Raw genomic sequence first — 55,955 nt, 5'->3', positions numbered from 1 at the left:
TGGTGAAGCAGAGCGTCAGCTACTCGATTATGCTGTGCGCCCAACGCAGTGGTTTCAAAAACAGCTCACTCTTCATCACGGTATTTACCTCGCCCAAGAGACGCTGACACCCGCTGAGCGTCGTGTTTTAAGTGGTTTATTAACGAACAAAACCGAGGCTGAGATCGCAGAGGAGTTGGATTTGAGTCAAAGTACGGTTCACACTTATTGTGTCCGTATCTGCAGAAAATTTAGTGTGCGGGGCCGGAGTGGGCTCATTTCATTATGGCTCGGTGAGGCGCAGGAGTAGAATCGCTCACCACACCGCCAGGATAAACAACTCAGCCTCTCACCGATCAACTGGGTGACGCCCTATCTGCTGCTGTTAAAAAAGTTTATTACTAACGGGCGTTTATAAAAAACAATCCAATGAACAAAACTGATATTTGAGTTTGTCAGATTATCGTCGTCCCTGAAAAGGGAAACGGTGCTGATTTTCCATGGGGAGATGTTAAAGAAAAAATGGCGGAGCGGACGGGACTATTCGCTACATCCCTATAGCTCACCTTGCTTTGCAAGGCCAGCCTGCGGCTGTTCAAAAATGCTTAACTCCAGGGACGGAGTGTATGCAAGGCAATGTATGGAACATTGCTTGTCCTGGCATTTTTGTCGAACCATTGATTTGAATGTCGCGGATTCTCGTCGTGCCTGAAACGGGAAATGCTGTTGTATAGAACTTGGGGATTCAAAAGAAAAGTGGCGGAGCGGACGGGACTCGAACCCGCGACCCCCGGCGTGACAGGCCGGTATTCTAACCAACTGAACTACCGCTCCACTTTTTTCTTTTCACCGGCTGAAACAAGCCGGTTGCGAGAAGAAGCGTGCAAATATACAGCAAAAATTTCAAAGGTGTTAGTGTTTACTGAAAAAAATTTCAGATTTTTTAATCTCCCTTTTGCCAGAAACGCTGCTTGGCCCGCTGTAGCTTCTCGTAGCCTGCCAGTAAAGCTTGATGACGATCAAAGCCTTGCAGACTTAAGCCTGGTGTATGCAGTCCATGAAACACGGTTCTGCCTTCGACGATTTCAACGCCCTCATTCACGGTCTGCTCACCGTACATCTGTGCCAGGCTGCGGCGATAGTCACCATAATCGCGCTCGCTATGCCATTTGATATCCAGCAAAGCACGCAGACAACGATAGAAACGCTGCTGGGCTTCATCGCCCTGCCCTAAAGACAGACACCAGTCGACCCACTCCAGCGCCTGCTCATCTTCCAGCGCCAGACACAGCATCAGTTTGATTTCGCCCAGACGCACACTGGCCCAAAGCGTACCAGGATCCGGTGCCAGACCAATAAACTGGGCCACCGGCGCATGATCGTTAAAACCGCCCTCTTCCAGCGCGATCAGCAGTGCCTGCCAGCTGTCCCGATCGCCCTGTTTCAGTGACAGCAGTGCTTCGCGGAATAAAGCACCTTCATTATTATTTTCCCAGACCAGCTCATCGACCGGGTAAATATCGGACATGCCCGGCACCAGAATGCGGCAGGCATAGACATCCAGATGCCGGTAGTCGGCGATATAGATATCAAAGCCCAGATCATGAATGATGCCGGTCAGCCAGCTGAACTCATCACCGGTGCTGGCATCATGATCCCAGTCGACAAACTCATAATCCGGGACTTCCCGGAAAAAGTCGTAGGAAATGTAGCCACTGGAATCAATAAAGTGCATTTCCAGGTTAGCCGGCGAAGCGACTTCTTCCATATCAAAGGTCGGCGGGTGGAATACGTCCAGTTGATCCAGGCCGCGCCCCTGCAGCAACTCGGTAACGGTGCGTTCCAGCGCCACTTCAAAACTGGGGTGGGCACCGAAAGAGGCAAACACCGACCCGTCGCGCGGGTTTATCAGGGTCACATTCATAACCGGGAACTGGCCGCCCAGGGAGGCATCCGCCACTTTCAACTGATAGCCATGACCGGCCAGTTCTTCAAGCGCCGCTTTGATCTTGGGAAAACGATCGATTACGGATTGTGGAACCCCCGGCAGACAGAGACCTTCAGCAATAATCCGGTTTTTTACGTAGCGCTCGAAGACTTCTGACAGGCCCTGCACCCGCGCTTCATTTTGCGTGTTACCGGCAGACATGCCGTTGCTGACATAGATATTGCCGATGATATTGACCGGGAAGTAACGGACCGCATCATCTCTGACACGGGTATAGGGCACAGCACAGATACCGCGCTCGGTATTACCGGAATTGGTATCCACCAGTTGCTCTGGCGTGAGCTCCTGATTGGGATCGAAATGTGCCCACAGGTCTTCGTCCAGCAGCCCTTGTGGCATATCACCGTTTTCCGATCTGAACCAGCGCTCATCCGGATAATGCACAAACTCGGCCTGACTGTGCGCTTCCCCCAGGTAAAAGTCGGCGAAGAAATAATTACAGCTCAGGCGTTCGAAATATTCACCCAGCGCACTGGCCAGACAGGCCTTGGCACTGCTGCCTTTGCCATTGGTAAACATCAGCGGACAGGATTTATCTCGGATATGCACCGAATACACATGACTGACCGGATTCAGCCAGGACGCTTCTTCCACCTCAAAACCGAACTCTTTCAGTGTCTGCTGCATGGTGGCAATACTGGTTTCCAGATCCCGGTCTTTGCCTTTGATAAAGGTTTTTTCTGACATCGTCATTTCCAAAAAAGAACCCCCTGCCCGATAAACGGACAGAGGGCTTTTCAGTCGTATTAAATAAGATTACATTTCTTCAGCAGCGGCGATAGCTTTTCTGGCCAGACGGCCTTCCGCGCCTTTGGCATCCGCAGCCTTGATTGCTTCCAGGTTCACTGGATTACCGACTATGATGGCACCGCCCATACCGGCACCGATATGCGGGGTGCATTTGTAGACATAGATGCCTTCCTGGCTGAAAGTGCGTTCATAGTTCTTGCCCAATTCAGAGTGCCAGGCTTCCGCACCTTCCGGGATCAGTCCTTCAATCGATTGCGTATCGTGGGTGGGCATATTTTCCCAGGCTACGGTATCACCAGGCTGAATCTTGACCACCAGCGGGCTGTATTTCAGGCCTTGAGCGGTCACAATATGCATTTCACCACCTGCAGCGGCCTGTTTAGCTTCTTCTACCGCCTGTTCGGCTTCATTAGCCAAATCCGCAGCCGCAGTTTCTGCCTCCTGAGCCATTTCGGCAGCGGCGCTTTCTGCTTCTGCCATCATATCACCGGCTTCAGACTGCAATTCTTCCGTCGGCGTGGCTTCGGCTTCCACTTCATCTTGAATTACCGTTTCCGGCACGGCTTCCTGAGCATCTTCCATGTGTTCGGTGACGGTTTCATTCACACCACCCGCTTCATTCTGTGCCAGCGGCTGCGTGGTTTCATCTTTGACCGAGGCCGGTGCAACAGCACTTTGTTCAGCAATATCGGCTTCGCTTTGCGGTGTCGGTACCTGACCATATCGTTCTTCACTATCATCGACAAAGACCGTTGTCACCAGCACCACAACAAAAATCGCGACGATAGCGATTATTGCTGCAACCATAATGGCATTTTTCTTATACATAATCCCTCCTGAATTAAAGAATACAAATCCATCATAACATCACTACATGACAGGCTTGTGCAGATAAAATCGAACACCATCGACTTTATCTGTCATACTACGACAGAGACGACAAAAATCCATTGTCAGTTCCTGTCCGGCGCTCCGCCACAGTTATCAACCCTACAATCCCCTTTGTGTCAGCAGGCCTTTTGAAGGCACTGAATCACAACAGGCTCGCGCCAGCTTTAAGCTGTGCAGCGCCGGGATTGCGCTAATTTTTGAGTATTTTTATGACATTTTCATCTCTCGGTCTCAGTGATCCCATTCTGCGGGCCATTGCCGAACAGGGTTACGATCAGCCAACCCCCATTCAGGCCCAGGCGATCCCGGCCATCATGAGCGGCCAGGACGTCATGGCTGCGGCCCAGACCGGTACCGGCAAGACTGCTGGTTTCACGCTGCCCATTCTGCACCGGCTGGCACCCGGCAAACCGGCCGCCGGCAACCAGGCTCGCGCGCTCATCCTGACCCCCACCCGTGAACTGGCTGCCCAGGTAGCAGACAGTATCGACACTTATGGTAAACACCTGCGACTACGTTCAACCGTGGTGTTTGGTGGCGTCAAAATCAACCCTCAGATGATGAAACTGCGGCGCGGCACCGATTTGCTGGTAGCGACCCCCGGCCGTTTACTGGACTTGTACCAACAGAACGCGATTCGCTTTGATCAGCTAGAGGTACTGGTATTGGACGAGGCTGACCGAATGCTGGATATGGGGTTTATTCACGATATTCGCAAAATCATCGCTCTGTTACCTAAAAAGCGTCAGAACCTGCTGTTTTCAGCCACCTTCTCCAGCGACATCCGCAATCTCGCCAAAACGCTGGTCAGCAATCCGGTGGAAGTCTCGGTGTCACCGGCCAACAGTACCGCTGCAACCGTCAAACAGTGGATAGTACCGGTGGATAAAAAGCAAAAGCCGGCCGTATTAAGTCATCTCATTCGCGACAATAACTGGTTTCAGGTTCTGGTTTTTTCCCGAACCAAACACGGTGCCAATAAGCTGACCAAACATCTCGATAGTGCTGGCCTCAAAGCCGCTGCGATTCACGGCAATAAAAGTCAGGCAGCCCGAACCCGCGCGCTGGCTGAATTCAAGGCAGGTGAGATTCAGGTGCTGGTTGCCACCGATATTGCCGCCCGCGGCCTGGATATAGACCAACTACCGCATGTCATTAATGTCGACTTACCCAATGTCGCTGAAGACTATGTTCACCGTATCGGCCGCACCGGTCGGGCCGGCGCCAGTGGTGAAGCTATCTCCCTGGTCAGTGCTGACGAAGCCGATCAGTTGTTCGCGATAGAACGGCTGATTGGCAAAACCCTGTCACGGGAATATATCGATGACTTCGAGCCGGTGCATGAGGTGCCTGCATCAAGACCCGTCACAGCCGCCAAACAGCGTCCTCGTCGCCCTAAAAAGCCCAGACCGGAACACCGGGATGGTCAACGCAGTGAAACCGCACACACACAAAAACGGCGGCGGCCGTCACAGCCCAGGGCCGGTCAACGCGCTCGGCGCAATGCGCCTAAAGCCTCTTAAGTCATGCCTGACTGAGAAGATGGGTTTACCATGATGCGTCCGGCCGGATAGCGCTGGCCGGCCGCATCAATGATCGGTGCAATCACAGGAGCACCGCTGGCAGACTTTAATCTTTATTGACTTCCCGTTTATCGATATACATCAATACAATCTGGCGATCGGTATAAATATCATTGCTGCTGTCTTTTCTGACGGTCTCGTAAAATTCACGAAACTGGGGATCACGTTGTTTCATTCCTTCCAGATCCTGCAACAGTACTTGTGCCTGAAAAGCGGTCGGCGCGGTATCAAAGTGACGCGAAGCGCAGTAAATAGCCGGAGTCTGACCAGCCTGTTCAGCCTTTGTCTTGTTTTCCGCGTCGAACAGACAGTTATGGTAATTTTCCTGCGCTTCAGCAAAAGCTGCGCCTGCTGTGAGGCACAGTATCAGGATACCGAAAGACAAACCGTTGTTATGCATTTTTAGTCTCCGCTGATTTTCGAGCTCAGACTCCGCACAAAACGCTTCAGTTCCGTTAAACGCCAGGGCTTGTCAGCCAAACGATAGACCTGCTTACCCACTAGCTCAGCCATGGGTATGGCCCCCCAGTAACGGCTATCACGATTGTTATCGCGATTATCAGCGAGTACAAAAACCTGATTTTCTGGCACGGTGGTATGCACAACGCCTTCGGGGATCCACTTCTGATTTTGTAGGTCGTCAAGGTAATGTTCTGACTGCCACTCACCGTTAACAAATAAACCTCCGCCGTGCACAGTGACTTGCTCTCCGGGTAAGGCCACCACCCGCTGAAGCACTTCACGGTGAGTCTCAGGGTCAATCAACAACACGATATCACCATGCTGAAGTGTATCGGGCTGACCAATATCAGCGCCAATCACCACCCAGTCGTACTTCTTGAATGTACCCGACATGGCGTTATCCGTTACCTGGTGCAGGCTTAGTTGAAGTTTGACCACCAGTGCCAGCGACAACCACAGCAAACAGAGTCCACAGAAAATAAGCCAGAATCCTGTATAGCGATACCATCGCTGTGATTCATGCTGAACCATTGGACTCTGCCTGCGGGCACGATGCCAGCCGAAAATCAGCGTTAAAAGCCAGAGCGTGACTGATAGCAAGGGTAGAACGACGAGCGGTAACGGTGCACTTAGATGCCAGGGAAACAGTAATAATGCAAACCAGGGCAGGACGACCAGAATCATTAACAGCCAGGCGTCACGTGGCTGTCCCAGGTAATACAGACCCAGCCCGGGTGCCAGTATGTTCATCCCCGCCGCCATTGACGGAGAGCGGTGTTTTACAAACAGTGCCTGCATTCGCGATTCTCCCTCTGCCGCGAAAGAAACCGGTGACTTGAGCGTCACCAATACCCCAACCATGTGGCCAGGACGCCAGCCACTCCGGCCAGCACTAAGGGTAGTGCCGTTCTAATCGCAAGCTGACGACCACCAATCAGCCCGGTCATGACCCCTTTCACCATACTGTTGGCAGCGGCGGTAATCACCAGCCCCATCACAAACAATCTGGTCGATAAATCATTATCCGTCATGCCAATCAGCGACAGCATCATGGCATCAATATCCGCCATGCCCGACACCGCCGCCAGAATCAGTAGACCGGCATCACCATAGGCCTCACGCAACAGCACGCTGAGCAGCATGACTGCGGTCAGAATAGCACCGAAAGTCAATGCCGTTTTTAATTCCAGCGGATTCTGCAGCGTCGATGACGTACCCAGTGAACTGGATGATTTAGCAAAGCGATAAAGTATCAGCGGCAGATAGGTCACTAAAGCCATCAGCACCACCGGTGGCCACAAATCCCTTAATAGAGAAGGTGCCAACATGGCAACTACAATCAGTATTCTGACGTAAGCGGTACCGCAAGCAATCAGAATACCGCTGGAGGCTACCGGTGCCACTTCCTGGTTCTGTTTACCCAGGCGGGATAAATGCAGCGTCACTGCCGTGGAAGAAGCCAGGCCACCGAACAGGCCGGTGAACAGAATCCCGCGGTGGGCGCCACCAATTTTTATCGCGAAATAGCCGATAAAGGAGATGGCCGCGATTAGCACAACCATCATCCAGATACGATAGGGATTGAGCGCCTCCCAGGGGCCATAACCCTGATCAGGCAGCACTGGCAACATCACCACCGATATCAGTAATAACTTAATACCGGCACGCAGCTCCTCCAGCCGCAGTTTGCTGATCAAACCGTGCAGTTGCGGTTTGTAACTGAGCAGCAATACCATCACCACCGCAGAGGCCGAGGCCTGGGTAACCTTGCCAGAGGTGGCCAGTGCACCCAGTACAAAAACCAGTAAAGCGGCAACCAGGCTGGTAATGCCCCATTCCCCTTCCTGGCGCTGTTTAATCAGGAAAATACTACCAATCACCAGTGTCAGAGCCAGAAATCCCAGCCCCAGCACCAGCGGCTCAAATGTCTGCGCCAGCATGCCCAACACACCACCGAGCAAACCGATTAAACCGTAAGTCCGCACCCCGGCAATACGCTGACCTTCCTGACTATCACGCTCCTGCCAGCCGCGCTCGATACCGATCATCAGTCCGATCGCCAGCGCGACCAGCAACATGTAAAGGCTTTCGATTTCTGCGCTCATTGGCCTTGTCTCCTATCCCGCCATTGCCAGAATGCCGCCAGCAACGACCCACTGATATTGTGCCAGATACTGAAAAGCGCGCCGGGCAGTGCCGCCAGCGACGCAAAGTTTTTCATTGCCAGCGCAACGGCAAGTCCCGAATTCTGCATACCGACCTCAATCGCCAGCGTCCGGCAGATAGCCGCCTCATAGCCGAAACAGCGGCCGGCCAGATAACCCAGCGTCAGTCCCAACGCATTATGTATAACGACGGCGGCCAGCAATGTGAAAGACAAGACCGCCATGCTGTTCCTGTTCAAGGCAAACACAATGGCGATGATAAATACAATTGCCAGCGTTGCCAGCAATGGACAAATACGCTGAAGGGGAGCGACAAGCCTCGGCAGGCAGTGATTCAGTAGCATACCACCCACTACCGGCGCAATCACCAGCGCCAGAATAGTCTGCAACATCGAGCCGACAGGTACCGCAATATCGGCATCGATATAGAACCAGCTCAGCCAGGGAGTGAGCACCACCGCCAGTAGCGTCGATAAGGCTGTCAGTGAGATGGACAAGGCCACATTCCCGCCGGCAAGGTAGGTCATCACGTTGGATGCTGTGCCGCCGGGGCTGGCCCCTACCAGAATCAGACCGGTTGCCAACAAAGTCTCCAGCGCCATGCCATGACTGATAAGCCAGGCCAGCAGCGGCATCATCACAAACTGAAGACTGACGCCAAGCAGAATCACCGCTGGCATGGTGAGCACCCGACGAAAGTCACTCAGCCGCAGTGTCAGCCCCATAGCAAACATGATCACCGCCAGCAGAGGCAGAATCGCCGACTTAAGGCTGACAAACCAGGCAGTCTGCCACCAGGCCAGCAGACACAGTAAAATCGCCCAGACCGGTAGTAAGCGGGTTAAGCTATGCATATGTAAAAAATTGTAAACATCGGCACTCAAGACTTGCCATACGGGTCTTTGACATCATTAAATTAGCTTTTTTCACAACGCTGGTCACTTAACCGGGAACTAATCTCGGCTTTCCAGCCCCTATATTCGGTCAGACATTGACCATACGGACATTTTGCAACGGGATTTTTCATGCGACATCTAAGCTGGCTGCTTTTCAGCCTTTTTTGCCTGACTGTTAACGCTGATGATGCCACTCCGGTGTCGACCGCTTCCCCCACCCAATCTACCATAGCTGAAACTCTGACCCTCTCCGGTTCGCTGACTGCGGAAAGACAAGCCATGCTGTCACCCCGGGTCGATGGCCTGGTCAAGGAAGTCCTGGTTGATGCCGGTTATGAAGTCAATCAGGGCGACCTTCTGCTTAAACTGGATCCGGCCATTGCCAGCCAGCAGTATGCCCAGACCCAGGCCGCCACCGTAGAAGCCGAAGCAGCCCGCAACGAAGCCCAGCGGTTGGTCAATGAAGCCCAGAGCCTGCGCAAAAAGAACTACATTTCCGAGAGTGAACTCGCCAATCGCCAATCCAATCTGGCGCTGGCGGAAGCGTCTCTGGTCGCTGCCAAAGCCACTGAGCGTGCCGCGCTGGAACAACTACGTCGCCACGATCTACCCGCGCCATTCGATGGGGTTATCAGTGCCAAGATGACCGAGGCCGGGGAGTGGATTAACCGCGGTACGGCGGTGCTGGAACTGGTGGCAACGGATAAAGTGCGTCTTGATGTCAATGTCCCCCAGGAACAGTTTTCCTCAGTCAACCAGAACAGCCCGGTGGAGGTCATTCCCGATGTTTATCCCAACCGTCGGTTGCCGGGTAAGATCAGCGCAATTGTACCGGTCAGTGATCCTCAGGCCCGCGCTTTTCTGGTCCGCGTTGTCGTCGATGCATCTGATATCGACCTGCTGCCCGGTACCTCGGCTACCGCTGTGATCGGTCTCAGTGGTGACGGTGGACAGAAGTTGCTGATTCCGCGCGATGCCCTGTTGCTGCATCCGGATGGTGGTTACAGCGTGTTTGTGGTCAACGACGGTATCGCCGAGCGGCGCCAGGTCACTATTGGCCAGCAGAGTCAGAGTGGGGTCAGCATTGTGGACGGTCTGGAAGCCGATGCCCGCGTCGTCGTACGCGGTAATGAAGTCCTGCGTGATGGTCAGGCTGTCACCGTCGTCAACCAATAAGGCTGCTTGAACCATGCTGGAAGCCCCCATAAGAAACGGCAAACTGCTCACCGTCATTGTCCTGATTATCGTGGTGCTGGGTATTGCTGCCGCGACCCGTATACCGATACAGATGATCCCGGATCTGGATGTGCGCACTATCAGCGTGGTCACCGGCTGGCCTGGCGCTACCCCGCAGGATGTCGAGAAAGAGATCCTGATTGAACAGGAACGCTACCTGCGCAGCGTACCCAATATGACCCGAATGGAGTCTCTGGCCGATACCGGCCAGGCGCAGATAGAAATGGAATTCCCTTTCGGCGTAGATATCAATGAAACTTTGATCGAAGTCTCCAACGCCCTGAGTCAGGTACCCAGTTACCCGGAAAACGTGGATCAGCCTACGATCCGTAGCAGTTCCTTTTCCGAAAATGCTTTCATGTACTTTGCGGTCAAGCCTTTGTCTGGCAATCCGCTGAATCTTGATATGGATATGGTCACCGATTTTGTCGATGATGATATCCGGCCACGCATGGAACGCGTCACCGGCGTTTCGGAAGTGCAGCTGCGAGGGGGGGCAGAGCGTCAGATTCAAATAACCATCGACCCGGCCAAGCTGGCACAGCGTGGTTTAACCCTGACCGAAGTCCGCGATGCCATTCGTGAACGCAACAGGGATACTTCAGCCGGTGACCTGGACGACGGTAAACGTCGATACTTTATCCGTACCACCGGCCGCTTCCAGGATTTACAGAGCCTGGAAGAACTGACCCTGGCGCATCGCAATAACACCGACATCAAGCTCAAGGATGTCGCCGAGGTGCGGCTGGATCACTACGAAGTTCGCAATATTGCGATTGTTAATAATGAAGAAGCCCTGACCATGGCGGTCAAACGTGAATCGGGCTCCAACGTGATTAACATCAAGGAAGAAATGCTCAAGGTAGTCGAGGAGATCCGTCAGGATCAATTGCATCCCAACGGGATGACCATTGAGCTGATTGGTGATGATGTGCGCTATGTCCAGGCCTCGGTAGATAAAGTCAGTTCCAATCTGGCTTTGGGTGCCGTGCTGGCGACCCTGGTACTGTTCCTTTTCCTGCGGTCCGGCCGGGCTACGCTGATCGGCTTGATGGGAATGCCGGTCTGTACCATTGCCGCTTTCCTGGGCCTGTTGGCTTTTGATCGCACGCTGAACGTGATTTCTCTGGCCGGGATCGCCTTTGCCATTGGTATGACGGTAGATAACACCATTGTCGTGCTGGAGAGTATCGAACAGTGCCGCCGCCGAGGCCTGGATCGAATTCAGGCAGCGATTACCGGTGTGCGTGAGGTGTGGACGGCGGTTCTGGCCTCGAGTATGACGACCGTCCTGGTTTTTGCACCAGTATTGTTTGTCCAGGAAGAGGCCGGCCAGCTCTACTCCGATATCGCGATTGCCATATCCACAGCCATTCTGGCCTCGATGCTGTTTGCCGTGGGCGTAGTGCCGGCAGCCTGCGCCCGGGCCGGTTTCGGTAATGATCGTGATCATGGCGACGATCTGTCTCACCCCGGCCCTATCCTCAAATCCGTCAGCTGGCTGAATGCTGGTCCAATACGTCGACTGGCCTGTATAGTGCTGATTTTCGCCGGCACAATGGGCGCTGGTGTCTATCTGATGCCGCCCGCTGAATACCTGCCGGAAGGGGAAGAGCCCAAGGCCTTCAGCGTGATGACCGCCCCACCCGGTTACAACCTGTCAGAAATGCAAAAAGTCGGTGAAGAAATCCGTAGCCATCTGGTGACTGCCCTGGATGCCGATCCGGCCAGGTTCGACAATGGCGAGCATGAACTGCCTTCATTGAAATACTATTTTCAACGCATTGCACCCGGGGTGGTCTGGGTGCTGAGCGAGCCGACCCGGGCTGAAGATATTGAGCCGATGATGGACGCGCTCACCGAGATGTTTGAAAGTTACCCCGGCATGCGCGGTTTTTCCCACCGGGGTTCGATTATTGCCAGCAATCAGGGCGGTACCCGGGCCGTGAACCTGGATATTTCCGGTGCCGATCAGGAAAGCCTCTATTCCACGGCTGAAAATGCACTGCGCAATGCCGAAACGCTGTTTGGAGACCCGCAGATTGAATCCGAACCCGCCGCCTTGTCACTGGACCAGCCGCTGGTGGAGGTACGACCGCACTGGGACAGGCTGGCAGAGGTCGATATGACCGCCGATGATTTTGGTTACACCGTGGCGGCCCTGAGTGACGGCGCCTATGTCGGTGAGTTTTTCATGGATGATGACAAGATTGATATGTTCATCTTCAGTGCCGCCGGCCAGAATCAGAAACTGTCGGATCTGTCGACAATGCCGGTTATGACACCTGAAGGTACCGTGTTGCCGCTGAATGCGCTGGCAGATATCACCGAAACCGTCGACAGTGATCAGTTGCGTCGTGTGGATGGGCGTCGGACCGTCACGTTATCAATCATTCCACCCCGTGAAATTGCACTGGAAACAGCCGTTAACATGGTGCGTACCCAGATGCTGCCGGAGATGCAGGCAGCGGGTGAGGTCGCAAAAGGCGTGTCCATCAGTATTTCCGGCGCCGCCGATCAGCTTGATGCTACCCGCGAATCACTGTCGGGTAATCTGGTGATTGCCCTGTTGCTGATTTACCTGCTGCTGGTCGCCATTTTCAGTCACTGGGGCTATCCTTTGCTGATTCTGACCACCGTGCCGCTGGGCATTGCCGGGGGTATTGTCGGGCTGGTAGCCATCAACCATGCCGGTCCCCTGCTCAACCTGGTCGGGCTACCTGCTATTATTCAGCCTTTCGATATGATCACCATGCTGGGCTTTGTTATTTTGCTGGGGACGGTGGTGAATAACCCGATTTTGATCGTGGAACAGACCCGGATCAATCTGCGGGATAAGCGCATATCCGTGCGTACTGCGGTCAACCAGGCTGTCGCCACGCGGCTGCGCCCGATTCTGATGTCAACCACCACCACCGTGTTCGGATTGGCACCGCTGGTGTTTATTCCCGGTGCGGGTACCGAGCTCTACCGCGGTGTGGGTATCGTGGTGCTGGTCGGTATTCTGTGCTCAATGATCGTCACATTGACCTTCCTGCCCAGTCTACTGATCAATGTGATGACCTGGGTTGAGAAGCGGCGTCAGCGTTTGGAGGCCCGGGCTGAACCGCAACAGGGTTAAATCAATCCGCTTGTTCGCGTTTAAGGAAGCGGCCAAACTGAAAGATCAGGTAGCCGATAAAAGACAGCACCAGTGCCACTTCATATCGGCTGTAGGCCACTGAAATACCGATAGCGCCGGTGAGCCAGATCCCGGCCGCATTGGCTGTTCCCATAGTACGGCCGGACTCCTTGATGATCGCACCGCCGCCGATAAAGCCCATGCCGGTAATGACGCCATACATTACCCGCGCCTCGGCATCACTGCCTTCATAGACATCCATCGCCACCAGCATAAACGCACAACAGGCAATCGACACCAGTGGATAGGTTCTGAGCCCGGCCCCTTTAGCCAGATATTCACGATTCAAAGCAATCGGTAGTGACAGTAAAAAAGCGATACCGATCTGATATAGATTGAACCAGACCAGTGTGAAATCAATTTCAGGCATTGTGACCTCCCTGCAAGTCAGTAATCAGTATTCTGCGTTTGAGTGCTGCTCGACGAAGATCAGCGAATCCACATCAAAGCCTTTTTCCTCGGCCACAGTAACAAAATGTGTTTTGAGCTCCTCTGACACGTTGGGCGCCCTGGCCAGTAACCATAAATATTCACGGCTGGGCCCACTGATAAAAGCATACTGGTAGTCGTCATCCAACTCGAACACGATGTAGCTGCCATAGAAAGGCCCGAAAAAAGACACTTTAAGGTGGGCGATATTGGGATCGGCGACAAAATAGGCTTTGCCTTCAGCCTGTTCCCAGGCATTTTCCTCCGCTGAATAACCCCGGTTAATCACCCGTATCCCCCCTGCTTCCCGCATCTCATAGTCAGCGGTCACCCGGCTCAATCCGCGTTCGAAACGATGATCCAGGCGGGCAATTTCATACCATTTGCCCAGATAGCGATCGACCTTGAATGATTGTACTGGCTCAATACCCTCTGGCACCGAAGTACAGGCACTGGCCAATAACAGAACAAGAACCATCCCATATAAACGCATTTTTCACTCTCCTGCCGTTATTGTCCGCCTATGTCAAAAATGAAAGCAACGCTGTCGGAAGCTGATCACTCACGGCTGATCGAAATGGCCTGGGAAGACCGCACGCCATTTGAGGCCATTCGCTCTGTCTATGGTCTCGATGAAACCGATGTTATCCGTTTGATGCGACGCTCTCTCAAACCCGGCAGCTTTCGTCTCTGGCGTCAGCGGGTCAGCGGCCGGCATACCAAACACCAACGTTTACGGCACCCCGCCGTTAGTCGCGCCTATTGTCCAAGCCAGTATAAAACTCGCTGAGTCAGCGTTTAGCCAGTAATTGTTGCACTACCAGAGGCATCCTGCCGCGCAGACGCTCGCTGAGTCGATTTTCATGGCGTTGCCACAACACACCAAGATAAATAATCAACAAACCCAGAGCACTTAACACCACTGGAAACAGCAAACTGTCTTCAAACACCTGGTGTGACAGATAGCCCAGATAACCCGCCACACCCAGGGCACCGAACACGACAAACACACGCCGCAGCAAGATTACACCAACCCCAATCATCAGCAGGTTGATCATAAAGTAGCCGAATTTGGCCAGTTCGCTGTCACTGTGCTGCATCGATAAGCTACACCAGAATGTCAGCACGCCGAACAGATACAGCCAGAATGCATAATCCCTCTGGCTGTGACGGCTGCGGATATCAACCCAGAAAGCCAGCAGGGTCATCAGTAACCCGAAATACATTGACACCAGCGCCCGGATTTCAAAGTCCAGTCGTTCAAAAGCCAGCCAGGCGGCCAGATCCATCGACAAGTACCACAAAGTAACGGCAATGGGCATTAACAGGAATGGGTATTTATAGCGCCAGGCTAGGGTGGTGCCCACAGCCAGTGTCGCCAGCTCCAGATAGAGCCAGTGCCACTGAATGTAACGGTGGAAATCACGGTAGGCACTACTGTCGGGCCACAACCCGAGGCCCTGCTGCAAACCGTAAACTGCAAGCGGCGTCAAAGCCACCACAAAGGTGGCACAGATCCCGGCTGGGATCGCATAACCTCTGCGCTGAAATAAATCACAGAGTTTCAGCCCGACACCGGCATAGAGCAGCGCGATGAAAAACAGCCCCCAGCCACCGAAGGCTTCCCAGCCCAGGGTCATGAACAGGGTCATCGCGCCAATCGCTATCAGCCCCCCCAGATAGTAAAGGACGTGGGTGAAATCAAATACCGGCCCGGTTCCCGGCTGTGCACGCAGGAATTCTATTAAGGCCTCAGCCTGCTGTTCGCTCAGGATCTGCCGGCTCACCGCTGCGTCCAGCTGCTGTCTGCTGATTTTCATTCAGCCACCAAAATTAACATCGGCCACCGCTTTGAGGCCGATATAAAAACTGCAGAGCCAGCCGATCATAAACACCAGCGAACGATAAGGCGCCATATCCAGCATATAAAACACAGGATGCGCAATCCGGCTCAACAGAAACAGGGTAGCCGCATAACTGAACTGATTGAGATCGGTGCCAGAAATGAAAGCAAGCACACACATCACAGCGTAAAAGATCAGTGCTTCCCAGGCATTCTTCTGTGCTGCCAGAACGCGGCCACCGAGACCGGTCATCTGTGCCTGTTGCCGTCGCGGCTGTTTGTTATCAAAGTAACCGAACTGACGATAGCGCAGATAACCACCGAGCACGGCCAGTGTTATCGGCAACAAGGAAACGATAAACAGGGTTTGAAACAGAAATGGCATCATCAATCCTTTAAGGTCGGGAATCAAGTTGAGAAAGCGCCTTCAACAGTGCCTGATGGAACTGCTCGGGTGCCTGGATATGCGGGGAGTGACCCAGCGCCGGAAACAGCTGCAGGCGGGCGTCGGGTATGCTGCTGACGCTGATTAAAGCCAGCTTCCGGTAATTACCCAGCGTTTGCCGTGAGGCCTCATCAGCATAGCCTTTGCCCACGGCGGTATTATCCTGCGTCCCGATAAACAGCCAGGTCGGCACCACCAGGTCGTTAAACTGATGCACCACGGGCTGAGTCAGTATCATGTCGTAGATTTTGGCAGACAACCAGGCGGATTTTTCACGGTCAGCCTTGAACTGGCCCGCCAGCATCTCTACCCAGATGTCGTAGGCAGGACGCCATTCGTCGGCATAATAAGTGTTCTGCTGATAGCGTTTTATGCCCTCAGCATCAAGTTTCAACTGCTGCTGATACCAGGTGTCGATGTCAATATATGGCACCCCTTTTTGCAGCCAGTCTTCCAGTCCGATAGGGTTCACCATCAACAGCCCGTCCACCTGATCGGGATAGAGCAACGCATAACGCGTCGCGAGCATGCCGCCCATGGAATGGGCCAGCAGGTAAAAGTGATCGATCTCCAGATGAGCAAGTAAGGCCTGGGTATTGGCCGCCAGTTGATGAAAACTGTATTGATACTCCAGTGGCTTGGAAGACTTACAAAAACCAACCTGATCGACGGCGATCACGCGATAACCGGCGTCACTCAGTGCAGCCAGTGTGTCACGCCAGGTGGCGGCACAGAAGTTCTTGCCATGAAACAGCACTACCGTCTCACCATTGGCCTGGCCACTGGGCGCCAGATCCATATAGGCCATCTCCAGCTCCTGCTGCTGGGATGTCAGCGAAAACTGCGCCACCGGGTAGGGATAATCAAAATGTTCCAGTCGAAAGCCGGTATCAGCCTGGCTGGTCAGACTGAACATTAACAGACTCAACATTAAGATGCGCTTCAGGTGAAACATATTGCCTCCTAATTATGTCTGGCCGCCGGCCACCAGAGCTGCCCCTCATATTCCGGCTGACGAAACTGGCTGACTTTTGCCTGGACCTCGGCGGACAATAAATAATCCTGCAGTAATTGGGCGCCGGCCGCATTCACGCCCTCCACTTTTTCAGGATTGACCCGGCTGATGGCCATCACGCGCTGCAGCAAGGGATCGGCTGAGACCAGGATCTCAAGATCCGGTCGGTGTTGCTGACTGAAGCGGATAAAAGGTCCCGCGCCCCAGAGGGTGTAGGCGCCCCGTTTATCGGCCTGTTGCATCGCCCGGCCCCTGGCAACCCCGGCATCGATCAGCCAGCCGGATTTGTCTGGTCTGCCCGCCTGCCGCCAGAGCAGTTCAAACAAGTCATTGACGCCGCTGATCTGATTCAGCAAAAAAGGTTGTTGTTTATCGGCGATCTGTTTCAATGCCGCTGAAGCACTGTGCATACCCGCGATACCAGCCGGATCCGATGACGGACCAATCAGCACCTGCTGATTGGCAAACAGTAATCTTGGCCAACGGCCAAAGCCCTGCAGCACGAATTCCTCGAAGGGTGGTTTGCCATAGTGGGCGATCAGCAGATCGGCCTGCCCCTCTCGCGCCCGTTCAAAAACAGCCTCCCCACCATATATCTCAACTTTATAACCACTGCTTTGTTCGAATGCCTGCAACAGATAATCTATCAGGCCACTCTGATACGGCGTATTAACCACAGCCAACCGGATTATACTGTCATCGGCGCGGAGCTGAACACTGAACAGCAGGCAGATAAGTAGCGGAAAACAGCGCCAGTTCATCTGAGCTTGGCTTCAAGAAAATTGAGCAGACGCTGCCAGGATTTTTTATCTGCCTGGGGGTGATATTTCGGATTATCAAACTTGGTAAAGGAGTGCTGCGCACCACCGTAACTTATCATTTCATTTGGCGCCTCATCCTGTTCCATCGCCAGGCTCAGTGCAGCGAATTCAGCCATCGAAATATTCGCATCTGCGGCACCATGCTGGACCAGGATCTCCGCCTTAACGTCTTTGTAATCCTGTCCGGCCGGTGTCCCCAGTCCACCATGAATGGCAACAAAGCCTTTCATCGGTGAGCCGGCCCGCGCCATTTCCAGCACAGCCGTACCGCCCAGACAGTATCCCATCATCACCGCATTGCCGGTATCGGCACCCAGTGCTTCTGCCTTCGCCAGCGCCGCATTGATAAGCCCCCTCATCCGCTGCCTGTCACGATACAGCTCACCGGTATGGTGACGTTTGTCGGCGACCGCCACCGGTCGCACGCCGGCACCATAAATATCCGCGACAAAGACACTGTATCCGAGCTCATGTAGCATTTTTGCTCGGCGGAATTCATAGCTTGTCGGTCCATCCCAGTCATGTATCAATATCACAAGCGGCGCTGAGACTGAGGCTTCCAGATAATAGCCCTCCAGGATTTCGTCCTGATACCGATACTCCAGCGTTTCAGCGGACAAATGACTGCTGATGAGTAGCAATAAGGAACCGAAAAAATAACGCATTTTTCTTCCTTTCAATAATTGAGTCGAGATGAACAGTTCAAACAACTGAGCCCAGGTGATGAGGCTGTTGTTATTAGCAGGATCAATCAATAAGACTTTTACTCACCAACCTGCCTTCTGAGAGCACCACGGAGACGACCCTGCCATGGATTTTAGCGAGATTCAGTGGTCCCCAAAACCGACTGTCGTTACTGTTGAGACGATTATCTCCTAACACAAAAACTTCATTCTGGTCCAGAACGTAATCAGAAAAGCTTGGCGCGACACCATGAAATATGGTGTCCTTGAGTTCTTCACCATTCACTATCAACTTATCTTCAGCTATCGTGATATGGTCATTTTTTTGGGCAATAACACGTTTTATCCATATCGTATTGCTCTTATAAGACTGATTCTCTGGTGGGTAGAATGTCACTATATCATCAGGTTTGACTGGTGCATGCCGGTAAAATCCGGTATCGACAAGTAACAAATCTCCTTGTTTTATTATCGGTAACATTGACACGGAACTCTGTCGGTAAATATTAAATCCAGCAATGTCTTCTCTAATAAAATGCTTCGTGCCGGAATTCATAAAAACCAAGAAGGTTATGAGATATATGATTATCCGCAACCAGGGAATTTTCTCCGGTGCCCTCAACTTTCTAAACGCAGCCAAAGCAGATAGTGTCGCCAACGAAAGGTATATAACAATGTTTAAAAAGAGATAAGTGATAACCCCGAAGGGTTTAAAAATCCACTGTGTCCATCCCAGTGTGAGCGTAGGCAGAATCAATAGTAGTAAGCCCAGGTAAGCCCACCTGTCATGCCGTGCGTATATAAAACCCAAACCAGGTAGAAGTAATGAGCTTATTCCTGCAATCCATGCTTTTGCCATAAAAGACTATCCATAATCGCTATTTGTGTAACGCTTCTATCGCTTTTTGATTTTTCTCAATCTGTTGCTGCAGTGATTGCATGTTTTGCTGATGTTGCGCATCAAGTTTGTCCATTTTTTCAAACAAGCCATATTCACGGGTTGCTACCCGCCCGTCACCGTAGTCATAAGTTCTGGCCTGCAATTTTTGCATCTCACTCTGATGCTGCTGTTGCAGTTGGCGCATCTGCTGTTGCAGTTCATCATTGCGTTGATTGAGCTGGCGGATTTCATTGACCCGAGATTCTTCCTCGAAAGTTGCAGTCACCGACTGCTGGGCCTTGACCGCCTCTGTTCCGGGCTCGCGAACATCGATATGAATCGTCTTAGCCTGTTCTGAACAGGGCTGATCACTGAATGTTACAGCGCCATTGACCTTGCATTTATAGACCTCGGTTGCCGCGACTGGGAGACTCAGCCACAGCAGACACAGGGCGATAAGCAAGCGCCGGTCAGGCCTGCTGATGATATTTGATAATGCGGTCAACTTCATTTTTTGATCCCAGGATCACCGGCACCCGCTGGTGAATATCTTGCGGTTGAATCTCCATAATACGCTGATAACCGGTCCAGCTCTGCCCGCCCGCCTGTTCGACTATAAAACTCATTGGATTGGCCTCATACATTAAACGTAAATGCCCACCCTGTTTCACCAGACGGCTGTCCATCGGGTACATGAAAATGCCACCACGGGTGAGAATACGGTAGATCTCCGCCACCATGGACGCATTCCAGCGCATATTGAAATTCTTTTCCCTGTCACCATCAATACCTTGAATACACTCATCAACATAACGGCGCACCGGCGCTTCCCACAGGCGATGATTGGAAACATTAATGGCAAATTCGGCCGTATCCATAGGGATATTCATTTTGGGATGGGTGAGGATAAACTCGCCGATATCGCGGTCCAGCGTAAAGCCGTTCACTCCATGTCCGGTGGTCATGATCAACATCGTTGACGGGCCATAGACACAGAAACCGGCGCAGACCTGCTCGGTACCCGGCTGCATAAAATCCTTCAGTGAAGGGTTTTTGCTCTGTTCCGGGCAGCGCAGAATAGAGAAGATAGTGCCTACGGAAAAGTTAATATCGATATTGCTGGACCCGTCCAGTGGATCAAAACAGACAAGATATTTTCCCTTGGGATAACGGGCCGGAATTTGAATAATTTCCTCATTTTCCTCTGAAGCCATCGCCGCCAGGTGACCGGTCCATTTCAAATGATCGATCATGACCTCATTACTGATCACATCGAGCTTTTTCTGCGTCTCACCCTGCACATTTTCTGAATCGGCATAACCACCCAACCCAGACAGACCGATGCGACCGACCAGGTGAGAGATTTTCTTACAGGCACTGGTGATATCACTGAGCAGACCGGATAGATCACCAGTTGCGTCAGGATGCGCTCGCTGTTCCTCGACAATAAACTGAATAACGGTTTTGCCGTTGTCAGACATGGACCATCCCTCTCATTTCAGTGCCAGATACAGGCTGTACTCAGACAGTTTATAATCCAGAGATTAAACCAATTTTTCAGCTTTGCCAAAGACCTTAGCGGGGACAAAAAAGCCTGCTTTAAAGCAGGCTTTTTCTGGGCTTTCGAATTCGGTAAAGCCTATATTTTTACCAGGATTTCACCCATGCCAATGCCGGATAAATCACCGGCATAGCGCTGCACACGTGAAAAGGGTTCTACCCTGGCAAACTCGGAATCGAGTTTTCTGAATGAGGCGAACATCAGTGGCAAAAACGCCAGTGTGTGCGAGCCGCAATCGTTAAAGTTGGCAGAAATACCCTTTTGCGGGGCTTGTTGCAGCAGCAGGGTACCACGCTTCATCGCATACCCCAGATGCGCGCCCACCTGTCCCAGCACAGCTATAGTCCCGGAAACCATCCGTGAACCACAGTAATCACCGGCATTACCTTCAATCAGGATCATGCCACGACGCATATGATCGCCAGTGCGGGCACCGGTATTGCCAGTAATCACAACAACACCGCCGGTCATGCCATTTTTATAGCCAATCCGGGCGGCACCGACAAAGTCACCGGCATCACCGTTGACCTTGATAAAGCCTTTTTTCATCTCACAGGCGGTGTATATACCGGTGTTGCCGTTTACGATGATTTCTCCTCCCATCATAAACTGACCCAGATACGCGCCTGCATTGCCATTGACGGTAATCGTGCCGGTGCTCATACCATGACCAATATGATCCAGCTTGTCGGTGGCCTTTTCAAAACGCATGACGGCAGGATCGTCACCTTCGATATCAAACAGCTCATCCACCCGTTGCTTCTGATTACCAACGACCAGGGGGAGTGCTGCGATATCGCTGACGCTTTTACCTTCCAGCTTATCCACCGTCAGCGGTGAGCAGTCGACACGCTGCGCCGGCGCAGATTTGAGAGTCAGAATCAATTCGCTCATGCCATGATCTCCTGCAGGTGAAAGTGGAACGGCCCCAGTTTGCCGCCGTAGTTACCGGCACTGATGCGGCGGATACCATTTTCGGCGCCCAGTTCACAAGCGGCCTGAATGCCGGCCCGCATCGCCTTGTTAATGTCACCTTCTGTGAGTCCATCAATGACGATTTCCATCACCGATTCCACTTCCGGCGACAGTTCGGTTTTGGTCTGACCTTTCAAGGTCGGGCAGAAAGCATCGTTGGTGGACGCATTCAGTGCCTTGTACTTGGAGCCGACCTTGGAGCCACTGCGAACCACACCGCCCGGGAACGGCATAATCACATTAGGCAGCTTGCGCATTTCCCGAATCGCCGCCTCACAGGCTGCCAGCGCCTGGGGCTGGGATTCAGCCAGGATCAGGAAGTTACCACCACCAACCGAGGCACGGATCCCAGTAGTTTCTTCTGCCAGAAATTCACCATCCATGACCGGAATACGCCAGTAACGCTTGCCATCAATCATCTTGGATATCTGGTAGCCATCACCAAAGAAACGCAGGTTCTTACCCAGTGGGATCTCTTTTTCTTCCTGGTCCATGGGTAAACCAGAGAAAAGCGCTGATGTAGGGGAAGTAAGTACACACTGACCAGCACGGGTTTCAACCTGTTTAGCCAGCCCTTTTCCGCCCATCGCAAAAATCAGACAGGCGACACCGGGACGTCCATCCGGTGTTTCGTGAGGCTCCAGCGTGCGTTCAATCCCCGCTTCACAACCACAGGCAATCACCGAAGTCGCAAAACCGGTAAAGGCCTGGGCTGAATTCATCGCCCACTCCAGGTTCTGTGCAGTGATGATGACGCGGGTGCCGCGCATCGGAAAAGCTTCGGCGAAAGTCTCGTCAATCGTGACGCCGTTGATAATCATAGTTTTCCTCCTTGTTTCAACGGCTGAATGGTCAGACTGCCGCGTCCGTCATCGACGATTTCATCATCACTGATTTTGAAGTTGCCCATTTTGATGGTGTGATATTTATCGAAATAAGACTGCAGCGGTTTTTCAATTGAAGCGTCATAGTGCGGCTTGACCACATGGGTGGTGCCCCAGGTGATTTTGATCAACTGACCATTCTTGACCACCATCTGACCGTCCTTGAACACATAATCCGGACTGCTGAACATTTTTTCGCGATCCGGGTGATCGCTGTAAACGGTAATATCGGCCGCCGCACCCACGCCCAGGTGGCCCCGGTCGGAGAGACCCAGCAGTCTGGCGGCACCGGCGCGGGTCATGGTGGCGATCTCGTAAAGTGAATATTCCCGATCAAGCGATGCCAGATGGGTCGCCTGTTGTGCTTCCGGATGCAAGGTCGACAACATGTCGTTACGGAAAGATTTATCCATCAGCAGCTTGATCAAATGAGGATAACTGGTGAACGGCGCTCCATTGGGATGGTCGGTGGTCAGGAAGATCCGCCAGGGATCATCGACCATCAGGAAAGTCTCGAGACCAATCATCCACTGCAAAGCGTTGACGAAGCTCTGGTCTTTGTATTTGAAAGGCACAACACCACAGCCCGCTTCGCACTCGATATCCATGCACACCCATTTGTTGGGATGGGCATGCGGTGCACCGGCAAACTGACGCATATTATCACCGGAAGCGGTCACAGTCTGACCGAACAGGATCTGACCAACATCGACAGTAATATTCTTGTTACGGTTAATAGCTTCGGCGATTTCCGCCGCACCGGAAGAGAATTTCTGATCACCTTCGGTGCCGTAACTGTGGAACTGGATGTGGGTCAGGTGCATCGGCAGCCCCTCAATCCCCTGGATACTATCCAACGTCGTATCCTTGTTCCCCGGAACCCCCAGATTACAACCGTGCACGTGCAGTGGGTGCGGTACGCCCAGCTCGGTCACGGCTCGGGACAGACGCTGCAGAATCTCACGCGGAGAGACATTGTAGAAGCTGTTTTTCTCGTCCAGATCCAGCTTGCGCTGATTAAATTTGAACGCGTTAATCCCACCCGGGTTGACCACTTTCAGGCCCAGTGCCTGGGTGTGGGTCAGGGTCCAGGCGACATAGTTATTGATGGCTTCCTGATCCTCATTGGCCGCCATCATTCTGAGCAGAAAATCATCACTGCCCAGCATCGCATAGCCGCCTTTATCAATAATGGGGGTGTCATGCATTTCCATATGGGCCTGACGGGCATTGATAGGCAGCACAGCGGGCTCAAAACCGGCGGTATACCCCATTTCGGCATAGCGATAACCGGTGGTCAGCGTACTCGGTGCCGCATGACCACAACCACTTCGCATCAGCTCGGTACGCTCGATCAGGGATTCGGCATGATCCTCGGGCAACATCGTGCGGGCAATATTGACCTTGCCACCACCGATATGGGTATGCATATCAATGGCGCCTGACATAATGATTTTGCCGCGCACATCAATTTCTTCATCGATCTTGCCATCACTGGGGGCATCGACAATACGACCATCACGGATATAGATATCGCGAACCACATCATTAATACCGTGTTCAGGATCAATGACACGACCGCCTGTAAGTTTAGTTAGCATCTTGGTCTCCGTTTACAGGGCTTGTTCAACAGCAGTCAGCACCTCATAGGTGCTGGGCAAGCCGCTGTCACGCAATTTCTTCAAAGGCACTGAGACGACACTGTCGCAGCGAAAAGTGCGCCCGATATGATCAATCCCGGGTACCCCGACCGGGATAAAGACTTCCGGCTCCTGCTCAAACATCATTCCTGACCGACCGAGCACAATCGTGGTGGCATCGGTTTTAGGCGGCTTGCCGTCGATATTGAAACTGGACACCCATAACAGTACATCGACCTCGCCCTCGTCGAGCATACGCTGGCCGCGATTCATGTAGGGATCATAGTCAGGCATATTACGGCTGAAACTGGTACGCATCGGATAACCTGACTGCCAGGAAGAGACCGCATTCACTAGCGTATCACCTTCTTTACCACCGAGCGGCAGCCCATTGGAACGGGTGTCATGATTGATTTCCTTGATCATCTCGCAGATGTTCTGGATAGTCACTTCAGCATGATCGTGATTGAGCTGGGAGCCGGACCAGGTAATGACACTGTATTTGGCGGCCTTCAGCTTTTCGGCAATACCGGCGAGATCGGCCGCAGCGATGCCACCGACACTTTCCGCCTGCACTTTCTTCCCATTAACCAAAGCGCGCAATACGGAGATGACCTCGGGCAGATGGGCATCATCACATTCCAGTACTTCGGCCGGACGTCCGCCCGGTGAGGTTGAGGCATCACCCGAAGGCTTTTTACCCAGATAAATAATTTCGCGGCTTTCGATTTCCTGGCCGAACATGCTCTCTTCGGGCCAGATGAAGCGATCAAAAAAGCGCGGAAAAGTGGCTTCAATATCGGTACCGACGACCAGCAGCAAATCAACCCGGTTTCTCACCTCGGTCAGGGTGGTAGTCATATACCCACTGTCCTGCAGTACCAGAATATTGCGGAAGGCGGCATCAGAAAACTGGCTGTCTATAGTGGCACGACTGAGATCAGCCAGTGCCATCGCTGCCCGGGCACCGTTGAGGTCAGTTCCCATACCGCCAATCAGGGGCTGTTTACTGTTTTTCAGCAAACCGGCAATGTGGCTGACCGCTTCCTCAAGTGAGACTTCCTGACCCTTGATTCGCGGAGAAAGATCGCTCAGCGGCGTTTCAAAGCCGTGCCGGGTGACAGGGTCACCGTTTTCTTTCACCGTGACTGTATTGCCGTTTACCTCGACCACCAGGTCATCGGAAGCAATACCGCAGAAGGGACTGGCGACATCATGATAAATGCCATCGCTTTGCTTGTCCGTCATGTCGGTGTCCTCAATCAAATTATCAAATTCTAAACTGGGGTCAGCAGGCCGAGTTTTAAACCGGCATCACTGGTCTCTCCGGCGCGACACCGGGGTATCTTCAGCCGCTCTGTTGGGTGCGTAGCAGCAAAGAATCAATCTGATTCTCGCGTAACTGGCGTTGCAGTGCGTCTGCCTGATCGCGACCGGCAATCGGTCCGATCTGGACACGATGCCATGTATCTTTGTTGTCTATAGTAACTGTCTGAACTTTAGACTCAATACCCAATAAGGCTAATTTAGCTCGGAAACCATCGGCGTCAGCCAGCTTCTTAAACGATCCTACTTGAATCATATATCGCTCAGCCGGTTCAGCCTCAGTCTGTGTCTGGGGCTCCGGTTCTGCTGCCGGGGGTTCCGGCGGTGCGGTCACCACCGGTTGTTCGCCTTTGTTTTTATTCTCGACCACGGTTTCCATCTCCGGTAACAGGGTATAGAAATCGAAGGTCGGCTCGACGCTCTGCGCTTGCTCCTGCTCAGCGGCTTTTTTCACCGTTGTGCCCGTTTTGTCTTCAGGTACATTGTCTTTCAGATGTAACAGGAACATGACAAAAGCGCCGACAGCGAAACTGAGCAGCATCGGTCCCCAGGGAAGACTACGGCCCTGTTCCTTGTTTCGGGTATTTCTTCTGGCAGCCACAACAAATCCCCTTACATCGATTCCGGCGCAGACACGCCCATCACACCCAGCGCATTGGCAATCACCTGGCGCACGGCAGCAATCAGGGTCAACCTCGCCTGACACAGCGCCTCGTCCTCAACAATGAACTGATGGGCGTTGTAGTAGGTGTGAAAGTCCCGTGCAAGATCGGTCAGGTAATGCGCCAGCAGATGCGGCGTGTGGTTAATGGCGGCATTTTCCAGTACTTCCGGATAGGTCGAAAGCCTTGTCATCAGCGCTTCTTCATGATCAGCAGTCAGGGCAGACAGACTGGCCTCCCCCTCCGCCTGATCCCATTGCATACCACGTTCTTGTAACTGGCGGAACACACTGCAGACCCGGGCATGGGCATATTGCACGTAATACACCGGGTTATCATTGCTTTGTGACTTGGCCAGTTCCAGATCAAAATCCATATGCTGATCGGCACCACGCATTACGTAGAAGAAACGTGCCGCATCCTTACCCACTTCATCGCGCAGTTCACGCAGTGTCACAAATTCACCGCTGCGGGTCGACATCCCCACTTTTTCAGCACCGCGGTAGAGCACAGCAAACTGGACCAGCAACACTTTCAGTTGGTCTACATTCTGCTTCATAGCGGTGACGGCCGCTTTTACCCGGGGAATATAGCCGTGGTGATCGGCACCCCAGATATCAACAATCTGCTCAAATCCGCGCTGGTATTTATTCAGGTGATAAGCAATGTCGGATGCGAAATAGGTGGCTTGGCCGTTATCACGCACGACGACGCGGTCTTTTTCATCACCGTAATCGGTGGAGCGGAACCACCAGGCGCCTTTTTCCTGATAGAGCTGACCAGCGGCTTTCAGCTGCTCAATGGCTTTATCGACTTCGCCTGACTCGACCAGCGAACGCTCGGAAAACCATTCATCGTATTCAGTGCCAAACTCAGCCAGATCGTCACGGATATCGCCCAGAATTGCGTTCAGCCCTTTGTCAAAAACAAGGCGATAATCCTCCTCACCCAGCAATTGCTTGGCACGTTGGGTTAAGGCATCGATATGCATTTCCTTATCGCCGCCTTGCGGTTCATCGGCCGGAATGTCCTTGAACACAGCCTCAGACGAATGACGGAACTGTTCGTCATATTGTTGCTTGAGTTCGTCTGCGATATCCCGGACGTAATCGCCCTGGTAACCATTGCTGGGAAAAGTGAACTGTTCACCACAGGCCTGCAGGTAACGCAACCAGACACTGGTGCCCAGAATATCCATCTGTCTGCCGGCATCATTGACGTAATACTCACGGTGCACGTCAAAGCCAGCAGCCATCAGCAAGCTGCTGACTACCGAACCATAAGCGGCACCACGGCCATGACCAACATGCAGCGGACCGGTTGGGTTGGCCGAGACAAACTCGACCTGCACTTTCTTACCTTGACCGATATGGCTACGGCCATAGGCGTTTGCCTGGCTCAGAATATCTTTGACGACCTGCTGGCTGGCTTCCGCTGTCAGGAAAAAGTTGATAAAGCCGGGACCGGCAATCTCAACCTTGCTGACTACAGATGATGCAGGCAAAGCCTCGTTAATTTCGGTCGCGATCTGGCGCGGATTCATTTTCGCCGGTTTGGCCAGCATCATAGCGATATTGCAGGCAAAATCGCCATGGCTTTTGTCTTTGGTGCGTTCGATCTGAATCTCGGGGAGATCGATCTCAAGTTGATGTTTTTGGATAAAATTAGATAAAGCCTGGTTGACCAGGTTTTTCAGTTGATCTTTCAACGTATTAACGCCCTGAAATGCAAATTGAAGTGTGTCGCGCATTTTAACCGATCAACCACGCTCATGACATCCTTGTTTTAACGCGGTTCCGTCACAGCCACCTAAATCAGGTCCATGGGATCGATATCAATCGACCATCGGCATTTGCGTGCCAGTTTGTGTCGGCTGATAGCATCTGTGTGCCAGTCCAGTAACTGATGCAGCGGTTTACGCGATGTTGCCGTGAGCAACAACTGAGCACGATAGCGGCCGCCTTTTTTTTCCATGATGGTGGGTACCGGCCCCAGAATAAGTACTGCCTGCTGTGCTGTCTGATGTAAAAGCTGAGACACCGCCTGCAGAAATTCCATGGCAAGGCTGCGGTCCTTGGCTTCCGCCCGAATTACGGCCCAGTTACTGACCGGAGGCATCCCCATCTCAATACGTTCATTAAGTAGTTTTTGTGCAGCGACGGCATAGCCGTCATTAATCAAACTGCGCCAGAACGGATGCTGGGTCTGTTCCGTCTGAATCAACACTTCACCCTTTTTTTCACCCCGCCCGGCACGACCGGTGACTTGTGTAATCATCTGAGCCAGGTTTTCAGTTGCTCTGAAATCAGCACTGTAAAGTCCCTGGTCGGTATCGAGCACGCCGACCAGGGTTACATCATGAAAGTCATGACCTTTAGCCAGCATCTGGGTACCGACTAAAATCCGTGCCTGTCCCTGTCTGACTTCACTGACAATGTCATTAAAGGCATTGACCCGTTGCGTGGTATCACGATCCACGCGGAGTACCGGCACATCCGGAAAGAGTTTCTGTAGCTGTTCATCAATTTTTTCCGTACCGGCACCGTAGCTTTTGAGCTGCGTGTTAGCACAGTCCGGGCAACTGTCCGGCAACCGCTGAATCAGACCACAGTGATGGCAGAACAGGATCTGTCTTTGCCGGTGTACCACCATGCGGGCATCGCAGTGGCGGCAGCTTGCCTGCCAGCCGCAGTCATGACACATCAGTACCGGGGCATAACCTCGACGATTGATAAATAAAATAACCTGGTTGCCGGCTTGCAAATGGATCTGCATTCGATTGAGCAGGACGTCACTCAGACCGTGATCAGGATGTGCTCCCTGACTGTCTATCAAGTGAACTGCGGGTAGTTTGGCTCCCCCCGCACGCTGGCTGAGCATCAATAATTGAAATCGGTTCTGCTGAACCTGGTAAAGACTTTCCAGAGAGGGCGTAGCGCTTCCCATTACGATCGGAATACCGAATTTCTGTGCTCTCACCAGTGCCACATGACGGGCGTGATAACGAAGTCCATCCTGTTGCTTGTAGGAACTGTCATGTTCCTCGTCAATGATAATCAGACCGGGGTTGGGCAAAGGCGAAAAAACCGCGGAACGGGTACCGATAATCACATCTGCCAGCCGGGCTCTGGCCAGTAACCACCCCTGCTTGCGATCGCCATCCGAGATAGCCGAGTTTAAAACCACAATGCTGGCATCAAGTCGTTTCTGGAAGCGTTCTACAAATTGACCGGTCAGACCAATCTCCGGAATCAGTATTAGTACCTGCTGACCGGCAGCCAGTATTCGTTGCGTCAACTCAATATAAACTTCGGTTTTGCCACTCCCGGTAATGCCTTGCAGCAGAAAGGGTTTGAAGCTCGACTTCTGTTCCCAGATGGCATCAACAACCTCTTGCTGCTCCTGATTTAACTGCATGGGAAAGGTCAATTCATTGCGGCTCATCGGCAATTTGGCCGACTGTTTTTGCGTGATCAGTCCCTGCTGTTCCAGCCCTTTCAATGATGCGGTGATATTGCCCAGCTCACGTCGCAGCGTAGATTGACTGACGCCATCCGGATAGTCTTCCAATAAAGCCAGACAGGCTTGCTGCTTAGTCCCCAGTTTTTTCTCACTGAGTTTCTCGGTTTTAGACCACCAGGGTTCCTGCTCCAACATGCTTTCGCTGCCATTTCGAATTTGTTTGGGCAGCGCCGTCTGGAAGGTATCTCCGAGTGGATGATGGTAGTAACGGCTGGCCCAGAGTACTGTCTGTATCACTTCCTCAGGAATAAGCGGCGATTCATCGATGATCGCTTCAATATACTTCAGCTTTCTCTGTGTCTGCTCATTACTGTCGCTGGCATTCATGACGATGCCGATGCAATCTCTACCAGCAAAGTTGACCCTGACTCGCATACCGGCCTGCCAGAAGTCGACCTCTTTGTCTGAAAGATAATCGAATAACTGCCGAAGCGGACTGGGTACGGCAATGTGAACAATGCTGGTCATACGTTAATTAACAGAAAGAAAGAGAAAGATATTTTTTTGATGATGTTAATGTCTGATGCCTGTGGGTAGTTGGATAGTTATTGTAATCGACTTAAATACAACATCTTATCCTGATCCGGACTTGTTGATAACTTTCATCGACTGACGCGGATTTGTTGTGGACAAAATGCTGACTTATCCACAGCAAAAGTTATCCACAAGTTGTGATCGATCTTATTTGGCACTTATACAGCTTTTATTGAGGGAGCTGATTCACGTTATATTAGTGACGGTTCAAGAAAGAAGGTTTTCGATGAAATTAGCCATTATTGTGGCCACTGATGAACAGGGGCTGATAGGAAGAGATAATGATTTGCCGTGGCGTCTGTCGGCGGATCTACAGCATTTCAAACGCGTTACCATGAATAAACCGATTGTGATGGGGCGACGTACCCATGAGTCTATCGGTCGTCCACTACCGGGCAGGCAGAATATCGTCATTACGGGGAGTCGCGACTTTCAGGCATCGGGCTGTGATGTGGTTCATTCGCTGGAGGAAGCGCTGGCATTATGTCAGGGGCAGGAAGAAGTGATGATCATGGGGGGCGCATCTTTGTATCAACAGACACTGCCCCTGGCGGATAAACTCTATCTGACCCTGGTTCACGCCCGACTGGATGGAGATACCTGGTTTCCAGACTGGTCGAGCGATGAATGGGAATGTGTCAGCCGTGAGGATCATCCGGCTGACGAGAAAAATGATTATGACTACAGCTTCTTGAGCTATCAGCGCATCAGGAGGTGACGATTCTCAGAGCGTGCTGCAAATGTTCTGCGGCCTCATAACCAAGATCAGTCAGGTAACCGCCATCATGCTGGGTGATCAGGCCTTTATCATGTAACTGTTGTGCCGCTTCTATCAGTCCTTCCTTGGCATCATGATGAATTTTAATGCCGGCCTGGGTGCTGTCGAGCGGAAATTGTAACAGGACTTCCAGTTCGTCAATCAGCGCTTGCTTGATGGTCATATAGTCGGTGCCTCTTTGCAGGTTGTCTCAATCACAACATAGCACAACTGCACGGTTTGCAATGTGCAATTTGTCTGCATTTACAAGCCCTGCTACGGGCGGTAATCTTGGATTTATTACAAAGACAGGAGAACGTCATGACGGCACCGGCAATTCCCGATAATCCGCTTTACCAACTGTTACGCGATGGCAAAGTAGAAGAATTCAACCGACGGGTGGCTGCCGGCGAGCAGGTTAATCTGACCAGTTGTGATTTCAGACATCTGAACCTGCAGGGGCTTGTTGCTGAAGGATTGGATTTTTCCAACAGCTATTTTCGCCAGGCAGATTTACGGGGTATCGATTTCAGTGGCTGCCTGAGCCTGGAAGGGGCCAGTATTCATGGCGCCAAAATTTCCGGGGTTTATTTCCCCAGTCAGATCCGCGCTGAAGAGATTGAACTGTCATTGCAGCACGGGACCCGGATGCGTTACAACGTTTAAGCTTCTTCCTCTTCCTGACTGCGTCTTTTCGGTAGCCAGCGGGCACTGAACAGTCCCAGCTCAAATAATAGCCACACAGGCAGCGCCAGGAGCGTCTGGGAAATGACGTCCGGGGGGGTGAGCAGCATACCCACCACAAAAGCGCCGACAATCACATAGGGACGTTTCTCGGTCAGACTTTCCACCGTGGACGCGCCGGTCCAGATCAACAATAAAGTGGCAATCGGCACCTCAAAGGCCAGACCGAAGGCAAAAAACAGTTTGAGGACAAAATCCAGATAACTGCTGATATCGGTCATCACCGCCACACCCTCGGGCGCGGCCTGGGTCAGGAAAGCAAAAATCAGCGGAAACACCACATAAAAGGCAAAGGCGATACCTAAGAAAAACAGCACCGTACTGGCAAAAATCAGCGGGAAGACCAGCTTGCGTTCATGGTCGTAGAGTCCCGGTGCGACGAATGACCATAGCTGATACAACAGATAAGGGACGGCAATCATAATCGCCGTGCTCAGCGTCAGCTTGAACGGGGTTAGGAACGGAGAAGCGACCTCGGTCGCTATCATCGAACTGGTTTCCGGCAGATGCCGCATCAGCGGCTCGGACAGAAACAGGTATAAATCATTGGCAAACGGAAACAGGCAGAGAGCGACCAGTAATACCGCCAATACGGCCCGTAACAGACGATCACGCAGTTCAACCAGATGCGAGATCAGCGGTTGCTGCTGTTCATCCATCCTGTTTCTTGTCCTTTGATGAATCCGGTGTGCTGTCATCGAGCCGGATCTCTTCATTTAAATCCGGCATATTGTCCGGCTTCTTGAGCGCATCCTGTAGCTCCTGGGCGCGCAGTTCTCTGGAGATTTCGGAACGAATACTTTGCAGGGAGGCCTGGGCGCGGCCAATCCACAGACCGGTGACGCGGATCAGTCTGGGCAGGCGTTCCGGTCCCACTACGAGGAGTGCGACCACGGCGATCAGCAGAATTTCCCAGAAACCGATATCAAACATGAAGCACCTGACAGACGCTTAAGATTAACGTGAGGATTTATCCTTATCCTCTTGTCGTTGCTGGTTGTGGACGTTTTTATCATCGTGCTCAATGATGTTGTCGTCATCCTTTTTTTCTGACTCGTCACGGCCTTCCTGCATCGAGTCCTTGAAGTTCTTGATGGCGCTGCCCAGGTCACCGCCCAGCGAACGGAGTTTTTTGGTGCCAAACAGCAGTACCACGATGACCAGAATGATAAGTAACTGCCAGATGCTGATTCCACCGATACCCATAATGTGCTCCTATTTAAAGCTGGGCAAGGATTTGCCCCCGAGGATGTGAATATGCAGGTGATCAACTTCCTGACCGCCACCCGGACCTGTGTTGATGATACTGCGAAAACCCGTGTCGAGACCCTGCTCTAGGGCGAGCTTGGGCAAGGACAACATCATGTGGGCCAGAAGCTCGGCATGTTCGGCTTTCGCTTCATCAAGACGGGCAATATGAATTTTAGGGATCACCAGTAAATGCACATCGGCTTTCGGGTTGATGTCTTTAAAAACATAGATGAGATCGTCTTCAAATACCCTCGTCGACGGAATCACGCCATCGATAATTTTACAGAACAGACAATCGCTCATGATTTGCTCCTGCTGGCTTTTTCTTCATGGCCGGACAGACCGAAACGTCGATCCAGTTCGTCCAGAATCAGTTGCGGATCAATCCCATTATGCGCCAGTAACACCAGGCTGTGAAACCACAGATCGGCGGTTTCATAAATGATTTCTTCACGATTGCCGCCTTTGCCTGCAATGACCGTCTCAGTGGCTTCCTCTCCCAGCTTTTTCAGGATTTTGTCAGTGCCCGCCGCATACAGACTGGCAACATAAGAGCTGTCCGGGTCAGCTTGTTTGCGCTCGTTCAGCACTTGAGTGAGTTTGTGCAGAATATCGCTCATGAATAGATCTCGTCAGGATTTTTCAGGACCGGTTCCACCGGCTGCCACTCGCCGTCTTGCAAGCGGAAATAAAAACAGTGATGGCGACCGGTATGACAGGCAATACCGCCTTTCTGGATCACCTCCAGCAATACGGCATCAAAGTCACAGTCAATGCGGATGGATTGAATCAGTTGCTGATGACCGGATTGTTCTCCTTTGTGCCAGAGTTGCTGTCTGGAGCGGGACCAGTAAACCGCATGCCCGGTTTCGACTGTCAGCTGTAAGGCTTCACGATTCATCCAGGCTAAAGTGAGTACTTGCTTTGTTTCTGCTTCCTGAGTAATAACGGGAACGAGTCCATCCTCATTCCACTTAACTTGCTCCAGAAAGTCCATTACAACCTCACCTCAATACCCTGGCTTGCCATTTGCTGTTTGGCTTCCTGTACCGTGTGCTCACCAAAGTGGAATATGCTGGCAGCGAGCACGGCATCGGCCAGGCCCCGGGTAATACCGTCACTCAAATCCTGCAACTCACCCACACCGCCGGAGGCGATGACCGGTACATCGACCGCTTCACTGACTGCACGGGTCAACTCAAGATCAAAACCGGATTTGGTGCCGTCGCGATCCATGCTGGTCAGCAGGATTTCACCGGCACCGTTAGCAACCATTTTTTTTGCCCATTCAACCGCATCAATACCGGTGGGTTTTCGGCCGCCGTGAGTAAAAATTTCCCAGCGGGCGGGTTCGCCCTCTTCGGAGACGCGTTTGGCATCAATGGCCACAACAATACATTGGGAACCGAATCGATCAGCCGCCTCGCGGACAAAGTCCGGGTTCTTAACCGCAGCAGAGTTGATACCCACTTTATCGGCGCCGGCATTCAGCATCCGGCGGATGTCTTCCACAGTGCGAATACCGCCGCCCACAGTCAATGGAATAAACACCTGGCTGGCGACGGCTTCTACTACATGCACCATGGTGTCACGTTCGTGATGAGTCGCAGTAATGTCGAGAAAGGTAATTTCGTCTGCGCCCTGCTCATCATAACGCTTGGCAACTTCGATGGGATCGCCGGCATCACGGATATCAACAAACTGGACGCCTTTGACGACACGACCGTTATCAACGTCGAGACAGGGAATGATGCGTTTGGCGAGGCCCATCAGTGATTAAAACTCCAGTGGTGGATTCAGTTTATCGGCCAGTTCCTGGCCTTTTTTCAAATCAATACTGCCTTCGTAAATTGAGCGGCCCAGAATCGCACCCATTACGCCCTCGGCTTCGGCTTCACATAAGGCTTCGATATCTTCGTAGCTGCTAACGCCGCCGGAAGCGATGACCGGTATCTGAATGGCGCTGGCCAGTTTACGGGTGGAGTCGAGGTTGACGCCCTGCATCATGCCGTCGCGGCTGATATCGGTGTAGATGATTGCTTCAACACCGTCCTGTTCGAATTGCTGCGCGATATCAATCACATCATGGTTGGACAGTTTGGACCAGCCGTCGATGGCGACTTTGCCGTCTTTCGCATCCAGACCAATGATGATGTGGCCTGGGAATTCAGCGCAGACATCGCCGACAAAATGCGGTGCATTGATGGCTTTGGTACCGAGAATGACATAACGGACACCGGCATGCAGATAGGTTTCGATGGTTTCTTCATCACGAATACCGCCACCGACCTGAACATCGAGGTCGGGAAACGTCTCACAGACTTTATGAATCACATCGGCATTGACCGGGTTGCCGGCAAAAGCGCCATCCAGATCGACCATATGCAGCCGCTTGGCACCCGCTTCCACCCATTTTCTGGCAACCGCAACCGGATCATCTGAAAACACGGTATTGTCTTCCATACGCCCCTGACGCAAACGCACGCAGTGACCTTGTTTGAGATCAATGGCAGGGATCAACAACATAAATCATTCTCCGTTTTTTGGGCGGTCATCAGCTTTGTCCGTCCCAGTTTACAAAATTTTCCAGCAACTGCAGGCCGGCACGTTGGCTTTTCTCCGGGTGAAACTGAGTGGCAAACACATTATCGCGGTAAATAGCGGAAGCAAAGCTATTACCGTAATGGGTTGTGGCTGCCACCACGGCCGGGTCGGTCGGGCTGACATAATAACCATGCACAAAATAGAAGCGACTGTCCTGCGCAATATTCTGCCAGAGTGGATGAGTACAGGTCTGATGCACCTGATTCCAGCCCATATGCGGCACTTTCAGCTTGTCGCCTTGTTCTGAGCGCGGCTTGTCAAACGCTTTGACTTCACCCGGAATGATGTCGAGGGCAGTAATGCCATTATTTTCTTCGCTGCGGCTCAACATTGCCTGCATCCCCAGGCAGATGCCGATAAAGGGTTTGCTGCGGGCGGCATCTCTGACCACGTCATCCAGTCTCAGACGCTGGAGTTCATCCATGCAGTCACGGATTGCGCCGACACCGGGAAAAACAATATGGCTGGCCGAGAGGATCTCTTCCGGCTGGGAGCTGATAAACACATGAGCGGATTGCCCGGAGACGGTTTCCAGTGCTTTCGACACGGAGCGAAGATTGCCCATGCCATAGTCGATCACTGCTACGCGACGCATTTTATACCTGTTTACAAATCATCTTTGGAAAATGGCTGAAGAAGCCTGAGTTGCGAGCTTACAATGCCCCTTTGGTTGACGGTAATTGTTCCAGGGCCCGCTGATCCAGCGATACCGCCATGCGCAACGCACGACCGAAAGCTTTGAATATGGTTTCAGCGATATGGTGGGCATTACGGCCTTTCAGGTTATCGATGTGCAGTGTGATACCGGCATGATTGACCAGTCCCTGGAAAAACTCGTAAAACAGGTCAACATCGAACTCACCGATTTTGTCACGGGTAAAGGTGACGCCGAACTCCAGGCCGGGACGACCGGATAAATCGAGCACCACGCGCGACAGCGCTTCATCCAACGGGACATACGCATGACCGTAGCGAACCACCCCTTTCTTATCACCCAGGGCCTTTTTTAACGCCTGACCAATGGTGATACCGACATCTTCCACGGTGTGGTGCGCATCGATGTGCAAATCACCGTTAGCCTTGACGCTGAGGTCAAACAGACCGTGACGGGCGATTTGATCCATCATGTGATCGAGGAAAGGCACACCGGTTTCGGCCTGGAATTTGCCACTGCCATCGAGATTAATGGCAACTTCGATTTGGGTCTCCAGCGTGTTTCGCGCAATAGTCGCGCTACGAGCGGTCATTGTGAATCCTGATTTTATTGATAAAACGAGATAATAACTGTTTCGGACAAGGGTTTGAAGGGTTATTATAGGCAATGTTATGCACAAGGATCAGTAATGGCTCAATTGAACAACGTTACCCCGTTATTCAAAGACCTCGCCAAAGTCGAGCACGAACACAACATCGCCTGCCGGGAATGTTCCCTTTACCGCTTGTGTTTACCGTTAGGGTTACACAGTAACGATCTGGCTCAGCTGGACAAAATTATCAAGCGCAGCCAGAACTATTCCCGCGGTCAGGCCTTGTTTGCGACGGATACACCGTTCAAATCGATTTTTGTCGTGCGCTCCGGTTCCTTCAAGACCACGGTTCAGGCCAGCGATGGCCGTGAACAAGTGACGGGCTTCTATTTCCCCGGCGAGTTTATCGGCATGGACGCAATTTACGAACAGGCATACAAATCTACTGCTAAAGCCCTGGAAAGCAGCAGTGTCTGTGAATTACCGTTTGAAAAGCTGCAGGATTTGGGTGCCACCATGCCACAGCTTCAGATACAAATGATGTCGCGGCTGAGTAAAGAGCTTTCGGGTGATAAAACGCTGATGTTTTTGCTCGGTAAAAAAACGGCTGAGGAAAAACTGGCTACCTTCCTCCTGTCTCTATCGCGACGGTTTCAAGATCGCGGCTTCTCCGCCCGCGAATTTCAATTGACGATGTCACGCGGTGATATCGCTAATCATCTGGGGCTTGCCGTTGAGACCGTCAGTCGTCTGTTTACCCGGTTTCAGGACGAAGGTTTGATCGGCATTCAGGGCAAAGCAATCAACCTGACTGATCAGGACAAACTGAAACAACTCTGCGGTTGAAATTCTTACCACACCAATAATTGATCCAGGTCAATGCGTGTTCAGGCCTCCTCCCTGAAAATGAACCCATGTTTGACGCACAGGGGTTGTCCCGGAGGAAAAAGAATGAAAAAAACCGTTTTTGCAGCTGCCATGATCACTGGTTTGGGTTTGAGTGCCGCCGCATTACCTGCAATGGCCTATGAGGCAGGTGATTGGCTGGTTCGCGGTCGCGTTATTAACGTTGCACCTAATGATGATAGTGGACGTCTCTATCTGAACGACACAACCAGTCTTGGTGAAGGTGTGAAAGTTGATACTGACACCGTACCAGAACTCGATATCACCTACATGATTACACGTAACTGGGGGCTTGAACTGATTCTGGGTTTCTCAGAGCATAATGTTTCAGTCCATAAAGCGGCTGAATCAAATGCTAGAGGTGCAGGTCTGACAGGTTCAAGTCAGGTTATTGAGTCTAAAGTCCTGCCACCGACCCTGTTGCTGCAGTACCACTTCCGGCCAGATGGTGATGTACGTCCATACGTGGGTGCCGGTATTAACTATACTTACTTTTTTGATGAGAAAGTCCCTAGTGACTCTCTGGTCGCTGCAGCGGGCGACGATATAAAACTCGACAGTTCATGGGGACTAGCAGTTCAGGCCGGTGTTGATGTTGCTTTGAACGAAGACTGGTTTGTGAACTTTGATGTGAAATATATCGATATTGATACTGAAGCTCATTTCAAAAACACTGCAGTCAATCGACTCAGAATCAATGCGGATATTGATCCCTTTGTCTGGGGTATTGGTATCGGTCGTCGTTTCTAACCCCTCGATACGCGGATGTTCAACAACACATCCGCGTATTTTGGTTGTGTCCTCGTAGTGCCTTGGCCCTCCCTTCCGGAGGGCTTTTTTTAATTCTGTCGCGGCCGCATTAAGGCTTTGATATGGATCCCAAGCAGGCTGAGTATTGCAAAATAAGCCAGGGCAGCACCCACAATCAGCAGCATCAGTTGGCCGAAACGCTGCCAGGCTGTCCAGTCCTGCCATTCAGCTATTGCCGGCGTCAACCACAGTAACAGCCCCAGCATCAGGCCATTGGCAACAAAAAGTTTAGTGATAAACAGCAACCAGCCTGGATTAGGTGAGTAAACCTGGCGACGGCGTAACCCAAAGTACAGCAGGCCGGCATTGAGCATTGCCGATAATGACGTTGCTAATGCCAGTCCGACATGGGCTAAATACATCATCAGAATGATATTCAGTACCATATTACTGATCATCGCAATCACGCCAATCTTGACCGGGGTCTTGGTGTCCTGGCGTGCATAATAACCGGGTGCCAGCACTTTAATCAGGATAAACGGTAATAAACCCAGACCATAAGCCATCAGACTCAGAGAGGCCTTGTAAGCATCGCCGGCTTCGAATTCACCGTATTGAAACAGCGTTGTTAACAGGGGTTGCGACAGTGCGATCAATCCAATGGCAGCAGGTGTGCCGATGACAAACACCCAACGTAATGCCCAGTCAATGGTGTCTGAAAACCCTTCGCTTGACTGAGTGGCATGTTTCTTAGACAGGCTGGGCAGGATGACGGTTGATAATGCGATGCCAAATACCCCCAGCGGGAATTCCACCAGGCGATCGGAGTAGTAAAGCCAGGAAATGCTGCCGGTGACCAGGAACGATGCCAGTAATGTATCCAGCAGCAGGTTGATCTGCGCTACAGACACGCCGAACATGGCGGGAATCATCAGTTTAGTTATTTTTTTGACTCCTTCACTACGCCAGCCCCAGCGCGGTCTGGGTAGCGCCTGAATCTGAAGCAGGAACGGCAGTTGAAACAGTAATTGCACCACCCCGCCGATAAATACGCCCCAGGCGAGGGCCTTCACCGGTTCATCAAGCTGTGGCGACAGCCAGATAGCGCTACCAATCAAGGATAAATTCAGAAACACCGGTGTGAAGGCGGGTACGGCGAATTTACCGAAGCTGTTGAGAATTGAGCCTGCCAGTGCCGTCAACGAAATAAATAATAAATAGGGAAAGGTGATGGTCAGCAGTTCACCGGCGAGTGTGAGTTTATAAGGGTCGCTGATAAAGCCGGGAGCAAAAATCATAATGATGAGTGGCGCAGCCAGCATGCCCACTGCACTGATTAGCATAAGAATGACGGCCAGTGTGCCGCTGGTCTGGGCAATCAGTTCCTTGAGTGGTTTATCGCCGCGCTCACGAAACTCAGCAAGTACAGGGATGAAAGCTTGTGAAAACGCGCCTTCAGCAAACAGCCGCCGTAGAAAGTTAGGGATCTTGAAGGCGACAAAAAAGACGTCCGCCCCCAGTCCTGCGCCAAACATCCTGGCAATGACAATATCCCGTAAAAAACCCAATATGCGGGAAATAAACGTCATGATGCTGACAACTGCGGTAGACTGAAACAGCTTTTCGCTCATTTGATGCTCATTGGATTAGCTCAACAACGGAATTAACCGGATGAAGTTATTCAAAAGCTTTAATTCTAAGGGTTTTTTGCTGTTATATCTCGTTGTCTTTGCGAGTCTCCTGCTCGTATGGCTATTTCAGGTCGAACAGAAACAGACAGACAACCGCGAAATTCCACCCTCATTAGCCCCTGTGTTACGGTCACCGCCGGCAGCGTTAGATCAGTTTTTACTCTATTCCGATACCCGTGAGGTGCTGACCGAACAGTCCCTGCGTGGTAAATGGACCTATGTTTACTTCACCCACCCCGCCTGTCTGCCCCAGTGTGAGCCGGTATTATCGGTAATGCAGAATCTGCAACAGCTGGCAGCAACCAGCGAGATTCAGTTTGTATCGATTAATTTCGATCCTGATCAGGATACACAGCGACCGGAATGGTGGCTGGAGAATACACCCTCATTACCGCTATACGGCGGCAACAAAGCGGTTATCGTGGCATTAGCAGATAAATTTGAATTCCTGCACCTCAGAACAACACTGGACAAAGGCTATAGTTTGGAACAACAGCACAGTGTGTTTTTAGTCGATCCTAAAGCACGTGTTTATGCACGTTTTGACCCGCCTTTTTCATCACCACTGATCCAACAGCAGTTCTTGGCAATACGGCAATTCTACGCCCGCAGCGAATAGTCAGTATCTTCCAGTGCATCTGAAAAGGTTTGCGCCAATTGTTCCAGTGTTGCTGTACGGCGAAAGCTCGGACGCCATACCAGACCGATCTCACGCATCGCTTGATTATGCTTGTTCTCCAGCGGTACCAGGCTGATATCTGAATGGCTCACCATATCAGAGGTGATGGCCATGTCAGGAATAAGGGTGATACCCAGGCCGCTGGCAACCATCTCGATCAGGGTATAAAGGCTGGTTGCCTGTACACTTTTTCGCTGTGCAGAAGCCGGTAATTGGCAGGCACTGAGTGCATGTTCCCGCATACAATGTCCTTCAGCCAGTAATAACAATTCATTGGTTGGCAGCTCATCGGCCCGAAGTGCTTTTTTCTGTGCCAGACGATGCTGCTTTGGAAGCGCAACCCAAAATGGTTCCTGAGCAAATATCCGGTGAGTCAGGCCACGGATATTGAACGGAAATGCCAGCACAGCGACATCAATACTTCCGGCCTCCAGCTGATCCAATAAGCGTTCCGACTGGTCTTCAATTAACAGGATTTCGAGGTCAGGTAACTGCTGTCGTACAGTAGGTAACACCTTGGGTAAAAGAAAAGGACTAATGGTAGGGATCACACCGACTTGAATTCTTCCTGAAAGCGGATTCCTCTCAGACTGCGCCAAATCCACCAGATCCTCGCTTAATGACAAAATCTGTTGCGCCCTGCCGGCTATTTCTTCACCGATAGGCGTCGGTAATACCTTACGATTAGTCCTTTCCAGTAATGAAACCTCCAGCAGTTCTTCCAGATCCTGTATGCCCGCGCTGAGTGTGGACTGAGTAACAAAACACTTCTCAGCAGCGTGACCGAAATGTTTCTCTTCCACAACGGCGGTGAGGTATTGCAACTGACGTAAGGTGGGTAGTCTCATAATCGAATTTTCCGCTTAAAAATCAATATTTAATCAATATATCTAAACTATCATGAATATCGTCGTTTGTATCCCGTTATGCTGACAACTTTTAGTTTTAATTCGCAGTCCATCCCTATGACTTTTTAAACCTGCATTAGTTTTATTGAGTCGGTGTCAAATCAGCGTGAGTATCCCTGATATTTGTTAGAATCAATAAACTCGGATTTTCAGAACTGCACAGGAGAGATTAATGAAAAAATGGCAATGCATTGTATGCGGCTTCATTTATGATGAAGCACGAGGTTTACCAGAAGAGGGTATTCCTCCGGGCACCAAATGGGATGAGATTCCTGAAGATTGGGAATGCCCGGAATGTGGTGTGGGCAAAGAAGATTTTGAAATGGTGGAAATCTAAAATCCGCACCCTCTTCTCTCAAAGTGAGGTCAGCCAGTTATTTTCTCTAATATCCGAAACGAAACCATGCTGGCTGATTTTTATCCTACGCGAAACTAAACGATTTATATTTCCCTGATTTTAATAGACCGTGCTGGCACAGATACAAATTCACCATTTCCGTAACATTGTTACTGCGGAGCTGTTTCCGTCGCATGGCATTAATTTTATCTTAGGCGAAAATGGCTCTGGCAAAACAAGTTTGCTGGAAGCCATATTTGTCTTGGCCATGGGACGTTCCTTTCGCTCCCGTTTCCTAAAAAACCTGGTCAATCATCAACATTCGCGTCTCACCCTGTTTGCTCGCTCAATTGATAAAACACCTATCGGTTTACAATACGATTTACAGAGCGGGCTTCAAATCAGACTCAATAATGCGTCGTTGAAACGCCTGTCAGATCTGGCATTCCACCTACCGGTTCAACTTATTCCCGCTAACTGTCATCAGTTCTTCGAACAAGGACCCAAATACCGAAGACGTATGGTTGATTGGGGTGTGTTCCACGTGGAACATCATTTCAACTATCACTGGCAATCTTATAAAAAAGTACTGCAACAACGAAATGCAGCAATAAAATCACACAAACCAATCAGTGAAATCAAACTGTGGGATAAAGCTCTGACGGAACATGGGCTGGTAATCACAGAAATGCGTGAGCGGTATTTGAAACAACTGATTGTGCGGTTCCGACCGTTCTTCAGCAAACTGTGTCCAGAGCTCGCAGAGTATAAATTTTCATTACGTTATCTACGTGGCTGGAATAAAGAATTCAGTTTGGCAGACTACCTCGAACAGAATATTGAACGTGATCAGGCTCTCGGTTACACACGATCCGGACCACATGCCGCTGACTGGTCTTTCAAAGTGAATGATTCTGATCCTTATGAGATGCTCTCCAGAGGCCAACAGAAACTATTTTTTCTGTCTTTGAGCATGGCGCAAATTATGATTTTGGCCGACACAACACAGCGTGAAAACACACTACTTCTGATTGATGATTTAAGCTCAGAATTGGACTGGCATCATCAACAAACGGTTGTTAAAACACTCAGAGAACTCCCTGTACAGAGCTTCATCAGTAGCACTAACAGAGACCTCGAAACCTTGATTTCCGATGAAAATGATAAGAAGTTCCACGTGGAACATGGCATGATTTACGAGAAAGTCAGTGATGCTATCAACACAGGTTCAGACGTAGTAGAATGATAGGTTATTCAACATCCTAGACACAGGAACAGTTTGATTATGGCAACGGATAATAACAGCACCTACGATTCTTCAAATATCAAAGTATTGAAAGGACTAGATGCCGTCAGAAAAAGACCGGGTATGTATATCGGTGACACTGACGATGGAACGGGTCTGCATCATATGGTTTTCGAGGTGCTGGATAATGCGATCGACGAGGCCCTCGCCGGTCACTGTTCACAAATTGAAGTACGTATCCATCCCGACGACTCCGTATCGGTGATTGATAATGGACGTGGTATCCCGGTCGATATTCACGAAGAGGAAGGCGTCTCAGCTGCAGAAGTCATCATGACCGTCCTGCATGCTGGCGGTAAATTTGATGACAATTCCTACAAAGTCTCTGGCGGCCTGCATGGTGTAGGTGTCTCAGTGGTGAATGCGCTTTCCAAAAAATTGACGATGGAGATCCATCGCAACGGCCGTCTTCACAAACAGTCCTACACCCACGGCGTACCAGACTCGCCGCTTAAAGATGTCGAAGACACTTCAATCACAGGAACCCGAATTCAATTCTGGCCCAGTGAGGAAACTTTCACGAATGTTACCTTTGATTACAACATACTGGCCAAGCGTATCCGTGAACTTGCCTTCCTCAACTCCGGGGTAAGAATCAAACTAACGGATGAGCGGGATGAGCGTACAGAGACCTTTTTCTACGAGGGCGGCATCACTGCTTTTGTAGAACATCTGAATAAAAACAAAACGCTGATCCACGACAACATTATCAAGATTGATGGCGTACGCGAAGATGTCACTGTTGAGCTGTCAATGCAGTGGAACGATTCCTATCAGGAAAATATTTATTGCTTTACCAATAACATCCCACAGCGCGATGGCGGGACTCATCTCGCTGGGTTCCGTGCTGCCCTCACCCGTACCCTGAATCAGTATATTGAAAGTGAAGGACTGGCTAAGAAGTCCAAAGTGACCACCAGTGGTGACGATGCCCGAGAAGGCTTAACCGCAGTCTTATCGGTCAAAGTGCCGGACCCTAAATTTAGCTCTCAGACTAAAGACAAACTGGTTTCTTCTGAAGTGCGGACCATTGTCGAGTCACTGGTCAATGAGTTCTTCCACGACTTTCTGATCGAAAACCCGACCGATGCCAAGTTGATCGCCAACAAAATGATCGATGCGGCCCGGGCTCGTGATGCGGCCAGGAAAGCACGTGAGCTGACTCGCCGTAAAGGCGTTCTGGATATTGCAGGACTACCCGGCAAACTGGCGGATTGTCAGGAACGCGACCCGGCATTGTCAGAACTGTTCCTGGTGGAGGGTGATTCTGCGGGCGGCAGTGCCAAGCAGGGTCGTGACCGCCGTACCCAGGCGATTCTGCCACTGAAAGGGAAAATCCTTAATGTTGAGCGTGCCCGTTTCGACAAAATGATTAGTTCCGCCGAAGTTGGCACACTGATCACGGCCTTGGGTTGTGGTATCGGTCGCGACGAATATGACCCGGAGAAACTGCGTTATCATCACATCATCATCATGACTGACGCTGACGTCGATGGCTCGCATATCCGTACTCTACTGCTGACTTTCTTTTATCGGCAAATGCCTGAACTGATTGAACGTGGCCATGTGTATATTGCACAGCCTCCACTGTACAAGATCAAAAAAGGCAAACAGGAACGCTATGTTAAAGATGACGCAGAAATGGAGCGTTATCTAACCGAGGTCGCGTTGCAGAACGCAGCACTCTATCCGACTGCCGATGCCACTGCGATTGAGGGTAATGCACTGGCAGCATTGGTGGCTGAGTACCAGACCATCAATGCGATCATCGGTCGTCTTTCCAACCACTATTATCCAGCCTTCCTGGATCAACTGGTGTATCAGCCGCAGATCCCTGCATTTGGTGATCCTGCCATGGATGATTGGCTTTTGACGATTGAAACAGCGATGAACCGTGGTCTGCCAACCGGCACCCATTACAAGCTGAGCATTCAGAATCAGGAAGACGAACCGGTGCCGATGGTGAACATTAGTTTCAGTCGCCACGGTATCAGTACCGACTTTCATGTGCCGGGTGAATTCTTTGATAGCACCGAGTATCAGAAAATTCTCGCTTTCTCTAATAAAATCAATGGCTTGTTTGGTGATGGTGCCCGTGTGGAACGGGGTGAACGCTCAGAGAATATTCATTACTTCTCGCAAGCCGTTAACTGGTTATTGGCTGAAGCGCGTCGTGGTCAGCATGTCCAGCGCTACAAAGGTCTGGGCGAAATGAATCCGGATCAGCTCTGGGAAACCACCATGGATAAGAGCAAACGACGCCTGCTGCAAGTGAAAATTGATGATGCAATCGCTGCCGATGAAACGTTCAATACCCTGATGGGAGATCATGTTGAGCCGCGGCGTGAATTCATTGAAACGCATGCTTTGCAGGTATCCAACCTCGATATCTAAATTTCGCGGACTCATAATGAATAAAGCCCTGGCTGTTAATCAGTCAGGGCTTTTTTTGTTTGTTTATCTGTGCAACGGCAGACATGCTGGCATATAAAGAGATGACAGCCCAGGCTGATGTCTCTTCAGGGCACCCAGCAAGCCCATAGGCGGCATTTTACAATCACGCAGCCAGGTTACCCTATCAGGTACAAAAAAGGCCCTGAAAAGGGCCTTGTTCTCGCGATAGCGTAGATTAATCAGTGCAGCTTGATTTTTGGATGCACACTGCGTCTGAAAAGATGTGACAGAGACAGCATCGCAACACGGAATGGACCGAAAAGCGCCATCTGGTGCATTTTGTAGAGGGACAGGTACATCACCCGAGCCATAAAACCCTCAATCATCATGCTGCCACGGCTCAGATTACCCATCAGATTCCCAACCGTGCTGTAGCGACCCAGAGACACCAGAGAACCATAGTCGTGATATTCGTATTCCGGCAGTGGTTTGTCCTTGAGGCGGTTAAGTATCGATTTGTAGACGTGAGAGGCCATCTGATGCGCAGCCTGGGCGCGGGGTGGCACATTTTCATCATGCCCCTGCCACTTGCAGGCACAGCAGTCACCAATCGCATAAATATCATCATCAAGCGTGGTCTGGAGCGTTTGTCTGACAACCAGTTGATTCATCCAGTTGGTCTCAAGGCCATCAATGTCCTTGAGGAACTCAGGCGCCTTGATACCCGCCGCCCAGACTTTGATCGCTGCAGGAATCACATTACCGCTTTCAGTAATGATTTCCTTGTCATTGACCTCCACCACGCGTTCGCCGGCCATGACGTTGACGCCCAGTTTATTTAACTCAGACAAGGTTGCATCAGAGATATTTTTGGGTAACCCGGAAAGAATACGGTCTGCCGCTTCAATGATAGTGATTTTCACATCCTGTGGATTGACTTCATCAAGGCCATAGGCAGTCAGTAAATGAGACACCTCATGTAGCTGTGCACTCAGTTCGACACCCGTGGCGCCGGCGCCGACGATAGCAATATTCAACTGACCGTCATCCAGGGGCTTACCCTGCGTGTGTGCACGCAGATAGGTCTGGAGTAATTTATTCTGAAAGACTTCAGCCTGTTTAGTGGTGTCCAGGAACAGACAGTGTTCACGCACGCCTTTGATGCCGAAGTCGTGGCTAATGCTGCCGACAGAGACAATCAGATAGTCATAATCGAAATTACGACGGGGAATGATCTCGACACCATCACTGTTGAGCGTCGGGGCGACGGAGATTTGTTTGTTTTTGCGATCCAGACCATCCATACGGCCCAGACGGAAGCGAAAACCACTGTAATTAGCCTGACCCAGGTATTCAATCTCATCCTCGTGGGAATCCAGTGTGCCGGCTGCCACTTCGTGCAGAAGCGGTTTCCAGATATGAGTATGAGTGCTGTCTACCAGCGTGACCTCAGCTTTTCCTTTTTTACCCAGTTTTTTGCCGAGTTTGGTGACCAGCTCCAGGCCACCTGCTCCGCCGCCGACAACGACAATTTTGGGGATGTGGTTTGACATTCGCTATGGCTCCAATCCGACGCAGATGTATGAGGACAGCAGTTCTCTCTGGCAATCGGCTGAGGTGGAATGCGCTATATAGTCAGCGAACACAGGATCAAGCCGGGAAAGATCAACAGTCCATCAAGTTAAAATGTGATTTTAACGTAAAAAACCCCATAAAAACTATCTTATTTTTACTACAGAGGCCGACTCTGGCAAAATTAATGATCTTGATCAATTTTAGAGACCACAAATGCAAGCAAGGCCCGAAAAACCACGCCTGGCCTGGGCTGTAACCGGTTCCGGACATTACCTTGAAGAATGCCTTGAGATTGTTCGTCAACTGGACGATGTTGATCTGTTTTACAGCCGCGCCGGGGAGGAAGTGATCCGGATGTATGGTCATGAACCTAAAGAAATCGTGCCTGAGGGTCGAATCTACAGGGATCGTGCTGCCAGTGCACCGCCGGTGGGCCTGTTCTACAGGGGGGACTACCATACGCTGGTGGTGGCACCGGCAACCTCCAATAGTGTGGCAAAAATGGTTTTGGGCCTGTCGGACACATTGGTCACTAATATTTATGCACAAGCAGGAAAATGCCGGATACCCAGTATCGTTCTGGCTTGTGATGCTATCCCTGAGGTTGATACACCAGCACCGGACCGCATGGTCAGATTGTGGCCGCGCAAGATTGATCTGGAGCATACTGAGAAACTGAAAACGTTTGAAGCCACTACCGTAGTGGAAACGGCGGAGCAATTGTCTGCTGCGATCAAAAAGCGCTTGGCTGAGGTGGGCTGAGCCCGGTAATGGCTGACCGGATCCTGTTTCTGACCGGAAAACTGGCAGCGCCCAGTGTGCATAAGGTGCTGCAGGAAATGGCCCCCCTGCCTTTTGATTATGAAGTGCATCAACTCGGCTTGTCTGTGGCGGCCTTGATGACGGATAAAATGATTGCCAGACGTCTCAAACCGGAAGATTATCAGGGGTATGACGAAATTATTGTTCCCGGTCGTTGCCGCGGTGATCTGGAGGCGTTAAGTCAGGAATTGGGTATCAAAGTCACTCGTGGGCCCGAAGAGATCAAGGATCTGCCGCTGCATTTCGGTAAAGCCCGCAAACAACCCGATCTCAGTCGTTACTCAGTGAATATTTTTGCTGAGATAGTCGATGCACCGGAGCGGAGCATCGAGAGTCTGCTGGCGCGAGCGCATTATTATCGCAATAACGGCGCGGATGTGATTGATATCGGTTGTTTGCCACAGGAGCGCTTTCCTCATCTGGAAGAAGCGATTCAAGCCCTTCATGAAGAGGGTTTTAAGGTAAGTGTAGACTCACTTTCATTGCCTGATTTACAGCGGGCAGCCATGGCTGGCGCCGACTTTCTACTGAGCCTTACCGAAGAAACTATCGACCTGGCCAAGGAAACCGATGCCGTGCCGATCCTGGTGCCGGCGGAACCCGGATCGCTGGCGTCGTTGGAACGGGCCATGGAAGCGATGGATAAGATCGGTAAACCGTGGATTGCAGATCCCATTCTGGACCCGATTCATTTTGGTCTGACCGCTTCTATTGTTCGCTATCATCAGTTGCGGCAGAAATATCCGGATGCCCCCATCATGATGGGGGTGGGCAACCTGACTGAACTGACCGATGCAGATACCAGCGGCATCAATGCGATGCTATTCGGGATTATTTCTGAGTTGAATGTCAATTGTGTGCTGGCGACCGAGGTCAGTTCGCATGCGAGGCGAGCGATAAGAGAAGCCGATGTTGCCAGACGAATGATGTTTGCAGCCAAAGATGACAATAGCCTGCCACGGGATTTCACGTCGGATTTATTGGTTGCGCATGAACGCCGACCTTTTACCGATACTGCCGAGGAAATTCACGAACTGGCACAGAGCATAAAGGATCCCAACTACCGCATCAAAGTAGCGCGGGAAGGCATTTTTATGTTCAACCGAGATGGTTTGCTGCAGGATACCGACCCGTTTGAGTTTTATCCGCATTTGCAGGTGGAAAACGATCCGGGCCATGCTTTCTATCTGGGGGTCGAACTGGCAAGAGCAGAGGTGGCATGGCAGCTGGGGAAACGCTATACCCAGGATGAAGATTTGCAGTGGGGCTGTGCCGTCGAACAGGCGGAAGAGGACCTGACCCGGCAGAAAGAAGAAGGCACGACCATGAAGAAGCGCAATAAAGATCGCGCCTGCGGGACAGCGGACAAGCCGGACCAGAAAAAACAACGGGCCTGTGGCACGGCAGAGAAACCCAAGAAAAAGAAGGAGCGCGCCTGTGGCACGGCTGACAAGTCGGATTCATGAGGTCATTGTGACAACCCTGGATGCGTCAGGCACACCGCATTCGGCACCGATGGGAATAAGTGAAGTAAATGGTTACTTTCTTGTTAAACCTTTTAAGCCCTCATCAACCTACGATAATTTGAAGCGTCATCGGCAATGCACGATTAATTTTATCGACGATGTCAGAGTCTTTGCCGGTGCCTTGACCGGCCGACGTGACTGGCCCACCCTGCCCTGTAGCCGGATTGAGGGCGCCTATCTTGAGCAGGCATTGGCGCATAGCGAACTGGAAATGACGGGGTTTGATGATGGTGATCCCAGGGCCTGTTTCTATGGTGAGGTGCGGGCAGAAGAGAACCATGCCCCCTTTCGTGGCTTTAACCGGGCGCAGAGTGCGGTGGTTGAAGCAGCGATCCTGGTCAGTCGTTTAGGGATGCTGCCGGAGAATAAAATCCGTGAAGAGATCGGCTATTTACAGATTGCGATGAAGAAAACCGCCGGTGACCGGGAATGGGAAGCCTGGGGCTGGCTGATGGACAAAATTGAACAAACAGGCATTGAGATACAACATGACTAAATGGCTGGCGAGCGTGCAATCGCTCGATGAAGCAAAAGCGCTGGAGCAGACTTTGCCCGATATCCTGGATCTGAAAGATCCGGCCCAGGGTGCGCTGGGTGCCCTGCCCGTGGCTGTCGTGCAATCAGTCAATGACTGGGTGGCTGGACGTTGTCAGACCAGCGCTACGGTGGGCGATCTTGTCATGAAACCAGCGGTAATAGCTGAAGCGGTAGTGGCGATGGCCGCTTCCGGCGTCGATTACGTTAAGGTCGGGCTGTTTGCTGCTCCGGCGCTGGTGTCCTGCCTACAGGCTTTAAACAGAACCTTCTCTGCGTTGGATACACCTGTTATTGCAGTGATGTTTGCTGATCAGACCTGCGACTTATCGTTGGTCAGTCTCATCAAGCAGGCCGGATTCAGTGGCGTCATGGTCGATACCGCCACAAAGAACGGCCAGCGATTGCTGGATCACTGGAATGAAACTGAGCTGAGCCAGTTTATCGAGCTGGCGCATCAGCATGATCTGCTTTGTGGTCTGGCAGGCGCATTGGCAATCGAGGATATCGATATCCTGGAACCGTTGGATGCCGATTATCTGGGTTTTCGAAGTGCGCTTTGTGATCGTCGTCAACGCACATCCCGGTTGCAGGCAGCGCACGCTCAGGCAATTCAACAGCGACTGCAGCAATACGGCCTTGCCTGTTAAACACTAGATCTCTGCGACAGTACGTGCGACCAGTTTCATCACCAGGGGCCGAACCATCATCACACAGAGAAACGCCGACGGCATCGCAATCTGGTAGGCATGGATAGCATTTAACAGGTAGTGGTCATCAAATCCCTGATTTACCGCAGTGATAATCAGCGACATCAATGCAGCCATAATCGCCGACATGTAGAAGGCAAACACCACTGGCGTCAATCTGACCGGTAGTTTTTTTCTGACCGCGACTCCGCGCTTTTGCATTGGTCTCTCTCCCGTTAATTCATATTGGTCAGTCTAAGGGGCTGTCTGGTCGCAGACTAGTGGGCTGAAACTATTTAGACTGTTAAGTTAAACTTAATTAATAATGATTTTTTTATTGGGTTTGGCTTATGGAAAATTTGCGGGGGATTGAAAGTTTTGTCCGGGCTGTTGAACTGGGGAGTATTGCTGCCGCTGCCCGGGTGCTTGGCGTGAGTGCGGCCGCCACGAGCCAGAATATCGCGCGTCTGGAGAAGCAACTGGCCACGCGGTTGCTGACAAGAACCACACGCAAACTGGCGTTGACTGATGCCGGTGAAATTTATTATCAGCGGGTAAAAGGCGTGATGCAGGAGCTGGAACTGGCTGAACAGGCGATAACGGCACATAAGGACGAAGTTGGCGGCAAGTTGAAGATAGCCTGCTCCGCCGCATTTGCCCGTCATGTGCTGGCACCGATGCTGGCCGATTTTCAGCGCATTTATCCACAAATAAGCCTGGAATTGATTGCTACGGATCGCAGAACCGACCATATCAGTGAGGGCGTAGATGTCAGTATCCGCATTCGTCAGCAGTTGGATGAGGGCATGGTGGCCAGAAAGCTGGCAACAGTTCCGTTACTGTTCTGTGCGTCGCCGGAGTACCTTGCCAGAGCCGGTTATCCGATCACGCCACAGGCGCTACTGCATCATGATTGCCTGATGTTCAGGGTGCCTGTCGACGGTCGACTGTTCCGCTGGGTTTTTATCCGTGACCAACAACGTTACGAACCCGAGGTTAAGGTCGCCATGATCAGCGATGATATTGATACGCTGGCCAGGATGGCTGTCAGAGGCGGCGGCATCGCAAGACTGGCTGCTTTTGTTGCAGCCCCTTATCTGGAGAAAGGCGACTTAATCGCCCTGTTCGAACAGGGGCCCAAAGTTGAGGTAGAGGCCGAACCGCTGGAGTTTTATTTCTGTATCACCGACCGCTACGCTCGTACTCCCAAGGTCAATGCATTTTATGACTATCTGTCGGCCAAGTTACCGGCAAAGTGGTCTCATTAGCAGCAGTGGCCGGGCCTCCCTGCCCGGCTTGCTGAGAGGAAATCTTCAGGCGGCAGCCTCCTGGCGGAGCTCACCAGCTGCCTGCACCATTGCGGCCAATGCTGGCTTCACCTCACTCCACTGACGGGTTTTCAGCCCACAGTCAGGATTGATCCAGAGACGCTCTGGTGGAATGCGTTCTGCGGCCTTTTCCATTAAATGGCGAATCTGTGCCACGGCGGGAATATTGGGGCTGTGAATATCATAAACGCCGGGACCGATTTCATTGGGGTAATCGAAGGCATTAAAAACATCCAGCAGTTCCATATCGGAACGCGAGGTCTCGATAGTAATCACATCAGCATCCATGGTCGCAATGGATTCGATAATGTCATTGAACTCGGAATAACACATATGGGTATGGATCTGCGTTTCATCCCTGACCCCGTTGGCGGTGATGCGGAAACAATTCACTGCCCAGTCCAGATAATGCTGCCAATCGGATCGTCTCAACGGCAGGCCTTCACGCAGTGCGGCCTCATCGATCTGAATGATACTGACGCCTTGCTGCTCCAGATCCAGCACTTCATCACGTATAGCCAGTGCTAGTTGTAAGCAGGTGTCAGCTCTCGGCTGATCATCGCGGACAAAAGACCAGTTGAGCATGGTAACCGGTCCGGTCAGCATGCCCTTGACCGGTTTATCCGTCAGTGACTGGGCATAGGCGATCCAGTCAACAGTCATGGCTTTAGGGCGCTCAATATCACCAAAAATAATGGGGGGTTTAACACAGCGTGAGCCGTAGGACTGCACCCAGCCGAAACGGGTGAAGGCATAGCCATCAAGCTGCTCACCGAAATATTCGACCATGTCATTACGCTCAGCTTCGCCATGCACCAGCACATCAAGACCGATTTTTTCCTGCTCTGTGATGGCATATTTAATCTGCTGCTGCATATCGCGTTGATAACTCAGTTCGTCAAGTGCTCCGCGACGATATTGCAGACGACTCTGACGAATAGCAGGCGTTTGCGGAAATGAGCCAATCGTCGTGGTCGGGAACAGCGGCAAAGGGTGTTTGCGGCGTTGTACCTGGCTACGTTTCGCGTAGCTACTGCTTCGCTTACCCCATGTCCCGGATACAGATTGCAGGCGATGCTGAACGGCTGTTTTATGAACTTTGCTTGATTCCCTGCGGGTTTCAATGGCACGGGCATTATCCGCCAGTTCTGACTCGACACTTTCACGGCCATGATTGAGTGCCAGTGCCAACAGGTTCAGTTCATCCAGCTTTTGTACGGCAAAAGCGAGCCAGTTTTTGATGTCACTATCAAGTTCAGTTTCCTGTTCCAGATCGACCGGTACATGCAACAAAGAGCAGGACGGTGCCAGCCACAGACGATCACCGAGACGCTGATACAGCGGTTCCAGCCAGTCCAGCAGACTGTTCAGGTCGCTTTTCCAGATATTGCGGCCATTAATAATACCCAGCGATAAAGTCTTGTGGGCCGGCAGCCAGTCAATCACTTTGAGCACTTCATCCCGGGCGTTGACGGCATCGATATGCAAGCCGGCAGTGGGTAACTCACAGGCCAGATTAAGATTCTCACGCAGTGGTGCAAAATAGGTTGTCAGCAGTAGTCGTGCCGGTGTTTTATTGAGAGCAAAATAAGCCTGGGTCAGGGCGTGTTGCCAGTCCTGATCCAGTTCCGTTGCCAGTACCGGCTCGTCAATCTGTACCCAGTCCGCCCCAGCTTCAACCAGCTTGATCAAACACTGCTCGTACACCGGCAATAACTCGTTCAGCAGATCGAGCTTGTTGCTGTCATCCTTGGTTTTGCCCAGCCACAAATAGCTGACCGGACCCAGTAAGACCGGTTTAGCCTGATAAGCCTGCTGGCGGGCTTCTGCAAGCTGAGCCAGCAGCCGATCAGCATTAAGCTCAAACTGGGTATCCGCGTTGAACTCGGGGACCAGATAGTGATAGTTGGTATCAAACCATTTGGTCATTTCAGCAGCGGCAATTGGCGTCTGTTTCAACGCTTTCGATGATTGTCCGCGTGCGGCTTGAAAGTATTGATCGCTTTCAGCCAGGCTGCTGTCGGTCCGCTGGGGCAGATTTCCGACCAGCAGACTGGTATCGAGTACATGATCGTAGAGTGAAAAATCGCCAACTGGCAGCCAGTCGAGTTTCTGCTGATACTGCCAGTGCTTCTCCCGCAGCTCCGCGGCGGTCTGTTCCAGTTCCTGGAGTGTGGATTCACCGTGCCAGTATTGTTCCAGCGCAAATTTCAGTTCACGGCGTTTGCCGATTCTCGGGAAGCCGAGGTTATGCGTAGTAATCATTGATTGTCCTTTGTTTTTTACAGGTGGCGGTCATTGTAAGGACAGAGTGAAATGAGGAATAATGATATTTTTTACCTTAACCATGAGGTTAACTAATAGATGATTGAGCGTAGCCATCTCAGGATTATTCAGGCTTTAGCCGAACATGGCAGTCTGACCGCTGCTGCCAATGCCTTATTTGTGACTCAGCCCGCCCTCTCCCACCAGATGCGCTATCTGGAGCAGAAGCTGGAAGTGAGCCTGTGGGAGCGGCAGGGGCGAAAGTTGCGTCTGACCCAGGCTGGCGAGCTCTTACTGCGCGTAGCCGGTCAGGTATTGCCGGTGCTGGAGCAGACTGAAAATACCCTGCAGGCTTTTGCCGATGGCAAGCAGGGAATTTTAAGGCTGGGGGTTGAATGTCACCCGTGTTATGAATGGCTCAAAGGGGTGCTGGCAGATTACCTAGTGATGATGCCGAAAATGGATGTCGATATTGTTCACAAGTTTCAGTTTTCCGGCCTGCAGGGCTTGCTCAATTACCATATTGATTTGCTGGTCACACCCGACCAGGTCAATCAGCAGGGCGTGGTCTATGCGCCGTTATTTGATTACGAGTTGGTCTTGTTGGTGGCCAAAGATCATTCACTGGCAAACAATGAGTCTGTTGAAGCTCATGATTTATCCAGTGAGTTATTACTTACTTTTCCGGTTCCTCATGAACGCCTAGATATTTATACGCAGTTCCTGATGCCCGCAGGCATCAGCCCACGACACAAAGCGATGGCTTCGCTGGATATTATGATTCAGATGGCGGCGCTGAACCGGGGGGTGACGATTCTGCCAGATTGGCTGGCAAAGCATTATCTCGACAGTCTGTCAGTTACGACACTCCGGCTGGGTAAAAAAGGTGTGATGAAAACCCTGTTTGCGGCGATGCGGGAAGGCGAAGAAACGGTGCCTTACATGCAGGAATTCGTGGCACTGGGCCAGCAAAAAGCGTTGCCGGCGGGCTGATCAGGCATCCAATACACGAAACAGCATTTCGCGTATGGTTTGGGGTTCAAAGGGTTTGTCCAGGATAGCTGACACGCCGGCCTGCTGAACGTTGCCCAGGCGGGCCTGATTGTTTTCAGTGGTTGCCATTAATATCGGCAGCACCACATCACCCATTTCATCGCGGATATAGCGTGTCAGTTCATGGCCGTCCATTTCCGGCATGTTGAGATCGGTCACCACCAGATCATAGCGGTGGCTGCTGAGCAGATTAACCGCCTCACGGCCGTTTTCTGCCA

At 51.6% G+C, this 55,955-nt stretch carries 59 protein-coding genes and 1 tRNA gene (2 of these 60 running past the window's edge); 19 read left to right on the top strand and 41 right to left on the bottom strand.

What is annotated here, in order from left to right; translation table 11 throughout:
- A protein-coding gene (locus OMQ46_RS08145; protein ID WP_266236255.1) for a response regulator transcription factor crosses the window boundary here: on the top strand, positions 1-289 show its final stretch. The gene continues 497 nt to the left of window position 1, outside the view; the window shows 289 of its 786 coding nt (coding positions 498-786); the start codon falls outside the window, past its left edge; the stop codon is at positions 287-289.
- A gap of 447 nt (positions 290-736) precedes the next feature.
- Here OMQ46_RS08145 and OMQ46_RS08140 read toward each other — a convergent pair.
- The 3 genes from OMQ46_RS08140 to OMQ46_RS08130 form a co-directional block, all read right to left on the bottom strand.
- A tRNA-Asp gene (locus OMQ46_RS08140) sits at positions 737-813 on the bottom strand.
- A 109-nt stretch (positions 814-922) separates the two neighbouring features.
- The gene (ycaO, locus tag OMQ46_RS08135; protein WP_266236254.1) at positions 923-2,674 is read right to left on the bottom strand and encodes a 30S ribosomal protein S12 methylthiotransferase accessory factor YcaO; all 1,752 of its coding nucleotides are present in this window, start codon (positions 2,672-2,674) and stop codon (positions 923-925) included.
- A 69-nt stretch (positions 2,675-2,743) separates the two neighbouring features.
- Positions 2,744-3,565, bottom strand: a complete 822-nt coding sequence (locus OMQ46_RS08130) for a plastocyanin/azurin family copper-binding protein (RefSeq protein ID WP_266236253.1) — start codon at positions 3,563-3,565, stop codon at positions 2,744-2,746.
- Between the two features lie 272 nt (positions 3,566-3,837).
- On the opposite strand from OMQ46_RS08130, the gene OMQ46_RS08125 reads away from it, so the two are divergent.
- Positions 3,838-5,151: a DEAD/DEAH box helicase gene (locus OMQ46_RS08125; protein WP_266236252.1), complete on the top strand. Its 1,314-nt coding sequence runs from the start codon at positions 3,838-3,840 to the stop codon at positions 5,149-5,151.
- Positions 5,152-5,257: 106 nt separating this feature from the next.
- Here OMQ46_RS08125 and OMQ46_RS08120 read toward each other — a convergent pair whose 3' ends face one another.
- The 4 genes from OMQ46_RS08120 to OMQ46_RS08105 are packed head-to-tail and all read right to left on the bottom strand — an operon-like array spanning position 5,258 to position 8,692.
- Positions 5,258-5,611 (bottom strand): hypothetical protein, encoded by a 354-nt coding sequence (locus tag OMQ46_RS08120; RefSeq protein WP_266236251.1) that lies wholly within the window; start codon positions 5,609-5,611, stop codon positions 5,258-5,260.
- 2 nt (positions 5,612-5,613) lie between these two features.
- A complete protein-coding gene (gene lepB / locus OMQ46_RS08115; protein WP_266236250.1) occupies positions 5,614-6,471 on the bottom strand; it encodes a signal peptidase I in 858 nt (285 codons plus the stop codon).
- Between the two features lie 44 nt (positions 6,472-6,515).
- Positions 6,516-7,778, bottom strand: coding sequence for an MgtC/SapB family protein (locus OMQ46_RS08110; protein WP_266236249.1), 1,263 nt, complete (start codon positions 7,776-7,778; stop codon positions 6,516-6,518).
- The gene (locus tag OMQ46_RS08105) at positions 7,775-8,692 is read right to left on the bottom strand and encodes a bile acid:sodium symporter family protein (RefSeq protein WP_266236248.1); all 918 of its coding nucleotides are present in this window, start codon (positions 8,690-8,692) and stop codon (positions 7,775-7,777) included. Before OMQ46_RS08105 ends, OMQ46_RS08110 begins: the two co-directional genes overlap by 4 nt.
- Positions 8,693-8,863: 171 nt before the next feature.
- On the opposite strand from OMQ46_RS08105, the gene OMQ46_RS08100 reads away from it, so the two are divergent.
- Positions 8,864-9,910: an efflux RND transporter periplasmic adaptor subunit gene (locus tag OMQ46_RS08100; protein ID WP_266236247.1), complete on the top strand. Its 1,047-nt coding sequence runs from the start codon at positions 8,864-8,866 to the stop codon at positions 9,908-9,910.
- Positions 9,911-9,923: 13 nt separating this feature from the next.
- Positions 9,924-13,091 (top strand): efflux RND transporter permease subunit, encoded by a 3,168-nt coding sequence (locus OMQ46_RS08095; RefSeq protein ID WP_266236246.1) that lies wholly within the window; start codon positions 9,924-9,926, stop codon positions 13,089-13,091.
- A 1-nt stretch (position 13,092) separates the two neighbouring features.
- On the opposite strand, the gene OMQ46_RS08090 is transcribed toward OMQ46_RS08095, so the two are convergent.
- Positions 13,093-13,521 (bottom strand): MgtC/SapB family protein, encoded by a 429-nt coding sequence (locus OMQ46_RS08090; protein WP_266236245.1) that lies wholly within the window; start codon positions 13,519-13,521, stop codon positions 13,093-13,095.
- Between the two features lie 24 nt (positions 13,522-13,545).
- The gene (locus OMQ46_RS08085; RefSeq protein WP_266236244.1) at positions 13,546-14,073 is read right to left on the bottom strand and encodes a lipocalin family protein; all 528 of its coding nucleotides are present in this window, start codon (positions 14,071-14,073) and stop codon (positions 13,546-13,548) included.
- 39 nt (positions 14,074-14,112) lie between these two features.
- Between OMQ46_RS08085 and OMQ46_RS08080 the strand changes: the two genes are divergently transcribed.
- Entirely contained in the window at positions 14,113-14,370 is a 258-nt protein-coding gene (locus OMQ46_RS08080) for a TIGR03643 family protein (RefSeq protein WP_266236500.1), read from the top strand.
- 1 nt (position 14,371) lies between these two features.
- On the opposite strand, the gene OMQ46_RS08075 is transcribed toward OMQ46_RS08080, so the two are convergent.
- The 15 genes from OMQ46_RS08075 to OMQ46_RS08005 all read right to left on the bottom strand — a co-directional run bounded on the left by OMQ46_RS08075 (position 14,372) and on the right by OMQ46_RS08005 (position 30,305).
- Complete coding sequence (locus OMQ46_RS08075; protein ID WP_266236243.1) at positions 14,372-15,400, bottom strand: DUF2157 domain-containing protein; 1,029 nt, start codon at positions 15,398-15,400, stop codon at positions 14,372-14,374.
- Positions 15,401-15,811, bottom strand: a complete 411-nt coding sequence (locus OMQ46_RS08070; protein ID WP_266236242.1) for an MAPEG family protein — start codon at positions 15,809-15,811, stop codon at positions 15,401-15,403.
- A 7-nt stretch (positions 15,812-15,818) separates the two neighbouring features.
- A complete protein-coding gene (locus tag OMQ46_RS08065) occupies positions 15,819-16,823 on the bottom strand; it encodes an alpha/beta fold hydrolase (RefSeq protein ID WP_266236241.1) in 1,005 nt (334 codons plus the stop codon).
- Between the two features lie 8 nt (positions 16,824-16,831).
- Positions 16,832-17,644, bottom strand: a complete 813-nt coding sequence (locus OMQ46_RS08060; RefSeq protein WP_266236240.1) for a hypothetical protein — start codon at positions 17,642-17,644, stop codon at positions 16,832-16,834.
- On the bottom strand, positions 17,641-18,369 hold the full coding sequence (locus tag OMQ46_RS08055) for a dienelactone hydrolase family protein (RefSeq protein WP_266236239.1): 729 nt from the start codon (positions 18,367-18,369) through the stop codon (positions 17,641-17,643). Before OMQ46_RS08055 ends, OMQ46_RS08060 begins: the two co-directional genes overlap by 4 nt.
- Positions 18,370-18,451: 82 nt before the next feature.
- Positions 18,452-19,246, bottom strand: coding sequence for a signal peptidase I (gene lepB, locus OMQ46_RS08050; RefSeq protein WP_266236238.1), 795 nt, complete (start codon positions 19,244-19,246; stop codon positions 18,452-18,454).
- A 19-nt stretch (positions 19,247-19,265) separates the two neighbouring features.
- The gene (locus OMQ46_RS08045) at positions 19,266-19,778 is read right to left on the bottom strand and encodes a DUF4124 domain-containing protein (RefSeq protein ID WP_266236237.1); all 513 of its coding nucleotides are present in this window, start codon (positions 19,776-19,778) and stop codon (positions 19,266-19,268) included.
- Positions 19,738-20,748 (bottom strand): class 1 fructose-bisphosphatase, encoded by a 1,011-nt coding sequence (locus OMQ46_RS08040; RefSeq protein ID WP_266236236.1) that lies wholly within the window; start codon positions 20,746-20,748, stop codon positions 19,738-19,740. The genes OMQ46_RS08045 and OMQ46_RS08040 overlap by 41 nt, the downstream gene beginning before the upstream one ends.
- Before the next feature lie 158 nt (positions 20,749-20,906).
- Entirely contained in the window at positions 20,907-21,722 is an 816-nt protein-coding gene (locus OMQ46_RS08035; RefSeq protein WP_266236235.1) for a formylmethanofuran dehydrogenase subunit C, read from the bottom strand.
- Positions 21,719-22,624, bottom strand: a complete 906-nt coding sequence (gene fhcD / locus OMQ46_RS08030) for a formylmethanofuran--tetrahydromethanopterin N-formyltransferase (RefSeq protein ID WP_266236234.1) — start codon at positions 22,622-22,624, stop codon at positions 21,719-21,721. Before fhcD ends, OMQ46_RS08035 begins: the two co-directional genes overlap by 4 nt.
- Positions 22,621-24,288, bottom strand: a complete 1,668-nt coding sequence (locus OMQ46_RS08025) for a formylmethanofuran dehydrogenase subunit A (protein ID WP_266236233.1) — start codon at positions 24,286-24,288, stop codon at positions 22,621-22,623. Before OMQ46_RS08025 ends, fhcD begins: the two co-directional genes overlap by 4 nt.
- A gap of 12 nt (positions 24,289-24,300) precedes the next feature.
- Positions 24,301-25,575 (bottom strand): formylmethanofuran dehydrogenase subunit B, encoded by a 1,275-nt coding sequence (locus tag OMQ46_RS08020; RefSeq protein ID WP_266236232.1) that lies wholly within the window; start codon positions 25,573-25,575, stop codon positions 24,301-24,303.
- A gap of 100 nt (positions 25,576-25,675) precedes the next feature.
- Positions 25,676-26,254 (bottom strand): SPOR domain-containing protein, encoded by a 579-nt coding sequence (locus tag OMQ46_RS08015; protein WP_266236231.1) that lies wholly within the window; start codon positions 26,252-26,254, stop codon positions 25,676-25,678.
- 11 nt (positions 26,255-26,265) lie between these two features.
- Positions 26,266-28,023: an arginine--tRNA ligase gene (gene argS / locus OMQ46_RS08010; protein WP_266236499.1), complete on the bottom strand. Its 1,758-nt coding sequence runs from the start codon at positions 28,021-28,023 to the stop codon at positions 26,266-26,268.
- Between the two features lie 101 nt (positions 28,024-28,124).
- The gene (locus tag OMQ46_RS08005) at positions 28,125-30,305 is read right to left on the bottom strand and encodes a primosomal protein N' (RefSeq protein ID WP_266236230.1); all 2,181 of its coding nucleotides are present in this window, start codon (positions 30,303-30,305) and stop codon (positions 28,125-28,127) included.
- Between the two features lie 292 nt (positions 30,306-30,597).
- Between OMQ46_RS08005 and folA the strand changes: the two genes are divergently transcribed.
- Positions 30,598-31,089: a type 3 dihydrofolate reductase gene (folA, locus tag OMQ46_RS08000; RefSeq protein WP_266236229.1), complete on the top strand. Its 492-nt coding sequence runs from the start codon at positions 30,598-30,600 to the stop codon at positions 31,087-31,089.
- Here the strand turns inward: folA and OMQ46_RS07995 are convergent.
- A complete protein-coding gene (locus OMQ46_RS07995; protein ID WP_266236228.1) occupies positions 31,079-31,312 on the bottom strand; it encodes a TIGR02647 family protein in 234 nt (77 codons plus the stop codon). The two genes, folA and OMQ46_RS07995, sit on opposite strands and share 11 nt — an antisense overlap.
- A gap of 137 nt (positions 31,313-31,449) precedes the next feature.
- Between OMQ46_RS07995 and OMQ46_RS07990 the strand changes: the two genes are divergently transcribed.
- The gene (locus OMQ46_RS07990; RefSeq protein WP_266236227.1) at positions 31,450-31,794 is read left to right on the top strand and encodes a pentapeptide repeat-containing protein; all 345 of its coding nucleotides are present in this window, start codon (positions 31,450-31,452) and stop codon (positions 31,792-31,794) included.
- Here the strand turns inward: OMQ46_RS07990 and tatC are convergent.
- The 10 genes from tatC to hisB are packed head-to-tail and all read right to left on the bottom strand — an operon-like array spanning position 31,791 to position 36,974.
- Complete coding sequence (tatC, locus tag OMQ46_RS07985; RefSeq protein WP_266236226.1) at positions 31,791-32,531, bottom strand: twin-arginine translocase subunit TatC; 741 nt, start codon at positions 32,529-32,531, stop codon at positions 31,791-31,793. The genes OMQ46_RS07990 and tatC overlap by 4 nt on opposite strands.
- Positions 32,524-32,805 carry a Sec-independent protein translocase protein TatB gene (tatB, locus tag OMQ46_RS07980; protein ID WP_266236225.1) on the bottom strand — a complete coding sequence of 94 codons (282 nt, stop codon included), beginning with the start codon at positions 32,803-32,805 and terminating at the stop codon, positions 32,524-32,526. Before tatB ends, tatC begins: the two co-directional genes overlap by 8 nt.
- A gap of 24 nt (positions 32,806-32,829) precedes the next feature.
- Positions 32,830-33,078 (bottom strand): Sec-independent protein translocase subunit TatA, encoded by a 249-nt coding sequence (gene tatA / locus OMQ46_RS07975; protein WP_416234833.1) that lies wholly within the window; start codon positions 33,076-33,078, stop codon positions 32,830-32,832.
- A gap of 9 nt (positions 33,079-33,087) precedes the next feature.
- Complete coding sequence (locus OMQ46_RS07970; protein WP_266236224.1) at positions 33,088-33,426, bottom strand: histidine triad nucleotide-binding protein; 339 nt, start codon at positions 33,424-33,426, stop codon at positions 33,088-33,090.
- On the bottom strand, positions 33,423-33,743 hold the full coding sequence (locus tag OMQ46_RS07965; RefSeq protein ID WP_266236223.1) for a phosphoribosyl-ATP diphosphatase: 321 nt from the start codon (positions 33,741-33,743) through the stop codon (positions 33,423-33,425). Before OMQ46_RS07965 ends, OMQ46_RS07970 begins: the two co-directional genes overlap by 4 nt.
- Positions 33,740-34,120 carry a phosphoribosyl-AMP cyclohydrolase gene (gene hisI / locus OMQ46_RS07960; protein WP_266236222.1) on the bottom strand — a complete coding sequence of 127 codons (381 nt, stop codon included), beginning with the start codon at positions 34,118-34,120 and terminating at the stop codon, positions 33,740-33,742. The genes OMQ46_RS07965 and hisI overlap by 4 nt, the downstream gene beginning before the upstream one ends.
- Complete coding sequence (gene hisF / locus OMQ46_RS07955; RefSeq protein ID WP_266236221.1) at positions 34,120-34,893, bottom strand: imidazole glycerol phosphate synthase subunit HisF; 774 nt, start codon at positions 34,891-34,893, stop codon at positions 34,120-34,122. Before hisF ends, hisI begins: the two co-directional genes overlap by 1 nt.
- A 6-nt stretch (positions 34,894-34,899) precedes the next feature.
- Positions 34,900-35,649, bottom strand: coding sequence for a 1-(5-phosphoribosyl)-5-[(5-phosphoribosylamino)methylideneamino]imidazole-4-carboxamide isomerase (gene hisA, locus OMQ46_RS07950; RefSeq protein WP_266236220.1), 750 nt, complete (start codon positions 35,647-35,649; stop codon positions 34,900-34,902).
- Between the two features lie 28 nt (positions 35,650-35,677).
- Entirely contained in the window at positions 35,678-36,322 is a 645-nt protein-coding gene (gene hisH / locus OMQ46_RS07945; protein ID WP_266236219.1) for an imidazole glycerol phosphate synthase subunit HisH, read from the bottom strand.
- A gap of 58 nt (positions 36,323-36,380) precedes the next feature.
- The gene (gene hisB / locus OMQ46_RS07940; RefSeq protein WP_266236218.1) at positions 36,381-36,974 is read right to left on the bottom strand and encodes an imidazoleglycerol-phosphate dehydratase HisB; all 594 of its coding nucleotides are present in this window, start codon (positions 36,972-36,974) and stop codon (positions 36,381-36,383) included.
- 96 nt (positions 36,975-37,070) lie between these two features.
- On the opposite strand from hisB, the gene fnr reads away from it, so the two are divergent.
- Together fnr and OMQ46_RS07930 are read left to right on the top strand one after the other, a co-directional pair.
- Positions 37,071-37,820 (top strand): fumarate/nitrate reduction transcriptional regulator Fnr, encoded by a 750-nt coding sequence (gene fnr, locus OMQ46_RS07935; protein WP_266236217.1) that lies wholly within the window; start codon positions 37,071-37,073, stop codon positions 37,818-37,820.
- Between the two features lie 105 nt (positions 37,821-37,925).
- A complete protein-coding gene (locus OMQ46_RS07930) occupies positions 37,926-38,630 on the top strand; it encodes an OmpW/AlkL family protein (protein ID WP_266236216.1) in 705 nt (234 codons plus the stop codon).
- A gap of 89 nt (positions 38,631-38,719) precedes the next feature.
- Here the strand turns inward: OMQ46_RS07930 and murJ are convergent, their stop codons facing one another.
- Positions 38,720-40,261: a murein biosynthesis integral membrane protein MurJ gene (murJ, locus tag OMQ46_RS07925; RefSeq protein ID WP_266236215.1), complete on the bottom strand. Its 1,542-nt coding sequence runs from the start codon at positions 40,259-40,261 to the stop codon at positions 38,720-38,722.
- A 40-nt stretch (positions 40,262-40,301) separates the two neighbouring features.
- Here murJ and OMQ46_RS07920 point away from each other — a divergent pair, with 40 nt between their 5' ends.
- On the top strand, positions 40,302-40,940 hold the full coding sequence (locus OMQ46_RS07920; RefSeq protein WP_266236214.1) for an SCO family protein: 639 nt from the start codon (positions 40,302-40,304) through the stop codon (positions 40,938-40,940).
- Here OMQ46_RS07920 and OMQ46_RS07915 read toward each other — a convergent pair.
- The gene (locus tag OMQ46_RS07915) at positions 40,922-41,848 is read right to left on the bottom strand and encodes a hydrogen peroxide-inducible genes activator (protein WP_266236213.1); all 927 of its coding nucleotides are present in this window, start codon (positions 41,846-41,848) and stop codon (positions 40,922-40,924) included. The two genes, OMQ46_RS07920 and OMQ46_RS07915, sit on opposite strands and share 19 nt — an antisense overlap.
- Before the next feature lie 232 nt (positions 41,849-42,080).
- Between OMQ46_RS07915 and OMQ46_RS07910 the strand changes: the two genes are divergently transcribed.
- From OMQ46_RS07910 to gyrB, 3 genes are all read left to right on the top strand, one after another.
- The gene (locus OMQ46_RS07910) at positions 42,081-42,245 is read left to right on the top strand and encodes a rubredoxin (RefSeq protein ID WP_266236212.1); all 165 of its coding nucleotides are present in this window, start codon (positions 42,081-42,083) and stop codon (positions 42,243-42,245) included.
- A 130-nt stretch (positions 42,246-42,375) separates the two neighbouring features.
- On the top strand, positions 42,376-43,491 hold the full coding sequence (recF, locus tag OMQ46_RS07905) for a DNA replication/repair protein RecF (RefSeq protein WP_266236211.1): 1,116 nt from the start codon (positions 42,376-42,378) through the stop codon (positions 43,489-43,491).
- Positions 43,492-43,530: 39 nt separating this feature from the next.
- Positions 43,531-45,945, top strand: a complete 2,415-nt coding sequence (gene gyrB / locus OMQ46_RS07900) for a DNA topoisomerase (ATP-hydrolyzing) subunit B (protein WP_266236210.1) — start codon at positions 43,531-43,533, stop codon at positions 45,943-45,945.
- Positions 45,946-46,184: 239 nt separating this feature from the next.
- Here the strand turns inward: gyrB and OMQ46_RS07895 are convergent, their stop codons facing one another.
- The gene (locus tag OMQ46_RS07895) at positions 46,185-47,498 is read right to left on the bottom strand and encodes an NAD(P)/FAD-dependent oxidoreductase (protein WP_266236209.1); all 1,314 of its coding nucleotides are present in this window, start codon (positions 47,496-47,498) and stop codon (positions 46,185-46,187) included.
- Positions 47,499-47,733: 235 nt separating this feature from the next.
- Here OMQ46_RS07895 and OMQ46_RS07890 point away from each other — a divergent pair, with 235 nt between their 5' ends.
- From OMQ46_RS07890 to OMQ46_RS07875, 4 genes are read left to right on the top strand one after another with little or no spacing between them, the layout of a single operon-like run.
- Complete coding sequence (locus tag OMQ46_RS07890) at positions 47,734-48,282, top strand: flavoprotein (protein ID WP_266236208.1); 549 nt, start codon at positions 47,734-47,736, stop codon at positions 48,280-48,282.
- Positions 48,283-48,290: 8 nt separating this feature from the next.
- A complete protein-coding gene (locus OMQ46_RS07885) occupies positions 48,291-49,808 on the top strand; it encodes a DUF6513 domain-containing protein (RefSeq protein ID WP_266236207.1) in 1,518 nt (505 codons plus the stop codon).
- Positions 49,780-50,364 carry a DUF447 domain-containing protein gene (locus OMQ46_RS07880; protein ID WP_266236206.1) on the top strand — a complete coding sequence of 195 codons (585 nt, stop codon included), beginning with the start codon at positions 49,780-49,782 and terminating at the stop codon, positions 50,362-50,364. Before OMQ46_RS07885 ends, OMQ46_RS07880 begins: the two co-directional genes overlap by 29 nt.
- Positions 50,357-51,052: a (5-formylfuran-3-yl)methyl phosphate synthase gene (locus tag OMQ46_RS07875; RefSeq protein WP_266236205.1), complete on the top strand. Its 696-nt coding sequence runs from the start codon at positions 50,357-50,359 to the stop codon at positions 51,050-51,052. The genes OMQ46_RS07880 and OMQ46_RS07875 overlap by 8 nt, the downstream gene beginning before the upstream one ends.
- A gap of 3 nt (positions 51,053-51,055) precedes the next feature.
- On the opposite strand, the gene OMQ46_RS07870 is transcribed toward OMQ46_RS07875, so the two are convergent.
- Positions 51,056-51,313 (bottom strand): DUF2798 domain-containing protein, encoded by a 258-nt coding sequence (locus OMQ46_RS07870; protein ID WP_266236204.1) that lies wholly within the window; start codon positions 51,311-51,313, stop codon positions 51,056-51,058.
- Positions 51,314-51,441: 128 nt separating this feature from the next.
- Here OMQ46_RS07870 and OMQ46_RS07865 point away from each other — a divergent pair, with 128 nt between their 5' ends.
- Positions 51,442-52,359, top strand: a complete 918-nt coding sequence (locus OMQ46_RS07865; RefSeq protein WP_266236203.1) for a LysR family transcriptional regulator — start codon at positions 51,442-51,444, stop codon at positions 52,357-52,359.
- Between the two features lie 45 nt (positions 52,360-52,404).
- Here OMQ46_RS07865 and metE read toward each other — a convergent pair whose 3' ends face one another.
- Positions 52,405-54,684 carry a 5-methyltetrahydropteroyltriglutamate--homocysteine S-methyltransferase gene (gene metE / locus OMQ46_RS07860; RefSeq protein ID WP_266236202.1) on the bottom strand — a complete coding sequence of 760 codons (2,280 nt, stop codon included), beginning with the start codon at positions 54,682-54,684 and terminating at the stop codon, positions 52,405-52,407.
- Positions 54,685-54,783: 99 nt separating this feature from the next.
- Here metE and OMQ46_RS07855 point away from each other — a divergent pair, with 99 nt between their 5' ends.
- Positions 54,784-55,677, top strand: a complete 894-nt coding sequence (locus tag OMQ46_RS07855; protein ID WP_266236201.1) for a LysR family transcriptional regulator — start codon at positions 54,784-54,786, stop codon at positions 55,675-55,677.
- Here the strand turns inward: OMQ46_RS07855 and OMQ46_RS07850 are convergent, their stop codons facing one another.
- Positions 55,678-55,955: the end of a response regulator gene (locus tag OMQ46_RS07850; protein ID WP_266236200.1), read on the bottom strand. It continues 511 nt past the right edge of the window; 278 of the gene's 789 nt are visible here — the last part of the coding sequence; its start codon lies off the right edge, out of view; it ends in the stop codon at positions 55,678-55,680.

The organism is Methylophaga sp. OBS1 (genome assembly GCF_026319365.1).
This window is presented reverse-complemented; position numbering and strand designations above follow the sequence as displayed.

What these genes read in the sequence shown, in the direction of transcription:
- ycaO (WP_266236254.1), bottom strand. Translation starts at nt 2,674, where the DNA reads ATGTCAGAAAAAACCTTTATCAAAGGCAAAGACCGGGATCTGGAAACC.
- OMQ46_RS08130 (WP_266236253.1), bottom strand. Translation starts at nt 3,565, where the DNA reads ATGTATAAGAAAAATGCCATTATGGTTGCAGCAATAATCGCTATCGTC.
- OMQ46_RS08125 (WP_266236252.1), top strand. Translation starts at nt 3,838, where the DNA reads ATGACATTTTCATCTCTCGGTCTCAGTGATCCCATTCTGCGGGCCATT.
- OMQ46_RS08120 (WP_266236251.1), bottom strand. Translation starts at nt 5,611, where the DNA reads ATGCATAACAACGGTTTGTCTTTCGGTATCCTGATACTGTGCCTCACA.
- lepB (WP_266236250.1), bottom strand. Translation starts at nt 6,471, where the DNA reads ATGCAGGCACTGTTTGTAAAACACCGCTCTCCGTCAATGGCGGCGGGG.
- OMQ46_RS08110 (WP_266236249.1), bottom strand. Translation starts at nt 7,778, where the DNA reads ATGAGCGCAGAAATCGAAAGCCTTTACATGTTGCTGGTCGCGCTGGCG.
- OMQ46_RS08105 (WP_266236248.1), bottom strand. Translation starts at nt 8,692, where the DNA reads ATGCATAGCTTAACCCGCTTACTACCGGTCTGGGCGATTTTACTGTGT.
- OMQ46_RS08100 (WP_266236247.1), top strand. Translation starts at nt 8,864, where the DNA reads ATGCGACATCTAAGCTGGCTGCTTTTCAGCCTTTTTTGCCTGACTGTT.
- OMQ46_RS08095 (WP_266236246.1), top strand. Translation starts at nt 9,924, where the DNA reads ATGCTGGAAGCCCCCATAAGAAACGGCAAACTGCTCACCGTCATTGTC.
- OMQ46_RS08090 (WP_266236245.1), bottom strand. Translation starts at nt 13,521, where the DNA reads ATGCCTGAAATTGATTTCACACTGGTCTGGTTCAATCTATATCAGATC.
- OMQ46_RS08085 (WP_266236244.1), bottom strand. Translation starts at nt 14,073, where the DNA reads ATGCGTTTATATGGGATGGTTCTTGTTCTGTTATTGGCCAGTGCCTGT.
- OMQ46_RS08080 (WP_266236500.1), top strand. Translation starts at nt 14,113, where the DNA reads ATGAAAGCAACGCTGTCGGAAGCTGATCACTCACGGCTGATCGAAATG.
- OMQ46_RS08075 (WP_266236243.1), bottom strand. Translation starts at nt 15,400, where the DNA reads ATGAAAATCAGCAGACAGCAGCTGGACGCAGCGGTGAGCCGGCAGATC.
- OMQ46_RS08070 (WP_266236242.1), bottom strand. Translation starts at nt 15,811, where the DNA reads ATGATGCCATTTCTGTTTCAAACCCTGTTTATCGTTTCCTTGTTGCCG.
- OMQ46_RS08065 (WP_266236241.1), bottom strand. Translation starts at nt 16,823, where the DNA reads ATGTTTCACCTGAAGCGCATCTTAATGTTGAGTCTGTTAATGTTCAGT.
- OMQ46_RS08060 (WP_266236240.1), bottom strand. Translation starts at nt 17,644, where the DNA reads ATGAACTGGCGCTGTTTTCCGCTACTTATCTGCCTGCTGTTCAGTGTT.
- OMQ46_RS08055 (WP_266236239.1), bottom strand. Translation starts at nt 18,369, where the DNA reads ATGCGTTATTTTTTCGGTTCCTTATTGCTACTCATCAGCAGTCATTTG.
- lepB (WP_266236238.1), bottom strand. Translation starts at nt 19,246, where the DNA reads ATGGCAAAAGCATGGATTGCAGGAATAAGCTCATTACTTCTACCTGGT.
- OMQ46_RS08045 (WP_266236237.1), bottom strand. Translation starts at nt 19,778, where the DNA reads ATGAAGTTGACCGCATTATCAAATATCATCAGCAGGCCTGACCGGCGC.
- OMQ46_RS08040 (WP_266236236.1), bottom strand. Translation starts at nt 20,748, where the DNA reads ATGTCTGACAACGGCAAAACCGTTATTCAGTTTATTGTCGAGGAACAG.
- OMQ46_RS08035 (WP_266236235.1), bottom strand. Translation starts at nt 21,722, where the DNA reads ATGAGCGAATTGATTCTGACTCTCAAATCTGCGCCGGCGCAGCGTGTC.
- fhcD (WP_266236234.1), bottom strand. Translation starts at nt 22,624, where the DNA reads ATGATTATCAACGGCGTCACGATTGACGAGACTTTCGCCGAAGCTTTT.
- OMQ46_RS08025 (WP_266236233.1), bottom strand. Translation starts at nt 24,288, where the DNA reads ATGCTAACTAAACTTACAGGCGGTCGTGTCATTGATCCTGAACACGGT.
- OMQ46_RS08020 (WP_266236232.1), bottom strand. Translation starts at nt 25,575, where the DNA reads ATGACGGACAAGCAAAGCGATGGCATTTATCATGATGTCGCCAGTCCC.
- OMQ46_RS08005 (WP_266236230.1), bottom strand. Translation starts at nt 30,305, where the DNA reads ATGACCAGCATTGTTCACATTGCCGTACCCAGTCCGCTTCGGCAGTTA.
- folA (WP_266236229.1), top strand. Translation starts at nt 30,598, where the DNA reads ATGAAATTAGCCATTATTGTGGCCACTGATGAACAGGGGCTGATAGGA.
- OMQ46_RS07995 (WP_266236228.1), bottom strand. Translation starts at nt 31,312, where the DNA reads ATGACCATCAAGCAAGCGCTGATTGACGAACTGGAAGTCCTGTTACAA.
- OMQ46_RS07990 (WP_266236227.1), top strand. Translation starts at nt 31,450, where the DNA reads ATGACGGCACCGGCAATTCCCGATAATCCGCTTTACCAACTGTTACGC.
- tatC (WP_266236226.1), bottom strand. Translation starts at nt 32,531, where the DNA reads ATGGATGAACAGCAGCAACCGCTGATCTCGCATCTGGTTGAACTGCGT.
- tatB (WP_266236225.1), bottom strand. Translation starts at nt 32,805, where the DNA reads ATGTTTGATATCGGTTTCTGGGAAATTCTGCTGATCGCCGTGGTCGCA.
- tatA (WP_416234833.1), bottom strand. Translation starts at nt 33,078, where the DNA reads ATGGGTATCGGTGGAATCAGCATCTGGCAGTTACTTATCATTCTGGTC.
- OMQ46_RS07970 (WP_266236224.1), bottom strand. Translation starts at nt 33,426, where the DNA reads ATGAGCGATTGTCTGTTCTGTAAAATTATCGATGGCGTGATTCCGTCG.
- OMQ46_RS07965 (WP_266236223.1), bottom strand. Translation starts at nt 33,743, where the DNA reads ATGAGCGATATTCTGCACAAACTCACTCAAGTGCTGAACGAGCGCAAA.
- hisI (WP_266236222.1), bottom strand. Translation starts at nt 34,120, where the DNA reads ATGGACTTTCTGGAGCAAGTTAAGTGGAATGAGGATGGACTCGTTCCC.
- hisF (WP_266236221.1), bottom strand. Translation starts at nt 34,893, where the DNA reads ATGGGCCTCGCCAAACGCATCATTCCCTGTCTCGACGTTGATAACGGT.
- hisA (WP_266236220.1), bottom strand. Translation starts at nt 35,649, where the DNA reads ATGTTGTTGATCCCTGCCATTGATCTCAAACAAGGTCACTGCGTGCGT.
- hisH (WP_266236219.1), bottom strand. Translation starts at nt 36,322, where the DNA reads ATGCGTCGCGTAGCAGTGATCGACTATGGCATGGGCAATCTTCGCTCC.
- hisB (WP_266236218.1), bottom strand. Translation starts at nt 36,974, where the DNA reads ATGACCGCTCGTAGCGCGACTATTGCGCGAAACACGCTGGAGACCCAA.
- fnr (WP_266236217.1), top strand. Translation starts at nt 37,071, where the DNA reads ATGGCTCAATTGAACAACGTTACCCCGTTATTCAAAGACCTCGCCAAA.
- OMQ46_RS07930 (WP_266236216.1), top strand. Translation starts at nt 37,926, where the DNA reads ATGAAAAAAACCGTTTTTGCAGCTGCCATGATCACTGGTTTGGGTTTG.
- murJ (WP_266236215.1), bottom strand. Translation starts at nt 40,261, where the DNA reads ATGAGCGAAAAGCTGTTTCAGTCTACCGCAGTTGTCAGCATCATGACG.
- OMQ46_RS07920 (WP_266236214.1), top strand. Translation starts at nt 40,302, where the DNA reads ATGAAGTTATTCAAAAGCTTTAATTCTAAGGGTTTTTTGCTGTTATAT.
- OMQ46_RS07915 (WP_266236213.1), bottom strand. Translation starts at nt 41,848, where the DNA reads ATGAGACTACCCACCTTACGTCAGTTGCAATACCTCACCGCCGTTGTG.
- OMQ46_RS07910 (WP_266236212.1), top strand. Translation starts at nt 42,081, where the DNA reads ATGAAAAAATGGCAATGCATTGTATGCGGCTTCATTTATGATGAAGCA.
- gyrB (WP_266236210.1), top strand. Translation starts at nt 43,531, where the DNA reads ATGGCAACGGATAATAACAGCACCTACGATTCTTCAAATATCAAAGTA.
- OMQ46_RS07895 (WP_266236209.1), bottom strand. Translation starts at nt 47,498, where the DNA reads ATGTCAAACCACATCCCCAAAATTGTCGTTGTCGGCGGCGGAGCAGGT.
- OMQ46_RS07890 (WP_266236208.1), top strand. Translation starts at nt 47,734, where the DNA reads ATGCAAGCAAGGCCCGAAAAACCACGCCTGGCCTGGGCTGTAACCGGT.
- OMQ46_RS07885 (WP_266236207.1), top strand. Translation starts at nt 48,291, where the DNA reads ATGGCTGACCGGATCCTGTTTCTGACCGGAAAACTGGCAGCGCCCAGT.
- OMQ46_RS07875 (WP_266236205.1), top strand. Translation starts at nt 50,357, where the DNA reads ATGACTAAATGGCTGGCGAGCGTGCAATCGCTCGATGAAGCAAAAGCG.
- OMQ46_RS07870 (WP_266236204.1), bottom strand. Translation starts at nt 51,313, where the DNA reads ATGCAAAAGCGCGGAGTCGCGGTCAGAAAAAAACTACCGGTCAGATTG.
- OMQ46_RS07865 (WP_266236203.1), top strand. Translation starts at nt 51,442, where the DNA reads ATGGAAAATTTGCGGGGGATTGAAAGTTTTGTCCGGGCTGTTGAACTG.
- metE (WP_266236202.1), bottom strand. Translation starts at nt 54,684, where the DNA reads ATGATTACTACGCATAACCTCGGCTTCCCGAGAATCGGCAAACGCCGT.
- OMQ46_RS07855 (WP_266236201.1), top strand. Translation starts at nt 54,784, where the DNA reads ATGATTGAGCGTAGCCATCTCAGGATTATTCAGGCTTTAGCCGAACAT.